Consider the following 52,535-nt stretch of genomic DNA (forward strand, 5'->3'; position numbering starts at 1 on the left):
CGGCCCCCTTGGACGCGCCTGCGCCCCGCTGCGGCATAACCGCACGCCCTCCTTTGCGATACCATGGCAGGTGAGGTTGCATGCATCCCAGGTTCGCATAGAGGGCGCGAGCAACTGCGTCTGCCTGACCGCGCTTCTGGATGAACCTTCAGGTTGCCCATGACCTGGAGGTCGCAGCAGAGGAAATGGTCACTCGAAGAAGTTGGCCGGGGATCGCTCCCCGGCCGGTAGATGCCTGTTAGAGCGAGAAGATCACGTAGCTCACTCCGAGCATGCCGACGACGAGCAGTGCCAGTGAAACGAGGGCCATCCAGCCATCGCTTTGCGGCGCACCCTCCTCTGGCCTGCCGGTCCGAAGGACTCGCGAAGCGGGTAGCGCGACGCCTGGTGCCGGCGTTTCCGATGACTTGCCCATCGGATCTTCAGAGCGCGCCATTCGACCGGCCTCCGCGATTGGGTGCGCGCTGCACCAGCCCGGGTGGGCGAAGTGGCGTGCCGGAGAAGTTCTGATTGAACTCCGCCTGGCGCTTGGCCCTGGCCAGGCGCTCCGCGGCAAAGCCCTGTGGCGCGTGATTCGTCGAAGGATGGGCCTGCCCCATGGTGGACAGGTCCTGGCCGCCCCGCGGCACGCTCGACTGGATATCGGCGGGTGTCTGAGCCCCTGCGGCAGCGGAGAGGGCCGAGAAGCTGATTAATGATAAAAGAACTCTGCGAAACATGTTCGGACCTTTAATATTGACAATTTGGATTGACTCCGCATGTCCATTAAAGATTCTATGTCGACAAAAGTAACGCGGAAGCGAGAGTATTTTTGGATACTATACAATATTGAGAATGTTGCTCGGCCCATGGGATTCTTGGCCGACTGTTGGTATGGCAACCATGCCCGCCACGAGAAGAAGCCCCCTGATGTCCGGTTTCCGCCTCTCCATGATCGTCATCATCCTGACGATCATCGCGTTCGCGGTGGCGCTGGGGTTGAGCGGATAACGGCCGGCACCTAACCCCCCTCGCCTGGATCACCAGAGCGGGGTCAGGCCCGGCGCGAAGATGACGCCCTCGACTTCGAGCGGCATTGCCGCATCGCCGCCGCCTTCGTCCGCATGGCCATGATCCGCATCATGCTCCGCCGCCTCGCAGCAAAACCCTCATCTTAAATCAAAACTTCGCGGATGGGCTCTGAGATCCTGAGATCGCACTTTGGCGCTCCCGAACAGCGGAATATGACTGGGCTATCGGCAGATATTGGGGGCGACACGGTAGTAGAGCATCTCCTCCGTCGGAGCAGTGACGGTGTCGCCGTCCTCCTCTATGTGAAGACGGGCGGACGTCGTCCAGAACCCATTGTGAAAGTCCTCGACCGTCTCCGCCGTTCGGCCATCTGCAGCGATGGAGCCATTTCGCGTGTAGGTCGCCAACACTCCAAACGGATCCTGAAACACACCTCTGGCTTCAATCTGATTACCGGCCACCGAGACTTCCTCGGCCCCTCTACTGGCCAGGAAGCGGCCCGCGAATTGACAGCGGCCTGCCGGGGCGAATGCCATATCGATCATTCGCGTAGACGCTCTTCCGCCTTCGACGGCGAACCGACTGTTGCTTCTTCCCAGTTCGGCGTGTCTTGCCGCCGAAGAGCGAAGCCGCGCAATTGTCGGACCAAACTGCGAGGCTGTCGGTCCCCCGCCGAGATTAAGTCGATCCTCTGCCAGACCCATGGAGTTCAAGCCGACGATGTAGGCCGGGGCGGCACCCCCTTCATCGATTGCCAAGACGGGCGCTCCCGACGAGCCGGGCCAGGCGCGGCAGTTGTTCACGAAGAGCCCTCGCGCTCCCGCAAGCGAACTGCAGCCCCAGTGGAGCGTGAGGAAGCGACCGTCATTGATGTCCGACGAATAGCCGGCAAGCGCGAGGTTCCGCCCGGGTGCCCGACGTTCCGCGGCCCCGTCAGCCAGCCAGCCGAGGTACCCGCGGCCGAGAGGATGCCGATCCAGTTCCAAAACAGCCCAGTCGGTCTCCGCCCGGCCATCCCATCTCGTGGGGCTCGCGCTGTGCATGCGGGTCACCTGGACCTGATCGGGGAAGCGAAGACCTTCGAATTGCACGCTCAAAGTTGCGGCCGGGAGCCAGTTTCGATCCCGGCCAGCGACGCAATGAGCGTTGGTCAGGAAGAGCGCGGGCCCTACGAGAGCACCGGAGCAGAAGCCGTGCTCTCGACCCTCTTTGAACAGAAGTCTGCCCATTGTCATGAGCGGCCCGGTCGCGGGCAGGGCTACCATGCGCACTCCGTCTTCGCGTTCGATGGCGCCCTGTCCAAGAAGCCCCCGCGCAAAGTCGCTGGTGCGGTTTGGAGCCTGGGCCTGAACGATCGACAGCATGGACTGCGAACCCATCAGCGTGAGCGGAGCCGCCCCGCCCGCGGCGGATAGGATACCGGACGCTCCTCCCAGCAAAGCGATCCCAATGTTCATCGCGACGCCGCCGCGATGACGAGATTCGACCGCCTGTTGATGGGCGGCTTCATCCGTTTGCAGGGTGCTGATAAGCGAAGCGTACCGGGATTGAGCGGCAGCCACATTTCCTGCAACAAGTTGGGCCCAAGCCTGCGCGGCACTGGCGGTCGCCCTGCGTTGATATAGCAGCGCGCGCCAATCCTGATCGCCGTCACTTCGCACCAGCGTGCCGCGCGCAAATTCCTGTGCGGCCTGCACTGGCCGCCCGGCATCGAGCTGCGCGTCGCCTGCTACAAGATTTTGATATGCATTCAGGCGAAGCCTGAGGTGAGAAGTCGCGCGGTTATCATCGCCGCATCCCGCCAGAAGCAGGAAATTCAATAGAATGACGCCAGTCTTCAGCCCCCGCATCGCAATCTCCAGAATCAATCGCGCGATCATGGGCTGATTATTATTCAAATACAAATTTCCGGTGCTCCTTCGCGATTCCTCCGTGCCTTCCAGGGTGGGGTGACTGTCCGCGGAAGATGGGCGGCAACTTACATCAGCCCTGGCGGTGTGCCGACCGGGCGGTGCTCTCCACGCTACAACCGCCATGATCATCAATCAGCCCAAGTTGATGAATGCCGCGAGATCCAGGAAGGCGAAGCGGTTCCGCTCCACCCAGTTTCCTGCCAGCACGTAAGTCAGCAGGCCGTATGGCACTGCGGCCAGTAATGCCGCCCAGCCCGCCATTTGAAGGATCCAGAGTGGGGTCGGTCCCGGCCCCACTGGTCGCGCTGAGCCGCTTTGGCGGATCGTCCATCCCGAGACCGGCTAACACGTCATCATCGCCAAGACCCGCGATGATGAGCCTCTCCTTCCAACCTTGTTGACCAATCTCGATCGTCGGTAATGTCTCAGTTTGAAGTCTGCGCAGGCGACCATTCTCGCCATCGTCGATCAGATGGCGACAACGAGCGATCTCGGGAAGTCCTAAGGGGGCCGTTGGGGCTGTAGCGGGAATTGCTTGCGGCTTCAATTTTCGACCTGCAAGCTCCTGTCAAACAGCAACCTGCAGGAGACGATATGCTTCGTAAATCATGGTTCTTGCTTATTGTTGTCGGCTACACATCAGCGTGCGCACACGCCAACGGCGTCCCGGTTCCAGCAGCGGAATTGCGCAATGTAATATCAGGCAAGACTGTGATGGTGGGGGGTCGTTGGGAGGCATATTACGGGCCAGACGGTTCATATACCTGGAATGGACGTTCGCCGGGGATTTATTCTGTCGAAGATGGACGGGTCTGTGTTCGGTTCGACAACGGAAGTAGAAGATGCGATGATATCTATCGTGATGGCGAAGTATATTTCATGGTTACCAGAGGTCTGCGTTACGGGTTTGTTCCAAGATAGTTCTGACGGCGCGGCGCGGCGCCGCGCGGATCTGCTGCTAGGTCGCCACGATCTGCCTCGGCTTGTAGGGGCCGCGCTTCTTCGGCACAGCTTCGCGCGCATCGATCAGCGCCACAACATCATCCATGGACCAGAGCCGATCCGACACGCCGGCAGCCATCGCGGGCGAGCAGCGCAGCGTCTTGTGGATGCGGGCGAAGTTGTAGAACACGAAGTAGAGCGCCAGGGCGTGGGCGTGGATGACGCCCAGCGCGGTTTCCTCGATAAGCTCGACGGCCCCCCTCAGCCGGACGACGTCTAGACGGACCTGGCACATCCTCGTGGTGTCGGGCTATGGGGGGGAGGCTTCATCTTCGCTGACGGGATCGGCGGCGAGGACGAGGCGCAGCGGACGGCACTCGCGCTGGAAGCCGCGATGAGGCGTGACCAGAAGGCCGGCGGGTGAGGTGCATCCTCGACGCGGCAGGATCAGCTGCTGCTGGCGGAGGGGATCCTGGCGCGCGGGGATGAGGCGGTGGTGGTGCCGGTAGTCAGGGCAGGCAAGCGCTGAGTTACTCTCCGGGAAAGAGGTCAGGCTGTTCGGGAGACGACAGCGCTTGCCTCGCCTTCTCGTCGACAATCCCGTCCCTCACTCCACGCATAATGACATATGGCTGCATCGCAGGATCTGCGAAGCGGAATCGATATGATCTTGGCTCGCCTGTGCGTTCCAGTATCCCGCCGCGCCGCTCAACGAAATCACGAAGCGCATCCTGAAAATTAGCGATCTCAATGCCTCTCTTAAGAATACTTGAAAGAGGCTCTCTGACTGACGCAGGCATAAAGTATCCAGCATCATCGACCTTGGCGAGCGCGCAGGCCGTCAGCACGTGCCGAAATAGCGCCCTGGCCTGATTGCTACGAATCGCTATCTCGTAAGCGGTTTTAAGCGTCTGTTGGGACGATTGAAGGACATCATTAATGGCTTCATCGACATCATCTTCAACGACGTTGAGGCGCCCATCTTCGAGAGCCGAAAATACAGCGAACTTGCCGAGAGAATGCACATATGCAGGCAGCCCTTTCGACAGATTGATAATTTTCCACTTTCCATCGCCCGATATGCTCATTCCAAGTTGCGAAAGGCGCCGATCAAGAACCTCTCGCCGCTCCTCAGCAACCATGCGAGGCATGTGTATCTGCTCCGTGCACCGGCTGATCGATTCGTGCTTCTCGATCAAATCCGAGACGTTGTAGGCCACACCCACGACAATTATGGTGACGTTACTACCGGTGTCGGACAGCGCCTTAATTACATTGGAGATGATTACAGATGTGCGCTCGTCCTGTATCTCCTGAAATTCATCGATAATGATTAATGGTATCTCGGCCTCGTTGAACGCCTTCATTTCATTGAGGAAATCATCAATGGTAACGCCGCCAGCGTAAAATTCTGCTACATTATAAGCCCTCTTCCCCTCACCATAATCCGCTTCGAAATGGATGGACGCAAAGATCCTCTTTGCAACTGCCGAGAAATCATCTCCAGGAAAAGCCTGGACCCGGATATGCCTTACCTCTCTCTTCCCGCGGGGGATGAAGAAAGGGACGATTTGGGACATGGAAGATTTCCCGACCCCGCGCTCTCCAAACAGGATCACGTGCCGTCCACGCTCTGCTATTGCGTCGACAATCTTCTGAGCTTGTATCTGCCGCCCAGCAAACAGCTCGGCCACGGCAATCGGCGCTGAAGGCGTGAAAATTTGGCTCGCCTCGAACCTCTTTGCCGACGCCTCTTCGGGAGTGATTGTGCGCCTCGCCAAGTTGGGCAACTCCCTAGGTGAGTTGCCCAACTAATGCCCCGACTTGGTAAACTCAAGCAGAATCCGCCGCCCTGGGGGGAATGCCGGACGCGGCCAAATAATTGCTCCCCCCTTCGGCACCCGATACCCCTGCGGCAGTGTCTGGTGATCCAGCCAGGCTCCTATCCCACCGCTCGCTCCGGCCGGCGCGACCGCCCTAGCGGCCCTGACTATCCAGCCTTGCGCACTCGGAACAAAGTGGTTTCCCACCAGCTCCCTGCCGGAGGTTTTCTGATTCGATATTGTTGCCGGTGTTGCAGTTCGTGTTGTCGTGGTGCACCGACTGCTTAATCGAATGCCATGGCGATTTCTTCGGCATTTGAGCCTCCCTTTTCATTGGCGGCTCGATGGCCGCAATGGGAGGTTGAGCGCCGTTAACTTATGATAGGAATCAGGAAAACTACGTAGCGCCTGGCGCCGCTGTCCCTAGGCTATTGGGCAGCTTCGACGCCCAGCTTCGCGTCCATTTCCTTTAACGCAAGGTCTGCTTCCTCAATTTCCAAGGTGGCCGCGTCCATCTCCTCGCGGAGACCGCCTTTGTGCGCGGCTCTAAATCGGATGGCAGCATCCGACACCCGACGTTCTGCCTGCTTCCAGTCTAGGTAGTCGGGATGTGCTTCCACGTTCATGTGCGGTGGTCCTCAATGCTCCGGGCAGCATATGCGGGCTCGCTCACAGGGTCAGCCCTTCGCCGGCGACGGCAGGGTTGGGTGGCTCTCAATTGAGCGTGGCTGGTGGCTCAGCCGCGGACTGGTTCGCCATTTCTATGGCTTTATCGAGCGCTTCTCGAAGGCCGATCGCGCCAAGAAGGTTTGTCCGTAGGTGGGCCACAATCACGCTATCGGTCAGAACCTTGCCGGCCTGAACGTCGGGTATCAGGCGTCCAGCCGTCAGGGTTATGCGGACAATGCCATTCAGCACACCGAACGCTGGAGCTTCCTCAAAATGCAGCAGCGGAGCGTTGGCGGAGCCGATTGCCGAAACGCCTCCTTCTACGCTCGGGATGGCCTCGACCGGGCGTTTTCCACCAGGTTCGTCAGGCAAGGCGGCTCTCCTCTATTGCGTCCTTCCGAGAAGGAGGCCTGAGCAGGCGCCTAGCTGTCGAATCATTTCTGGGAACGCAGCGGGCCGGGTCAGGGCTTCTTCGCGGGGCGGCGGCGAACGCGGGAGGCTGCGGGCCAAGGGTGCGCGTCAGGCGTCACTGTCTTGATAACTTCGACGACCCGTGCCGCGGTATCTTCGAGGGCATCTAGTGGCAGTTTTTTGCGCATGTCCTCCCACACGGTCATCATCGCCTCACCGAGCGCCGGGTCTCGCATCATCTCCAAAGTGCCGAAGGTGGCGGCTTTCGTGAACACCTCCTCGGCTCGCCGCATGTGCAGCGAGAGGCCAAGTCGGTGGACAATCTCAGCGTTGACACTTCGACCCGCTTCGCGGGCAGCGGCCTCAAGCTGCTCCTTCATATCCGGAGGGCAGCGGAATCGGATTTCAGGATCATCGCGTGCCATTCCACACAGATGCCGCACATGACGCTTGACGAGCAAGACCGCACGGTGTGGAATAAAACTCCACACATTCAGGAGGCACTGATGGCTCGGAACGAGCCAGAACTCCGGGTCCGCATTCCGCACGACACGATGGTTTGGCTGAAAGCGAAGGCTGCTGCCGAACGGCGCAGCGTCACGCAGGAAGTAGCTGTCAGGCTGATGCGCGATCGAGACCTGGATGACCGCGGAAGCGGCGACCGGACGGTGGGCGAAGCTTCGAGGGCTTAGCCCACCGCCGGACAACCTGGCCGAGCCCCGGTGCAACGGGAGGAAGGCCATCACATCAACAGAGAGAACCTGTCGATATGACCGACAAATCAGATAGCACCCCGCTTGGGGAAAACCAGAGCCAAATCGTGCTCGCGCCGTCCCTGGTGGAAGGGGAGCCGCGCATTCGGGACCTGGATCTCGCTGCTCGTCTGGGCTTCGCCAAGCAGACGAAGATCAGGGAACTGATCAGGCGGCACGCCGAGAGCCTGGAGGCGATGGGCGTTCTCCCCACGGTGGGGAAAACCTCCACCCCTTCAGGAGGCAGGCCCACCGAGGAGTTCTACCTCAACCGCAAGCAGGCGATTTTCCTCACGGCGAAGTCGGAGACGGCGGCGGCGACGGAGATCACGATCGAGATCATCGAGCGGTTCGACGCCTACGAGCGCGGCGAGGGCAGCGACGCGGCCCTGCTCCGCAAGCTCAACGACCCCACGGCGATGCGCGGCCTGCTTCTGAGCTACTCGGAGAAGGTCCTGGCGCTGGAGGCGGAGAACGCCGCGCTGACGCCCAAGGCCGAGGCGCTGGACCGCATCGCGACGGCGGACGGCAGCCTGAGCGGCACCGAGGCCGCCAAGGCGCTGCGGGTGCGTCCCAAGGACTTCTTCAGCTTCCTGCAGCAGCACCACTGGATCTACAAGCGGGCCGGCGCGCAGAGCTACCTCGGCTACCAGAGCCGCGTGCAGGCGGGCGACCTGGAGCACAAGGTGACCACCGTCCTGCGGGGTGACGGGTCCGAGAAGGTGGTGGAGCAGGTGCGGGTCACGCCAAAGGGCCTCGCCAAGCTGGCCAAGCTCATGCCGTCCTCCTCGCCCGGAGGGATGCTCTGATGCCCCCGACGCGACGCGAGATCATCCTGTCGGCGCCGGCACTGGCCATACCCGCAGCAGCCGACGCGACGATCACCACCGTCGAGCAGATCGTGCGCCGGCTTGACGTGTTGTCGGCCGAGCGCGACGCCCTGTTCGGCCTGCATGCCGTGCCGTTCGGCCTTGGGCGTACGGCCGGTGGCGAAGCCTACCTCACCGGGATCGAGGCGATCGACGGCGAGAGCGCCCGCCTGGTGCGGCAGCTGGTCGACACTCCGGCCGGCAGCGTGGCCGAGATCCGGCTCAAGGCGAAGATCGTGGGTGAGCACAATGTCTTCCCGTGCCCCGCCGCGCTTGGCCTGCCGGACGCACTGTGCAGGAGCCTGCTGCTGGACCTGGGCGTTGCGGCGTGACTCCGCGAAGCCGGTGCCGCTTGATCGGAACCGGCGCCGCGGGGTGGGGGCCGGGGTTAGCGCCGAATGGCTCGCGCGCCCCAGATCAGGATGCAGGCGCCGAGGAAACCGGCGATGAGGTAGCCGAGCCAGCCACCGAACGAAACGCCGAGGAGGCCGAACAGAAAGCTGGCTACCGCCGCTCCGACCATCCCCAGGATGATGTTGAGGAGCAGGCCGGTGTCACTCTTCATGAAGCTGGAAGCTATCCAGCCCGCCAAGCCGCCAATGATGATGGCTGCAATCCAGCCGACGCCAGCATTTTCCATTGGATATCTCCGGTGTGTGAATCCCACAACGGCAAGCTCGCGCATTTAGTTGACGGCACTAGAAAATTTCCGTCCGGTCGGAGCTGGCGACGGTCACCCTACCCCCATCAGCTCGGCCATCGTCAGCAGCCGGTGCATCGACTCCGGCACCACGCGCGATCGCGGAAATGTCAGCGCCTTCGCAGGATTGTGCTGCTTGAGATGCAGCTCGGTGGGCGTCAGCTTCACGAACTCCTTCACGTAGGCCATCCGCTCGGCGTGTTCGTCGTCGCCATTGAGGATCACCACGACCACGTTGTCGCCTGGCCTGACCTTCTTCGTGGGATCGGCGACGGTAAACGCGCCGTGGTCGAAGGCCGGCACCATGCTCACGCCCTCGATGTAGAGCCCATAGGCCTTGGTGTTGCCCAGCAGGCTCGGCGGTCGATAGGCGCGGTCCACCACATCCCCGTAATTGATGAAGAACGCCCCATCCCCTTCGCTGCCGGCGGCGGTCCCATAGATCGGGAGGTCGCGAGGCATGGCGCTTCGGCTCGGTACATCGACCTCCCTGCCAAGGCGTGCATTCGGTGGGGGCGGTGAATTCGTCGCCGGCTGAGACGGTCGCTGCGAAGCGGGCAGGGGCGCGCCGCCGCTCGCCGTCAGCGCCTCGACACTCACTTCCAGCGCCTGCGCGATGGCCTGCGCCTGGTCGTGCTTAAGGCGACGCTCGCCCGTCTCCAGGCGCGTGATCGTCGGGCCCGCCATACCACCCGCGAGTTGGCCAAGGTGAGTGGCTGACCAGTTGCGGCCCTCCCTCAACTCTCTGATCCGGTTCGGGAACTTCCGTGTCTCCGACATAGGCATACCAATACGGTTTGCCTCCTCGCGCGTCTCGCTCCATTTCGGTATTGTCACTGACGATACCGTAGTGGTATCATTTGCCCATGGAACTTTCCGCTTGGATGGCAGCGACTGGCCGCACCAACGCCGTGCTCGCGGGCGAGGTGGGTGTCGCCGAGAACACCGTGAATCGCTGGCGGAACAAGTGGCGTAGGCCGCGCCAGAAGGTCATGGCGCTCATCCACGAGATCTCCGGGGGGCAGGTGACCCCCAACGACTTCTTCGTGCTGCAGGACGAGCCGCGGGCCGCCGCCAAGTGCTCCGGGTCGACGCCCGGGAAGAATGAGCCCGTTCACCGAAACGGGCGGCGGGCGCCGCTCCAACCAGTGGAAAGCGCGCAGTGATGCTGTGGCCCACCATCAGCACACGCTGCGGGGAAACCGAGGAGGCCTGGCGGCTTGCTCATGCTCTGCCCGAGCAGAACGAGGGCGCAGACGGTTGCCGCCGCTGCGCCCTGGATTGCCGTTGTTCGAGTGAAAGTCGGTGCGTCCATGCCCCTTTTTCACATGGAGCATCATCATGAAGTTGTCGGATCTCGCCGCCAGTGTGGCCAGTTCTACCCGCGCGGCTGTCAAAGAGTGGACCACTGAATTCGGCCGCGAGCGGGGGCTCGCTCTATTCGCGCGCAAGGTCGGCGTGACGGAGCGACGCGCGCGTAGCCTGCTTGAAGGAACCGCCGGCCGCATCGATGCAGCTGAGTACATCGCCGCGCAGCAAGCGCGTGCCGAGATCCTGCGCCAGCGCATCGCTCGCGCGCAGCTCAACCTGAAAGAGATCGAGGACACCCATGGAATGGATTTGGGCTTGCCTCGGCGCGGCCCTGCTGAGGATTGCGGGGGCGGGCAACGGCGCGATGGATTGGGTCGCCCAGGCGGGCCAATGGTGCCTGAAGAGGGCCGAAGAGGCCGAGAAGCGCCCCAAGTAGCGCAGATCCCCCGCCTGCTCCCTACGCCCTGACACGTGCAGCGCCTCCTGGAGGAACACGACATGCAGAACTTCATGGACCGCTCGGCGCGGGAGATGATCCCCACCTTGATCGCGCAGGCGGAGCGCGCCGGGGCGACCTGGTCCATCCCCATGTTCCGGGCCTGCGAACAGGGTCTGGTGCGGTTGCTGATGGTGGGGCCAGGGCAGGGTTTCCCGCTCTCGCAGCTGGACATGCAGAAGAACCCCCAACCGCTGATCGTCGTCCTGGGTGGCGACGGGCTGAACGCAACCGGGCCCGAGGGCTTCCCTCGTGCGCTGCGCCTCATGCGATGGGCCGGGCATATCATCTTGCACGGCACCGGCGGCATGCCGGAGCACTATGTCCTGGCTGTGCAGGCGGCCGTCATGCACCAGCGCCTGCTGCTGGTTGAATGCCGCGGCGACCATCTCCCGGCGTGGGTCGAGCTCAAGCAGAGGGCGGCGCCCAGCACCCATAGCCTGGTCCTGAAGACGCCGCCTGGCGCACCACTCCACATGGGCGAGTACCGGCCAGCGCCGGCCGGCACGGTGATGCAGTGATGATCGTCGGCATCGACCCTGGTGCCGGTGGCGCGCTCGCCTGGATGGGTGAGGATGGCGATCTCCTCTGCATCGAAGATATGCCCGGTGTGGTCGTGGAGGTCAGCGGGAAGAAGCGACGGCGTGTCTCGGCGCCGATGCTTGCGGGGCTGCTTCGGGATCTCCTGCCCACCCACGCCTATGTCGAGAACGTCGGGCCCATGAAGACCGATGGCTCAGCGGGAGCATTCGCGTTCGGGAAGTCGGCGGGAATCATCGAAGGTGTGCTGGCAGGCCTGTCCATCCCGGTCACGCTGGTAACGCCGCAGGCCTGGAAAAGGAACAGCCGAATCCCCGCGGATAAGGGCGCGGCGAGGATGCGAGCGGCGCAGCTTTTCCCTGGCTTTGCGGTCAACAATTTCAGCCGCGTCAAGGATGACGGTAGGGCCGAAGCTGCGCTGATCGCGCTTTTTGGGTTCAACTCGCGGCACGGAGTCGCCGTGGCCGGATGAACGCCCAGCCTCCCCTCCAGCCGGACGGCGCCGCGATCGAACAATTCGCGCGGGCTCTCTTCCGCTACGCCGACGCGGATTCCTACGCGAGCATCCGTGCCTTCGAGGAGCAGACGAATAGCGTCTTCTGCAACTCGGCGTCGCTCATAGGAGATTCGCTCGACGGTCTCATCAGGGGCTGCATAGGCGTTGCGCTCCGGGCGGCGAACGCGCCGATCCGAGTGGTGTTTTGCCCGCCGGCGGCGACGTTTACCAATCCGAACCAAGCGAGGGAAGTTGACCTCGCCAACGGCCTCGCTCTGTCGGTCGAATGCGACGCCCGGCCGACGGAGGCCCGGGCAAAGCTGGAACAGCTGCTGGGGCTCGCGACAGTAGTCGTCGCATCGGGTGGGGAATGGCCTGACCCGTCCACAGGAGAGCTGCAACCGAAGCTCCATCTGCACTGGAGGCTGACGGAGCCGACGCGAGAAGCGGTCGACCATGCGGCGCTCAAGCGTGCCCGGCGGCTGGCCTCCCTCCTCGTCGGCGGCGACACGACCAATCAGCCCATCGTTCACCCGATCCGCTGGCCAGGGAGCTGGCACCGCAAGGGCGCGCCTCGGCTGGTTCGGATCGAAGCGCTGAACGACGATCAGGAGCTGGACTTGCATGAGTCGCTTACGCGGCTCCTGGAGGCGGCTGCGGCGGCGGGGATAGACGAGCGGCAGACCGCCGGCGCACGAACCTCTGGCGGCGGTTCTGAGCAGCCCAGCGACGCCAGGGACACGGCCGATCTGGTTCAGGTGCTGGTGTCGGGCGTGGATTACCACGGGCCGATCGCGACGCTAGCCATGCGGTTCCTCAAGGGAGGGGTGCCGGATGGGCAGGCGGTGCTGATGCTCCGCGGCCTGATGCTGGCGGTGCCCGAAGCAACCCGTGATATCAAGGAGGGCGTTTATACGCCGCTGCGCTGGCAAGCACGGTACGACGATATTCCCCGTGCGGTGTCGACGGCGCGAGCCAAGCTCGGCGAGCGGCCGGCAGGATCGGCGACCAGCGGCGAAGGCGGGGCCCCAGGAAGTGCACCTGGCGGGGAGTGGCCAGACCCTATCGACTTCCTGGCCGATGCCGAGAATCCTGCATCCGGTCAGCTCCGCCCGGATCATTTGCCGCAGGTCTTGGCAGGCTTCGTCTTCGACACGGCCGCGAGGATGGGCACTGACCCGGCAAGCGTGGCCCTCTGCACCATCGTCGCCTGCGCGAGCGTGCTGACGGATGACTGGTCCGTGCAGCCGAAAGTCCACGACGATACCTGGAAGGAACAGCCTCGGCTGTGGGGCGCCATGGTCGCGCCGCCGTCGTACCTCAAGTCCCCGGTGCTGAAGGCCTGCACGTCGCCCATCGACCGAATGGATAAGAAGGCCAGGAAGGACCACGAATCACGAATGCGCGCCTGGGCGGCGCAATGCGAGAAGCTGAAGGAAGAGGGGCAGCCCAAGAGCGAATACCCCGCGCAACCGAAGCTCGAGAGATGGTTGGTCGAGGGGACCACGATCGAGGCGCTGACGGAGGTTCTGCGGGACGATTTCCAGGCAACCCAGACGGCGCCGGCGCGCAAGGTCATGATCCGGCAGGACGAGATGACCGGCTGGATCGGGGACATGGACCGATACAACGCCGGTGGCAAAGGCGGCGGCGACCGTGGCCATTACCTGAAGCTCTTCAACGGCGGCCGAAATGTGATCGACCGTATAGGGCGAGGGGCTTTCGCCGTCCCGAACTGGTCGGCCTGCATCCTGGGCGGTATCCAGCCCGAGCCGATCCAGCGCATCGCTAAGGACGCGGACGACGATGGCCTGCTCCAGCGGTTCCTCTTCTGCCTGCCGGCGGGCCAAACGGACGGGCAGGACCGGAGCCCAGACCGGGAGGCGCTACGGCGCTATCAAAGCCTCTTCCCGGCATTGGCGGCGCTACGACCAGCGACCCGCGCCTGGGGCGACGATGACGATGCTGGGCATGAAGTCGTCGTGCTTCACGCTGAGGCGCAGAAGATCAGAGCCTCGGTCAACGCGACCTTGAAGCTCCAAGCAGCCTGGCCGGACGCAACGTCGCGGCTCCAGGCCACGCTCGCGAAGTGGCCGGGCGTGTTTGCGCGCCTCGCTCTGGTCTTCCACCTGGTCGAGATTGCCGATTGCCGAGCGTCCAACCAGCCAAGCCCCGTTCTGAATGTCCTATCTCCACAAGCCGCTCGAACGGCTGCTGCCTACATGGAGCAGGTGCTGCTCCCCCACCTGTTACGGGCCGAGGCGCTGCTCTTCCTTACACCGCAGACGGGTCATGCACGCTGGGTCGCGGGCTTCATCCTCTCCCGAGAGGAGATCCTGAAAGATGGCCGCGTGACCATGCGGGACGTGACCCGCGCATACGGGCAACTCCGGGCCCCTGAGCACCACCGGGAGCTGCGGCAGGTGATGCAGTCCCTGGACACCATGGGATGGCTACGGGCCGAGCCACCATCGAATGCGGCGAAGGAGGTCACCGCCTGGCAGGTCAACCCGAAACTGGCGGTCGTCTTCGCGAAGCAAGCTGCGGCTGAGGCGGAGCGGCGCCGCAAGGCGCAGCACGAGACTGGCGAAACCATCCGGCGGAAGAAGGAAGCCAAGGCATGACCGACGAGAATGTCGCAGTTGTCTCTGGGGTGTCGCAGCAAAAATCGCCCGGAAACCCAGGTAAAAGGCCGATGTCGCAATTGTCTCCTCGCGCGCATGGGGCAGAAAGGCGTTTCAGCCCCTATTTTCTATATTTCCACCTATCCTCAGCCTTTCTCCTCGCACCCGCGCGAGGAGACATTTGCGACAATAGCGGATTCCTTGGGTTTCCGGGCCATTTCGGCCGCGACAAGGCAGCGACAACTGCGACAAAACTGTCGAGGGACTGCGTCTCTTCAACCTTCATCAGCAGGAGAGCAGCATGAGCGCTCGTCGCCGTAATCGAACTCGTGCGGTCATCACTCACCCTGCCGCCATCGTCAGTGACCTTGGCCCCGAGATCCGCCGTAAGCGCGGTGACTTGGTCGTAGGCTTCGATGCAGATCCTGCTGCACCGGATCGCACCATTCGGCGAGCTCGGGTTCAGTGGTTGCCCGATGTCTGGCTCGCCAAGAAGGTGATAACGCAGGAGCAGCACGACGCCGCGACGCGCTTCGTGATGTCGTATGAGATGGGGGTGCTGGGCGCCAAGGATCGCTCCTTCCACCGCATCAGCTCCAATCGGCCGGCGCCGATCGGCCTACCGAACGTCCAGCTGTTCTGCATCACCGATTATCGTCGAGCCGAAGAAGCCGTTGGGCTTTCGCTCTCCGCCGCCCTCGCTTGGTGCGTACTCTCGACCGGAACTGTCGAGGGTTGGGCCGAGTGCAAGGGCTGGCACCGTGATCGTGCAGCAGGATATCTCACGGCTGCCCTCGACCGACTGGTCGAGCACTATCGAAAGCCGGACAAAAAAGCCGCTTGACACGACGCGGCATCTAAGACCACAAAACGTCAATCTCGACAGACGCGCCCGGAGCCGAAAGGTGACCGGGCGTTTTCGTATCCAGAGCGTGGCTATGCTCCCAGCCATCAACGTCACCACCGACATCAAGCGCCCCCGACGCCAACATCAGCGCCGTTCCAACACGCGGCTCATTGCCAGTCGTGCGTCAGCCCTTCGACTTCTCCGGGTCGGCGCCATAGGTTCGCTCCTCGCGAATCTGCCCGTCGGCCCTATGGAGCACCGCCTGGCCGAGCCCACCACCATCCTGAGCCTTGCGCCCTCGAGCGGTGGCATCGGTCTCCGCCTCCTTCTGGGTGCCGTGCTTCTTCAGAGTCCTGCCCTCGGATTGGACGATCCAGCCGTCCCCTTTCGGATTGGGCGTGGAGTGGAAGACCTTGCGGGGCGGTTGCTGTGCCATTGGACGAGCCTCCTTAGCTCCCGACATGAACGCCTCGATTGCCTGTCCGTCGCCATGGCAGTCACGACGAGGGATGTCAGGCCGATGTGACGGAGGCGATGATGGCCCGTCAGGACGGCGGCTCCTGGCGCTCCTCCCGGGCACCAGACAGGGTGCGGGGTCGGGGCCTCCGGGCGGTAAGAGGCTAGACCGCCCGGGGCCAATAGGTCACTGGGCCTTTCCTGGCCCGGGTTAGGGCGGGAAGGCCATCAGGCTCCGGCGACATCTCTCACGCACCACATCCACGGTGCTTCGCTCACCCGAAAGCCGCGGGAAAGAATCAATGCCCCGATAGTAGTGGACGCCGCGCTGGACACAGACGTCGAACGTCGTTGCACCCGACGGCAGTTTGTCGCCCCACAGCGCGAGAAGCGTGAAGAAGCCAATTGCACCCAGTATAACGCCGATAGCAGATCCGCGCATCGCTCCCCCGGCCTCAGCGTGCCGGATGGTGGATGCCTTGGCAATTAAGCTTGGCGAACGATTCGAGGCGCCGACAAAGGGGCCGGTGTGGCGGAGGCGGTGATGGCGACGAAGACCATCGACCCGTTCTATCGCAGTCCCGAGTGGCTCGCGGCCCGCAAGGCTTTCATCGCCACTCACCCGCACTGCGAAGTCCCGACTTGCGGTAAGCCGACAAAGCACGTCGACCACCGGGTGTCCCGACGCCGCGGCGGCGCCCCTCTGGACCCGCGGAACTTCATGGCCCTCTGCCATTCCCACCACTCCGAGAAAACGGCCCGAAAGGACGGCGGGTTTGGCCACGCGGCAGGCTCGATCACGTTCCGAGGCTGCGACGCGACCGGACGACCGATCGATCCAAAACATCCATGGCGCCGCGCGCGAGCCACGACATGACGGCAGGCCTCACCTGCCAAGCCAAGCGCTCCACGCATGCATGCGTCACCGGCATGGGGGAGGGGGCATGCCATCTCTGGGGCGCATGGGGGCTGGACCGTTCGGGGACCTCCAATTTCACCGGCACCGGAAACCGTCGGGGGGGTATGGGCCCTTCGGGAGGCTGCCCGTGACCCTGAACGTCGTCACGGGGCCTGGCGCGGACGTCGAGGAGCCGGACTGGAAGCTGTTAATCCCGGACCGTGAGGACAAGCGCCACGCCGAGCTTCGAGCGATGGCTCATCGGGAGTGGGGCCGGGTGACCAGCGAGCTGCGCGATGCCGGCACGCTGGCCCCAGTGAACCGCCACGCGATCCAGCGCCTAGTGCTGGCCTATGTCCGATACGATGCGGCTGCCGTGATGGTGATGACCGATGGCGCCGTTGTGAAGTCGAAGACGGGCGTCCCCATGCTGAGCCTCTGGCAGGTCGAGATGCGGCAGGCGGACGGCGATGCCACCACCCACGAGATGGAGCTCTGCCTGAACCCGCGCCGACGCGCCGCGGCGGGCAAGGCGCAACGGAAGGCCAAACGTGCCACGCCGGCCGACGACTACCTCAAGCCCGCCTCCCGAGGCTGACCCCACCACCACCTGGGCGAAGGATGTCGTCTCCGGGCGGATCATCGCTGGCGAGCTGGTGCGGCACGCGGCGGAGCGCCATCTGCGTGATCTGCGCGATGGGCCGGCGCGAGGCTTGCATTGGCGTCCGGAGTTAGCGCGGAAGGCGATCAACTTCTTCCCGGCGGTGTTCACCATCACGGCCGGCGAACTAGAGGGGAAACCCTTTCACCTCCTGCCCTGGCACCTCTTCGCGGTCGGGAACCTCTTTGGCTGGCGTCAGGCCAGCGGTTTGTGCCGGTTCCGGACGGCATGGTTCGAGACAGGCAAGGGTCAGGCGAAGTCGCCGCTGATGGCTGGCATCGGCCTGTACAAGATGGGCTGGTGCGGCGTTCGGCGTGCCGAGGTTTACGCCATCGCCGGCAGCAAGCAGCAGGCGAATGTGCTGTTCAAGGACGCGGTCGGCATGTGCCGCGCGCAGATCCCCGGCGAAGAGGACGGGGACACGCTCGAGGCACGCGGCGAGGTGCTGATCCGCGGCACCGGCGACATGGCATGGAAGATCGAGCACCCGGACAGCGGGTCGTCGTTCACCGCGCTCGCAGACGGCGACAGCGTATCCGGCCCCCGCCCCGTGATGGTCGCCGCTGATGAGATCCACGAGTTCAAGACGGCGGATGCCATCGAACTCTGGGACGCCGCGATCATGAAGATGCCGGGCGATCCGCTGATGTGCCTCGGCACGAATACGCCGGCGGCGGACCAGCTGGTGGCGACCGAGTACTCGGAGAACTGCCAGAACATCGTGAAGGGCATCTTTGTCGAGGATACGACCTTCGCCTTCATCGCCCGCACAGATCCGGGCGACGATCCGTTCAACAACGAGGCGAGTTGGACGAAATCGCTACCGGCCCTGGGCATCACCTTCCCGATCGGGAACATGCGCGCCCAGATCAACAAGTCGCGCGGCCTGGCCTCAAAGCGCAACGCGACCCTGCGCCTCTACTTCGGCGTGCCGGTCGGCGCCTCCGAGTACTGGATCGACGAGGATCTCTGGGACGCGACCTTGACCAAGGTCGACATGGACGAGATGCGGGGGAACCCGTGCTGGCTCGGCATCGATCCTTCTCAGCGCAACGACCTCACGGCTCTGGCCGCGGTCTGGCGGCTGCCTGGCGGGCATTACCGAGCCAAGGTCTTTTACTGGAAGCCGAAGGCGACGCTGGCCGCGGCCACGGCTGAGGATAAGGCGCCCTACCTGACCTGGGCTAGCGATGGCTCGCTGAATGCGGTGCCGGGACAGACGATCCGGATGGGATTCATCGTCGGCGCCGTTCGCGATCTGGTCGCAAAGCACGATGTGAAGGCCCTGGCTTTCGACCTCGCGCACTTCCAGGATTTCCGCGACGAGGCGGAGGCGGCGAGTTTTCCGGTCTGGGAGTTCAAGGGGCCCGAGGAACCATCCGGCTCCGGCTTGATGATGATCCGCCATGCGCAGGGTGCTCGAGGACTGTTCTCCGAGCGGCAACTGTGGATGCCGCGCTCCGTGCAGGCCCTGGAAGACCAGATCTCCGACGGCTCGATCAAGATCGATGACAGCCCGGTGACCCGGTGGTGCTCGGCCAATTCGACGCTGAACAGCGATGGCCAGGGAAACCGCTGGTTCGACAAGAAGCGCAGCCGCGGGCGGATCGATGGGATGACCGCCATTGCGATGGCGCTGGGGGCGGCGATCGGTTCGGCGGGCCCGGCGGGCAAGCGCTCCTTCTGGGATACGGATGAATTTGAGGAGGCGTGATGTCGTTCCTGTCGCGCCTGAACCCCTTCCGACGGGAGGGAAAGTCCAGCTCGTCGCTCGACCTCTTGCGCGAGATCCTCGGCGGTCGAGAGGTGAAGTCCGGCGTCACCGTGAACGTGAAGACGGCGCTGGAGGTCACAACGATCCTGCGGTGCTCCCAAGTCATCGCGGACGGCATCTCGACGGTGCCGCTGAAAATACTCCGCAAGGACAAGGACGGCCGTCGGGTCGTGGCGGACGAGCATTCGCTTCACCAGGTGCTGTCGGTCGCCCCGAATGAGTTTCAGGACTCGGTGCAGTATCGCGAGACGCTGGGCTTCCACCTCGCGCTGTGCCGCAATGCCTTCAGCTACATCAACCGGGTGCGCGGCGAGATCGTGGAGCTCATCCCGATCGAGCCCGGGCGCTGGGAGGTCAAGCAGAACGAGGACTGGACCATCCGGTATTGGGTCCGCGGCAACGACGGCACCAAGCAGGAGATCCCCGCTGGCTCGGTCTGGCATCTTCGGGGCGCAGCCTGGAACGGCTACATGGGCATGGAGGCCGTGCACCTGGCCCGCGAGGCCATCGGCCTCTCCATGGTGCTGGAGCAGTCGCACGCTCGCTTCCACAAGAACGGCCTGCAGACCACGGGTGCCTACTCCGTCGACGGGAACCTAGACGACGTACAGCACGCCCGCCTGACGAATTGGATCAAGAAATACACCGGCGTGGAGAATGCCGGCACGCCGCTCATTCTCGACCGGGCCGCGAAGTGGATCTCCAGTTCGATGTCGGGCGTGGACGCGCAGCATCTTCAGACGCGCAGCTTCCAGATTGAGGAGAACTGCCGCGCGATGGGCGTGCTGCCCATCATGGTCGGGCACAGCGGGGACAAGGCCCCAACCTACGCCAGCGCGGAGCAGATGTTCCTCGCACACGTGGTCCATACCACCCGCCCGTGGCACCGCCGCATCGAGGCTTCCATCAACCGGTCCCTGCTGACGAAGCAGGAGCGCGCGGACGGCCACTACGCGAAGTTCTTCGATGCCGAGCTGCTCCGCGGCGCGGCCAAGGATCGGTCTGAATTCTACGCCCGAGCCCTCGGCTCCGGCGGGTCTCCGGCCTGGATGGAAATCAACGAGGTCCGCGGCTTCGAGGACATGGACGAGGTGGAGTGGGGCAGGGGGCAGCCGACGCCGCCGGCGCCTGAACCGTCTCCCGAACCTGCGAACCCATAGGGGGTGATGATGGACCACATCGAGGTCAAGCTTGCCTCCGACGACGTCGACGCGAAGACCGGCGAATTCGGCGGCTACGGCGCCGTCTTCGGAAACCTGGACAACGGCGGCGACATGATCGAGCGGGGTGCCTTCAAGGACACTCTGCGCGAATGGGAAGCGATGGGCAAATTGCCCCCCATGCTGCTGCAGCACGGCGGGGGCTTCCTCGGTGGCGCCGACGACATGCTGCCGATCGGCCAATGGACCAAAATGGAAGAGAACTCCAAAGGTCTGAAGGTCGAGGGCAAGCTCTTCGCAATGACGACCGAGCGCGGCCAGTATCTCTACGAAGGCCTGAAGTCCGGCGCTCTGGATGGCCTGAGTATCGGCTATCGCGCCAAGAAATTCACCCGCGGTACCCGGCCCACGGAGCCGGCCCGCAAGCTCGAGATACTCGACCTGGTCGAGGTCTCTATCGTGACCTTCCCGATGAACGGCAAGGCGCGCGTGGGTTCGGTGAAGTCGGGCGACCTGACCGACGACGAGCTGAAGAACGAGATCGAGGCGGCCCTGACCAAGCGAGGCGCTGGTCTGCTGAGCCGCTCCGAGGCCCGCGCGCTGGTGCGCGGCGGGCTACCCGCCCTGAAGGCCATGCGAGGCGCTGGTGATGGGGTTGATCCGAACGGGCTGCTAGCCGCTCTGCGCGGCGCCAAAGCCGCCTTCCTCTGACATCTGACACGAAAGGATCGTCCCCATGCCGGACGGAAGCAACATCACGCCTGAGCAGCTGGAGCAGATCACCAAGGAGGTGAAGGGCTTCGGCGACAACGTCGCTGGGCTGAAGGAGAGCCTTCAGCGCGACCTCGAAGCGGTGCGCAAGCTCGCCGAGGAGGCCAAGGGCGCCATCGCTCCCGAGATCAAGTCGCAGATCGATGCCCTGTCCGCCTCCGTGGCCGAGAAGCACTCGGCCATCGAGAAGGGCGTGAAGGGCCTCGGCGACCGCGCCGACGATCTGGAGAAGAAGCTGAACCGGCCTCGCGCCGGCGGCGATGACGACGCCGAGCGCAAGGCGGCGATCGCTTTCCATCGTCAGTCCCTGGCTGTCCGCGGTGAGCTCAAGGTCGGGCGCGACATGCTCTCGGACGAGAAGATCGATTTCGAGGGCATCAAGTCCTACGGCAAGCTCTTCCCGATGTACCTGCGCCGGGACCAGCAGGTGCTGAACGCCGACGAGATGAAGACCATGCTGGTCGGCTCGGACCCGGATGGCGGCTATCTCGTGACGCCCGAGGTGTCGCGCCGCACGCTCTCGGTGATTTACGAGACCTCGCCGCTGCGCGAGCTCGCGACCGTCGAGACCATCAGCACGGACGCCATCGAGTACCCGGTCGACGACGGCGAGGCCGGTGCGGGCTGGGTGGGCGAGACGGAATCGCGGCCCGAGACTTCGACCCCTCAGGTCGGCGTGCAGCGCATCCCGGTGCACGAGATGTACGCCAATCCGAAGGTCACGCAGAAGCTGCTGGAGGACGCCTCCATCGACGTCGAGGCGTGGCTTGGCGGCAAGATCGGCGCGAAGTTCGGCCGCATGGAGGCCAGCGCCTTCGTGTCGGGCAACGGCGTGAAGAAGCCGCGCGGCTTCCTGACCTACGGGAATGGCACGACCCGCGGGCTCATCGAGCAGGTGAACAGCGGCGACGCCAACACCGTGACCGGCGATGGGCTGATCAAGCTGATCTACACCCTGAAGGAGCCCTACGCCGCAGGCGGCGCCTTCCTGATGCGTCGCGCCAGCGTGGCCTCGGTGATGATCCTGAAGGACAGCTACGGTCAGTACATCTGGCGCCCGGGCCTCGAATCGGGCCGACCGAGCACGCTGCTCGGCTACCCGGTGCGTGAGGCTGCGGACATGCCGGCCGTGGCCGCGAGCGCGCTCCCGGTTGCCTTCGGCAACTGGAAGGAGGCGTACACGATCGTGGACCGCCTTGGCATCACCACGCTCCGCGATCCCTACACCTCGAAGCCCTTCGTCCTCTTCTACACGCGCAAGCGGGTGGGCGGAGACGTCACGAACTTCGAGGCGCTGAAGCTCCTCAAGATCTCCACCTGACCCCCTCCGGCCGGGCCCCGGCGCCCTGGCCGACAACCTCATCGGAGGAAGACATGCGCGACATCATGAACAACATCGCTGTCCGCCGGGCCATCGACCCGGCGGTGGTGACCGACAACACGGCCCAGGTGTCCCAGATCATCGACATCCAGGGCTTCGACAGTCTGGCCTTCCTGATCACGCTCGGCACGCTGTCGGACGCGGACGCGACCGCCACCGTGCTGGTGGAGGCGGGCGACGTGGCGAACCTCTCCGACGCCGTGGCGGTGCCCGACGAGGAGTTGAACGGGACTGAGGCGCTGGCGGGGTTCACCTTCGCCGACGACAACAAGACCCGGAAGATCGGCTACGTCGGCGGCAAGCGCTACGTGCGCATGACCGTCACGCCGGTGGGCAATGCGGGGAACATCCCTATCGCGGCGGTCGCCCTCCTGGGCCACGGCGCGACGGTTCCGTTGGCCAATCCGACGCCATAAGCGCCGGCTTCTTCAACCCCAGAACTCAAGGAGGACGCCATGGCTGTGCGAGCCAAGGTCAAGAAGCCTTTTGCCTACGCGCGCGACGGGATCCACTCGCGCCAGATGCAGGTCGGCGAGGTCGACGACTTCGCCGACGACGTGTTCGCCGGCTTGGAGGCGGCGGGCCATGTCGAGAAGTCGGGCGGAGAGGTGACGGCTCCCAACCCCGAGCCCGACTGGTCGGCGCTGGGCGACAATGAGCTCGTGTCGATGATCCGTGCGCACACCGGGGAATCGGTGATCGCCGGCAACATGTCCCACGAGGCGCTGGTCGATATGGCGCGCCGCGCCTTCGGCTCAGGCGTTCCGGTGCCGGGTGCGCCACCGAAGGCTTCGCCCGAGGAGGGAGGGCAGCCAGCGGACGGCAAGGCGAAGCCCGCCGGCAAGGGCCCCAAGGCCTAACCTATGTCGAGCATCCTGACAGTCACGGTCCCGGCGACCAGCCGAATGCTGGCCGACATCGAGACCGTGCGGCGGGAGCTCGGCGTGCCGGATTCCGAGGGTGACGTTTCCATTCAGCGCATGATCCGGGCGGCCAGCTCGGTCATCGAGAGATACTGCCGGCGCGTGTTCGCGCGCGAGACGGTGCAGGAGCTGTTCCGGCAGCGCGATGCGGTCGAGTGCTTCAACCTCAGCCGCTACCCGGTGGTGAGCGTCACCAGCGTTGTGGCCGATGGAGCGACCATATCCGCCGACGAGTATGAACTCGATACCGGGGCGGGGCAGCTCTGGAGCCTCTCCAACGACTGCCGCATCGACTGGCGAGGCGGAAAGGTCACCGTCATCTACGTGGCCGGTTTCGACCCCATCCCGGACGATGTCACCCAAGCCTGCATCACCCTTGTGACCACCTACTACCAGGGCCAGGGCCGCGACCTATCCGTCCGCAGCGAGTCCGCGCAGGACGTGGGCCAGACCTCCTGGCTCGACCCGCGCGAGGGCATGGAGGCGCTCCTGCCGCAGGTCGCCGGCATGCTGGAGCCGTACCGGAGCTTCGCATGAGCCCGAACCTGCTGCCCTATGCCATCCGCTGGCCGCTGCCCCTCGACAAATCGTCGTGGGCGCCGGGCCCATGGCGCGACGAACCTGACCTCGATCACTGGCTGGACGGCGCGACGGGTCTGCCGTGCGTTGTGATCCGGAATCCCTACACGGGCTTCCTGCTCGTCTACGTGGCGGTCGAGCAGGACCACCCTCTGCATGGGGCGGATGTTGACCGGTATTTCAGCTTCGGCGATGCCGAGCCGAACCGGCTGCACCGCCTCATCGACCTCGCAGGCGCGCCATGGGGCGAGGTTGGTCCGATCGGCCACTGGTGGTTCGGCTCTTCGTTCGGCGAGGCATGGAACTTTGCGCCCGCTCCGGACCAATTCAACAACGCGGGCCGCACCACCGCCCGCAGCTACTTCACGATCGACCGCGCGCGCCAGCACGCCGCCGAGGTTGCCGGCAAGATCCAGGAAGCGAAGCGGGCCGGCGTGACCGCGGCAGTGAAGCCTGAGTGTGAGACCTTCGCATGAGCCTCTCCGGCGTGATCGACCGGCAGCTCCGGGCCAAGGGGCGGCCGATGGTGCTGAAGCGGCGGGTCGGCACCGGCGCGACGTTCACCTCGGCGACGGTGCGCGGGTTCCTCGTGGCCTACTCGCCGCAGGAGATCATCGGCGAGGTCAGGCAGGGCGATGCGCGGGTGACGTTGGGCAGCGACACTGGCGCGCTTGGCCTCGTCCAGACGAGCGACGTGCTGGCGGTCGACGGGCAGGACTGGTCGGTCCAGGGCGCCACGGCGCGATACGTCGGCGCCACGCTGGCCGGGTACACGCTCTGGGTCAGGGGTGGCGGGGCATGAGGGTAAGCGGCCAATCTGACGATCCGGACTTCTGGCGGCGATGGATGCGCGAGTGCCCCACGATTCTGCTCGATGGGGTGAAGCAGGAGCGCGTGGTTTCCGCGGACGATGAGCGTGGCGTTGTCGTGCGCATCAAATGCGGTGCCGACGGGCGCCCCGTCATTGATCACGAGATGGGCCGCGTTCTGCACGATGTTCTCGTCGGCAGGGTCGAGATCCTCGGCGAGCGGCGATGACCACGGCCTCCGCCTACACGCTGATCCGGGCCTATCTCGAGGAAAACTGGACGGCCACTCCCATGGCTTGGCCGAACGAGAAGTTCACGAAGCCGACGCAGGCTCCCTGGGTCAACGTGATGCTGCGCGGCGGCCTCTGGGAGCAGATGTCCATCGGCGCCGGCTCGCGGACGGAGAACCGTTGGCAGGAGGAGGGCGAACTGCTCCTCGGCGTGGCGGTCCCCCAAGGCACCGGCAGCCTCGTCGCCCGCGAACACGCCACCGCTCTGTCCGATCTATTCCGCGACGACCCTATCGAGGGCATCGAACTTCAGTCGATCCACATCGACGACGGCGCCGACGCCGAAGACCGCGGCCCCTGGTGGCTGCTCCCCGTCCGCATTTCCTGGCTGAAAGGCTGATCCCATGCTGGTCCTGAAGACGTTCACCACGCCCACGCAGCGCATCCTGGCCGGGACGGATCTGGCCGATGACGTCGTGCTCGACGGGCCGCTCTCGCGCGAGGACTGGCGGCGGACCGGGCATCTGGAGAAGCCGGCCCGGCGCCTGGCAGCCGAGACCACGGCGGGCGTTCCTGCCGCGAAGGGATCCCCTCGGATGATCCCATCCGTCGCCGACCTGACGCCACCGGCTGACGCCGCCGACACCTGACCCTTCGCCGGGTCCGGCCGGCTCGCCCATTCGGCCCTTGGGCAAGGCCGCTGCACCGCCGTGAGGCCGGAGCTTTCCCTCTGAAGGAGCCCCTTCGATGACCGCAACGAATCTGCTCGAATATTCCGGCGTGCGCGAGGCGACGCTCGGCACGACGCCGAACACGCCGCGCATGCGCAAGGCGCGGGTCGTCGGCGAGAGCCTGACCTACGAGCCGATCGCGGTCGAAAGCGACGAGATTCGCGATGACGGCATGACCGCCGATCCGATCAAGGTCGGCGAGTCCAGCGGCGGCGGCACGAATTTCGAGCTGATCTACCCCATGCCGAACACGCTGCTCTCCTCGATCTACGAGAGCCTGTTCCGCAACCCCTGGACGCAGACCCCCGAGCGCGACAACGACGGAACGGCGGACTCGGTGATCACCGGCATCGCGGCCACCGGCGGCGTCATCACCGTGACGACCGGCGCCGCCTACGTGGTCGGCCACCTCATCCGCATGACCGGCTTCACGGCCTCCGGCAACAACGGCCTGCAGCGCGTCACCACCGGCTCGGCCACCGTGCCGGCGGTCGGGAACTCCATCCTCACCGATGAGGCCGCCCCGCCCGCCGCGGCGCGCGTGAAGGTGGTCGGCCTCCAGGGCACCTCGGGCGACATCACTGCCACGGCGACCGGGCTGGGCTCCACGACGCTCGACTTCACGACCTTCGGGCTTGTCCCGGGCCGCTGGCTGAAGATCGGTGCCACCGGCTCCGGCTTCCGCTTCGCGACCGAGGCGCTGAACACCTGGGTGCGCGTCGCCGGCACGCCGACCGCGACCGCCCTGCCGCTGGACAACCTGCCCTCCGGCTGGACCACGGACGACGGCAGCGGCAAGACCCTGCGCGTCTTCTTCGGCGACCAGCTGAAGAACGGCATCACCATCCTCGGCCAGACGCTGCAGCGCGGGTTCAAGGGCCAGACGGTCCCGTCCTACATCGCCCAGAAGGGCATGGTCGCGAACACCGGCGAGTTCAGGTTCGAGACCCGACAGAAGATCACCGGCAGCTTCACTTTCCAGGGCATGTCGGCGACCGAGAGCACCACCTCCCTTGATTCGTCGCCGGACGCCGCGCCCGAGGTGGATGCCTTCCCGATCATGGCCGCCAACGCGAACCTGGGCCGGATTGCCGAGAACGGCGTGCGTCTCACCGCGCCCAACTGGGTGCAGAGCATCACGCTGCCGATCAACAACAACAACCGCGAGATCACCGCGTCGGATGAGATGACCACGGTGGATATCCGCCCCGGCGAGCAGGCGGTCACCCCGACCGTCACCACCTACTTCGGCGATCTCACGCTGAAGGCGAAGGTGCTCGCGATGACGCCGACGAACCTGAACTGGCGCGTCTCCAAGGACAGCCGGGCGCTGGTCTGGGGCCTGCCGCGCGTCACGCCGATGAGCGGCAGCCCGAACGCTGGCGCGAAGAACCAGGACGTCATGCTGCCCATCCAGCTGAAGGCGGGCCGCGACAGCACCACGGCGGCGCACCTGATTCTCGACCGGTTCGAGTTCTACCAGGACTGAACCCCCTCCGGCCTTCGGGCCGTGAGCGCCGGCAACGGCGTGGGGCTGGCGAACCGGCGGGACTCGCCAGCCCCTTCCCGCATCCCGCATCCCCCGAAGGACTATCCATGGCCAAGATCAGCCAGTTCAAGCAGGACAGCCGCGCCATCAAGGAGGGCGCATGGGTCCGCGTCGGCGAGGAGTACGACGACCTCGAGATCCAGACGCGCGGCTTCACGGACGCCTACTACGACGCGCAGGCCTCGCGCCAGCGCAAGGCGGCGCAGGGCCTCGGCGGGGATGTGACCAAGCTCCCCAGCGCGATCCGCCGCGGCATCAACATCGAATGCCTGATCAACCACGTCCTACTGACCCCGCCCGTGCGGAACCTCACGCATGACGACGGCCGTCCCGTCACCGCCGACGAGTTCTTCGAGATGCTGCGCGACGCCGACTATGCGGAGCTGTTCCTGGCCTGCTTCAAAGCGGCCGCGCAGGTCGGCCAGCGCCGGGCGGAGGATCTCGAAGAGGCGAAGGGAAACTCCGAGACGCCCTCCGCTGGCAACTAGGCCAGGCCAAGACAGCATCGTTCCTGGCGGACATCGCGGAAGAGGGTGACGAAGACGCCGCGGCCCTTTTCGCCGGCATCGCGGACGAGGCCGTGCTGGTCGACCCGGCCTGGCACTGGATCTGGCGCGCTTGGTGGCGGTTGAACAGCGGCGACCGGGCATGGATCTCCAGCATGGGGCCGCCATCGCCGCTCAACCTGTCCTGGTCGGTCGTGCAGCGATGGGCCGAGGTGCATCACATGGATGAGGAGGACGCCGCTTTCCTGGACGCCTGCATCCTCGCCATGGATGAGGTCTTCCTGGAGCACCGGGCCGAGAAGGCTCGGGAGGCGGCGCAAGAGGCGGAGGCAGCGAGACGAAAATGAGCGGTTCCGCCTTCTCCCGGTCGGTCGACGTCTTCGTCAGCCGCGAGCTCTCTCCCAAGGCCATGTCCGCGGCGCTCGCGAGGGCAGCCGAGGAGGGCACGGCCGAGCTGATCCGCACCCGCCGGGCCTCGCCGCGGTTCAAGCGCTTCGTAGACGGCGTGGAGGGCGCGCCGGCGAGCTCTGTGAAGCCGGGCGGCGTCATCGTCGACCAGTTCATCTACCTCGGCGACGCGGCCGCCTTCGCGCTGGCCTACCTGCAGGCCCGCTCGCCGGAACAGCGCGTCCGGCAGGGGCCGAAGCACAACACGCCGGCCCGGTTCCGGGACAGCTTCTTCCTCGGCATGGCGACCGGCATCGGCGCCGACGGCAAGTTCGTGAAGGCGAAAAACTTCAACCCGGAGGCTGTGACCGCCGACGTGATGGAGATCATCATCGGCAACACTCAGCCCTTCAACCGGCTGGTGGACGTCCAGCTCGAAGGCGGCAAGCGCATCCGCTTCTCCGTCCCGGCCGACCTCTACAGCGATGCCGCGAAGGCCGTCACGCGCCGCTTCGGGAACTTCGTGAACGCCTTCCGGCGCTACGACGTGCGGTTCCCGGGGCAGTACGTGCTCAAGGGCGGCCGCGGCGGAAAGCCGGTGCAGAGCCCCGCGCTGGTGATCCAGGTGAGGGGTTAGGTGGGACCTGATCGGCTTGAGGCTGAACTATCAGAGACGCCTCAAAATCAGGCTGTAGGCCCAGGTCTGGCGCGCCCCGTCTACGTAACTCATCGTCCCGTAGGCTTCGCTTCCGGAACAGGTCGCTTCGCCAGTGATGCCCGAGCTGTTCTCGTAGCCCCCAATAGCGATGGTCAGCTTCTCGCCACACCCCGTAAGGATCGCCGGACCGCTGTTGCCGAGGAAGCGGCCATGGAGCACCGTGCAGGTGCTGTCACGCTGAACCCGAGTCATGTCAATGTTGAAGCGGCGCACGCTACCGACCTCGTGGGGGCCTGCGGTGGTTGTGTATTGTATATTATAATCCCGCCCAGCGACCAAAAAGCTGTTGCAGTCCGCGATGGCGGGCGTGGTGATTGCTATCGCGGCGGTGGCAAATAATACTTTCCTGAGCATGACTATCTCCCGAGGCTAATGGCCTCTAAAATTGTATGGCGGCGTCAGTTCAGAATCAAATTTTTAATTAATCTGATGTTTAGATGGCCGCGGGCTCCCCGTTGCATTCAGGAGGCTGTCGGCGCCGCGGGCGACCAGGGAGTCCGGGGTGCGAGTATCACGATTTCTTCGCGGGGCGGGTGCGCTGGCGGAAGTGATCATCTGCCAGCCGCGGACCCGTCGACAAATCTGTCGCATCCAAAGCTGCGAGAAAGAACGTGTATAATATCATTATTGGATAATTCACCGCGGTTGCGCGTATCAGCGCCATCCTTCAACAAATTAGCGCACGCTACAGCAAGTGGATTTGCTAAGTGCTCTATGCGATATTCTAGACGATCGATCTTATAATTCAGGTAAATAACGTAGGCGGATGCCGTAACCGCGGCGGTGATTATGGAATAGTTCGTGTTCCAGTTCCTCCAGAAACTGTATTTTTTCGGCGTCGGCGGCGCCGGAGGATTGCTTGGGTCGGTTGCCCGCCGCGTCCTCCTGTTGGTCGCCTGTCTGCCGGATAATGGGGGCGGTTCGTTCATAGTGACCTCGTTGCTGCGCAGCGGCGGTGGGGCGTGCGAGCGGGCTGCTGTCGAGGGCGGGGGTTCGCCCCCGGCCACCTTCATCGCCTGTTCTGCTGATAGCTAGCCCAGCAATTTTCTCGCGCCTGCGCGCCGGTGGCGGCGGCTTCCAGATTGAGCATAGAGCGCGAGCTGTACATCGACGCTTCGATCTGCTGCCCAAGGGCGATGCAGTTGGCCGCGGCCTGCTGATCCTGCTGGGTCTGCCGCTGGGCAGCCTGCTGACCGAGACGTTCCCGGCGGCGCGCTTCGATAGCATCGGATAGGCGAGCTTCCTCTGCTGTGATCGCATTCTCTCGCATGCGGGCATTTGCCGGGCGTCGGGGCGCTCCAGGTTCGGGCGGCAGGGTTGCGGCACCATCCACGTTGGCAACTGCGGCGCGACGGACTGCGGCTGTGTAGTCCGGCGAGGAGGTCATCGCCCTCTCCAGCAGTCCGTTCTCGCGGGTGGACTTGGCCGCATCAAAATCCCGTTGGGCACGCTGGCGAGGGGTGAGGGCGCGCTCGGCGGCTTCGGAAATTCTCGCTGCCCCGCCCGCCCTATAACGCTCATCTTCTCTGCGCATTCGTTCGATCGCAGCAACTTGATCAGGCGCGGTTCCATCACTGAAGCCTGGGTGCCCGCCCGGCGCTTGGCTGCACCCGACAAGCGCCCCCAGCGCCAACACCCCGATCCACTTCACCCCCGATCCTCCCTGAAAGGAGGCAATCATGGCGACTGTCTCCTCCATCACGGAAGCGATATATCGCAGCCGGTTCGAGGACCAGATGACGGCCGGGGCGGCTTCGGCCGCTCGCGCCATGAAGGATCTGGGTGCGTCCGTCGTCGAGACCGAAACGGCGGTCACCAGGGCGACCAAATCTGCGCGTTCGCTGGTCAATGCCAAGGACGAGCTCACCCAGGCGGCAAAGCGGGCTGAGAAGGCGACCCGGGAGCTTGCCTCGGCGGAAACGACCCTGGCCGAAGGTGTCGCGAAGGGCGACGTCACCCAGGAGCAGGCCGCCCGTACCCTGGCGAGGCTTTCGAGCGAAGCCGACAAGGCGAAGGGGCGGCTTGATGCCCTCCGCGCCGCCTATGCTTCGGCCGATGATGCGGCCCGTCTCGGCGCGACCGGCGCCGAGCTCTACGCGGAGCGCATGAATCAGGCGGCGCAGGCTGCCCAGCGCGCTGCGTCCTACCAGGCCTCGATCAACCAGTCTTTGGGCGTGAATCAGCGGGCTGAGGACTACGCCGCTCGCGCCGCGGATATCGCGGCCTACGGAACCGAGCTCGACCGTCTGCGCGCCAAGTACAACCCGCTCTTTGCGGCCCAGCAGCAGTACCGGGCCACCCTGACGGAGATCGCGACGGCCGAGCGCGTCGGGGCGCTGGCGAGCAAAGAGGCTGCTGCGGCCAAGGAGGCGACGAAGGCAGCCTTCGCCAGCCAGGTCGTGGCGATGAATCAGGCCACGTCCGCGACGAAGATCAACACGCAGGCGATCACTGCCGGCGGCCTCCAGCTTCAGGACTTCGTGATTCAGGTCGGGGCGGGGCAGTCGGCTCTGACGGCCTTCGCGCAGCAGGCGCCGCAGTTCCTCGGCATCTTCGGCCCTGGCGGCGCCGTCGCTGGCGCCCTGGTGGCAATCCTCGCTGTCTCCGCGGGCTTCCTGGGCTTGAAGTCGAATTCGGAGCGAGCGCTGGAGGAAATCGCGCGGCAGCAGACGCAGTACGAGGAGACGACCTCGCGTGCGCAGGCCTATGTCGCGGCCCTTCGCGCGCAGGGCGACCAGTATCGCTCCGCCGCCAGCGCCGGCGAGGCGTATCGGGCCGGTCTTCGCGGCGAGGGCGAAACCCTCGTGCAGCTGACCCGCTACTACCAGGGCATGACGGAGGCGCGCCGTGCCTATGAGCAGCAGGGCATCTCGACCTCCGGCCGCCTGCTCCAGTTCAACCAGTTCCAGGTCAACCGAGACCTCAACACCTCGCTGGGCGCGAACCTGACGGGCAGGTCGAGCGCGGCTGGTGCCACTGACATCCTCTCTGATTCTGCGGCTATCGCGGCCGGCGGCGCTGCGACAAGCCGGCCTGACTACGATGCGGCGACGGCCGCCCTGACGCGCTTCCGCGCCGAGAATGATCGCTCCGTCGAGGCGGTTCTCCGGCTGTGGAACCAGCTCCGCGAAGCCGCCGACATGAACGGCGAATACAGCACCTCGATCAACCGGATGATCGGCGACATCGAGAAGCTGATCCCTACGCTCGATCGCCTGGAGGAGGCGCAGCGCCGGCAGCAAAACCGGCAACTCGCGGCGGCCGGCGCGGCGAGCCCGGCGCAGCTTCGCGCCCTGGCCGATGCAGCGGCAGGCGAGATCGGCGGCACGTTCCAGGCGCGCGAGCGCATCCGTCAGCTGCGTGGCGAGATCCGCGGAGGAATGCCCGGCGCGGACGCGACGCAACGGGCGAGGTATAGGTCCTCGCTGCAAGCGCTCAGCCAGCAGGAGGAGGGCCTGACGCCGGCCACCACGCAGATGCTGCGTGGATTGGATGAGCAGGCCAGGCTGTCCCAGGTCGCGGAGGGTGCGGCGCGCGAACTGGCGCAGGCGGAATTGGAGTTGGACCGGGCGGCGCGCGCGGCGGGGCTGGGCCAGGCCAGCGCCACCGAGAAGGCGCAGGCCCGCGCGTTGGTGCAGGAGCGCCTGGACCGGCAACTGACGCAGGCGACCACGACCCTCGATAAGCAGATCGCGGGCGAGCGCGAGATTGGCCAGGCATACACGCAGAGCGCGGAGGGAGGCCGCCGCATGGAGGCCGCCGTTCGTGCCGCGGCAGAAGCGCTGAAATACGGCGCGGAGGGAAGTCAGCAGTACGAGGACGCGCTTCAGCGCCTCACCGAGAAATACGACGACCTCAATCGTGCGTCGGCCGAGCGTCAGGTGCTTCAGCGCAACAACACGCAGACGCGGGACGAGCTCGCCTATCTGGAGCGCGAGCAGGAGCTGATCGGCGCGACGGTCCAGGTGCGCGAACGGGAGCTTGCGGTCCTTCGCGCGCGGCAAGCCGCCGGCGCCGCTGAGGGCACCGACGCCGCACGGGAAGCCGAGCGCCTGGCCGGCCGCATGTCCGACATCCGGCAGAGCAACGAGCAGCTCCGCAACAGCTGGAACGAGCTGGCGACCTTCGGGGAGAATGCCTTCAAGAAGATCGGCGACGCGATCACGGAGGGCTTCGCGCAGGGCAAGATCGAGGCGATCAAGTTCGGCGACATCGCGAAGGCCATGCTGTCCGAAGTGCTCCAGGCGGCGATCAGGCTGGGCGCGGTCAACCCCTTCCTCAATTGGGCATTCGGCGGGAACCGCGGGACGTTTGGCGGGATCACGCAGGTCGCGGGTCTCGGCAATCTTGGGCTCGGTGGAGGAGGCGCCTCGATTGTCGCATCCGACGGGAGCGTCATCGGTCAGATCGGGAACATTGCCAGCGCCAACACGATTGGGCGCGGCATTTTCGGCGGCGGGCTAGGCGGGTTCTTTCCCGAGGGGAGTGCCATCAACACTGGCTGGAGCTTTACCGACAATATCCTGAACGCGTCGCTCTATACGCCGAGCGCGGGCAGCCTGACCTCCAGCGGCTTTTATTCTGGAACAGCGATGTCTGGCGAGGCTGGTGCCTTTGCGGGCGGCGGCGGCTCCACGCTCTCCTCGCTCTCCATCGCCCAGCTCCTCGGTCCGGCGGCAGCTATCGGCGGCGGCATTTTTGGCGCGGTGAATGGCTTCCAGACGGGTGGATTTGGGGGCGCGCTGCAGGGTGTCGGCGGCCTGACCACCGCAGCTACGGGCGCCGGCATGCTCGGCTCGGCGCTGGGCCTATTGCCGGCGCTCGGTGCGCTTGGCCCCATCGGGCTGATAGGCGGTGCGGTGGCGTCGCTCATCGGGGCGCTGATCGGCGGCCCCCGGCCGTCTGGCAAAGGCCAGGAAACGGCAATCAACCTGGACTCCGGCATGGAGTTCGCGCGTGGGTTGACGGGCGATCGCTATTCGTCGGGCAACGCGGAGCAGTCGGCGTCGGCGGCGCGGCAGATCGCGAACTTGGCGAGCCAGCTGGGCGATGCGCTGGGCGGGGTGCGGCTGAACACCTCGGCGGCGGTGGGCGTCACCAGCAGCAGGGGCGACGGGCCGGGTCAGCTTTACCTGCGCGTCGGCGAGCAGCGGAACCAGTTCAGCAACGACGAGGCTGGCGCGAAGTCCCTGGCCGACGAAGCCGCGCGCTTCCTGCTGAACGAGTTCCGGAACGCGGCGACGGGCGACTACAAGGGCATTCTGGACGCGAGCCCGACCGTCGAGAAGCTGCAGGAGAACCTGAGCTTCTACAACGACGTGTGGAAATCGCTTCAGGACGGCACGGATGCCACCAGCGCCTTCGCGCAGTCCCTCAAGTCTGTCCGCGACCAGTACCAGCCGATCATCGACAAGTCGAACGAGCTGTCGCTGGCCACGGACAAGCTGGTCGCCAAGCGCGACGAGGAGATCGCGAAGCTGCAGGGGCAGCGGGACGCGCAGGTGGCCTCGATCACCGGCACCCTGACGGCGCGGGACATCCGCAGCCGGGGCGGAAGTGGGTACGACCAGATCCTCGGCCTGGCCACGGCCGACCGGCTCCGGGGGCTGTCTTCGGAGGCGGACCAGCTGCGCGAGCAGCTCCGCTCGCTCGGCGTATCGAGCGACACCGTGACCGCGACGATGGCGCAGCTGGCCCGCACGCAGGGCCAGGAGTTCTGGCAGAACCGCGCGCAGTCGCTGGCGGAGCTGGACCGCAGCAACGTCACGCGCACCCTGCGCGCCACCGGCCGCGGCAACGAGGCGGACCTGATCGAGTTCGACGCGCAGGCGGCGGCCCAGGTGAAGAGCCTGTCGGACGCGCTGGCGATGCTCGAGCTGGATGCCGGCACGGCGGCCAAGAAGATCGCGGAGACCGAGGCCTCGTTGGCGGCGCAGCGAATCGAGATCGCGCAGCGCGCGGCGGACGAGCTGGGCCGGACGCAGAAGGAGATCGCGGATCAGCAGAAGCAGGGCGCGCAGAGCATCCTCGACTGGCTGAACGGGCAGGCGCTGGGCGGACTTTCCAGCCTCTCGCCCGCGGCACGGCAGCAGGAGGCCGAGCGGCAGTATCGCGAGGCGCTCGCCGGCTCCGATGCCTCTGCCGCCACGCGGGCCGCGGACGCGCTGCTGACGGCCAACCGCGACCTCTACGGCGGCGCCACGCGGGCTTATGCGATCAGCGAGGCCGGCATCCGGTCGGCGGTGGGTCAGTTCGGTCAGCGGCAGGCGCAAGGGGGTGGTGACGCCGCGATCATCACGGCGCTTTCGCAGATGGTCGTGGTTCTGCAGAAGCAGTACGACGACCTGGGGGCGCGTTTCGATGCTCTGGCCCGTGAGCTCCGCGTTGCCAAGATCGATCAGCGCTGATGCTCGGATTCTTCCCCTCCGGCGGGGCGCCGATCTCCGGCCTGCTGATCGAGACCCCGGGCGGCGCCATAGTCTTCGATCCCGCCTCGCTGATCGGCTTCCTCACGGTCGGCGCGCGGGAGCTGCCGATCCTCGCCTCGCTGGACCTGCTGGCGCTGGACGGCGGCTACGTCACCGACGCGGTCATGCTGGTGGAGGTGAGCGCCACCGACGGCGACCTGGTGCTGGAGGGCGCGGCGGATCTGGGGGGGCATTCCTTCGGCCTCGTGCCGGACGGCATCAATCCGCTGGAACTCGCCATCTACCCCCTCGGCCTGCTGCCGGTCTCGCTCACGGGTGGCACGGTCGGGCTTCGCTGGTCGGATCGCGACTGGACCTCGCGAGCGGATGACCCCGATCTGCCCAACACGCATTTCGAGGGCCGGGCCGGCGCGATCTCCTTCGACCGGGCGATTCCGGTCCTCCCCAGCGAGGATCGTCGGCTGGCCGGCGCGCGCGTCGAGGTGCTGATCGACAACACGGACGGCGAGTACGACGGGGTCGAGCGGCGCCTGGCCGTAGATGGACGGGACCTGAGCATCAGCCTGCTCGGCCACCGCAGCCACGCCTACGGCGCCCGCCGCGTGCTGCTGGACGGCCGGGCCAAGCCCTGGCGGGCCGACGCCAAGGCGCTGCGCATCCCGGGCGCCAGCCAGGCCGTCGACCTCGACGTGCCCATGCTGGCCCTGTTCGGCGGCGCCGGCGGCGAGGACGGGGGCGAGCTGCTGAAGGGCAAGGCCCGCATGCTCTGCCTCGGCCTGTGCCGTGGCGTCTCGCCGCAGCTGGTGGACGAGGGGCTTAAGATCTACCTGCTGACCACCCGCGAGGCCGAGGACATCCTGGCCGTCTATGTCCGCGGCGCGGCGGTCACTGCTGGATCCTCGCACGGCAGCTATGCCGCACTGGCGTCAGCCGCCGGCGCGGCCTCGGTCACTGCCGGCACCTTCGACTGGAGCAACACCGAGGACGGTGTGTTCATCGCGCTCGGCAGCACGCCTGACGGCCCGGTCACCTTCGACATCATGGGCGATGCCACCGGCGGCTACATCGAATCGCACGGCGCCATGATGCGCCGGATCCTGACGCTGGGTGGGGCGCGGCTGTCCAGCGCGGCCTTTGCGAGCATCGAGGGGATGCTGCCCGGTACGGCCGGCATCGTGCTCGGCATGGACGGCGGGCAGGTGACCTTTTCGGAGGCCGTGTCTCGCATTGCCGCCTCGGCCTGGCTCTGGTGGGGCGACGGCGGGGACGGCGTCATCACGGTGGGACGTCTCGCGGCCCCCAACGGCAGCGGCGGCGCCCTGCTGAGCCAGGACAACATCCGCGGCGAGGTCGAGGTGATGGAGGCTCCGCCGGTCTACTGGCGCGTCACTGTCGGCTACCGCCCGAACTGGGCGCCGATCTCGGGCGCGGATGTCGTCTCCCCGCCGACCATCACCGAGGAGCGCCGGGCCGAGCTGGCCCAGGGCTCCTACAGCACCGTCGCCGCGCTCTCGGCGCGCCGGACCCGCAACGCCGACGCGGAGGAGGTGACGGTGAGCACGCTCTACGACGAGGAGGCCGACGCGTTGGCCCTGGGCGACAACCTCCTGAGCTTCTTCGCGCCGGGCCGCGGGCAATGGACCGTGCCGATGGGCCTCGCCGGCCTGGGCCTGCAGCTCGGCCAGCGCGTGCGCCTGGAATGGCCACGCTACGGCCTCACGGAGGGGCGGGACGTGCGCGTGGTCGACCATCAGCTGCGCGACCGGGGCGTCGCCTTGACGGTGATGGGCTGATGGCCGCGCTGATCTCCTGGATCAACTGGCTGGACCGGTCGGAGGCCTCGCTGGCGGCGTCCTCGCAGGCAGCGCCGCTGCTGGCCACTCGCCTGGCCGAACCGCCCGTGCGGCGGCGCTGGCGGACGCAGCAGGGCATCACCAGCCCGGTGCTGGACGCGGACCTGGGCCGCCAGCGCGAGGTGGGCGTGCTGGCCCTGGTCCAGCCCGACGACGCCGGCGGGATCGACGCCGATGGCGGGGCGCGCGGGTGGCTGCAGCCCAGCGACACGGTGCGGCACCGCCTGGACGCAACGACGGCCGGCGCCGGCGCGCTGCTCGATACGGGGGCGGTCGCCGGCGGATGGGTGCCCGGCTACGGCATCAGCGTCCTCCGCCTTGTCGCGCCGGTCGCGGCGCGCTTCTGGCGGTGCAACATCGCCGCGCCTTCGCTCGCCACCGTGCCGGGCTCTGTCGACCTCGGCCGCGCGTGGATCGGGCCTGGGTGGAAGCCCTCTCGGGGGAACTTCTCCTACGGCTGGGGCCGTGCCTGGCAGGACGACAGCGAGATCGCCACCAACAAGCGGTCGGGCCTCGACTTCGTGGACGTGCTGCCGCAGAGGCGCGTGCTGACCTTCGCCTTCAACAGCCTGGCGGCGGCCGATGCCGCGCAGATCGACGAGCTCCAGCGTGTCGCGGGCCGCCGCGGCCAGGTGCTGTTCCAGCCCTTCGAGGACAACCGCATTCCTGCCGTGCTCGGGCGCCTGGTCGAGGTGCAGCCGATCACGCAGCCGAACTTCGCGATGTTCCAGGTCGCATTCCAAGTCCGCCAATCGCTGTGAGGCCCTGATGCTCGCTGACACCGTCTTCATGACCTCGTCCACCACCGGCCCCGGGACCTATGACGTCGACCCGTTCACGGGCGAGAACGCCGGTCTGTTCCAAACCTTCGTGGAAGGGCTCGGCAACGGGAACCTCACCGAATACCGCGCCGTCATGGGCGAGGAATGGGAGAGAGGGTACGGCCTGGTCGCGGCCGGCAGCCCGGACACGGTGACCCGCGTGGCCGTCACCGACAGCAGCAACGGCGGCGCGGCCGTGAACTGGGGCCCGGGCGTGAAGTCGATCTATTGCTTCCCCAGCGCGGACAGCATCCGGTTCGGAGCGATCGGTATCCTCCCGGTCGCAACCGGCACGGGTAATGCTCAGGCCATTGCGCACGGGCCGGCCTGTGGCGCCCTCCGCCCCGGCCAGGTCTTCCGCTGGCTGGTCGCGAATGCGAACTCCGGAGCCGCCACGCTGGACGTGGACGGCCTGGGCGGCGAGTCGATCCGAAAGACGGGCGGGGCCGCTCTGGCCGGTGGCGAGCTGGTGGTCGGCCGCGTGGCAACTGTCGGTTGGGACGGCGTCTACTTCCGCCTCCTCGACATCCCCGTGACAGCATTTGGCGAGACGCTCGGCATAGCGGCCGATGCGGCTGGGGGGAGGACGGTGCTGGCCGCGCCCGCAGCTCCGAACGCATCGGGTGGGGCAGGCACATGGAGCGCGCAGAACGGCGGCGACGGGAACGCCATCGGGCTGCCGTCCGGCGGAACTTGGGCGTGGTGGGGCATGACGATCAACGTGGCGACCGGCGCGGTCGTCGGCGGCCTCTCCTATGGCGTGGCCGCCGGCGGCACCGCGATCCTGTCCCCCGGCGCGGGATTCAGGTGCAGCGTCATCAATTGGAGGATCGCGTGATGTGGACGCTGCTGCACCGCCGGCCGGACGGCACGTTCGTGATCGAGCGCAACGGCTGGCCCTACCACGTCACGCTGGAGGATGCGCTCTACGCCGAGGTGGCCGCCGCGGCCGAGGGCGTGGAGCTGCCGCCCGAGCCGGCGGCGGAGCCGCTGGAGGTTCCTGACCCGGCGCAGCCGACGAAGGCTGAACTGATGGCCGAACTGCTGGCCCTGCAAGCCAAGATCGAAGCCCTGCCCGAGTAGCCGCTGCCCTTACGGCGCGCGACCAGCGCGTGACCGCCCGCGGCCCAGTGCCGCTGTAGCCCACCTCGCATCACCACTGCCGCCGGCGGCCGCGCCTTCGCGCGTGCTGCTGCGCGGCCTCACGACATCGGGGGTTCCTGAATGGATCGGATCGTCAAGGATCTTGTGTGGGAACTCAGCACGTCCACCGGCCTCGGCAATATCGTCCTGAACGGCGCCAAGCCCGGCGGTTACAGGACGTTCTCCGCGGCCGGCATGGCGGCCGGCAAGACCGCGCCCGCGACCATCCGGAACGAATCTCTCGGCGAGTTCGAGGTCGGCGAGTACGGAATGAACGAAGACGGCGAGCTGATCCGGCCCGCGCTGATTCTCTACGCCTCCAGCAATGGCGACGAGCCGGTAGACTTCGGGATCGGCGAAAAGCAGGTCTATTCCTCGATCACCGCGCGGGATTACGAGGAGACCTCGATCTCGGGGTTCAAGGTGGAGGCCGAGGCAGCCGCGGCGCTGGCCGCATCACTCGCCGCCAACGTCAGCTCCACCGTCGCAAATGCGGCGCCTCCGTTCCGCACATGGCCCGAGGTGGAGGCCTGGGCTTCCATGGCCGACGACGATGCGATCGCCGTCTTGATCGTGGACGACGACGGTCATGAGAGTGGCCAGTACCGCAACATCGGCGGCACAGCGACATGGGAAAGCGACACGCTTCCGGGGGTGGATGCGCGCGCACTTCGTGTCGAGAGCAATCTCCCCAGCGGCTCCGCCCGGCACGGCAACCGCAATATCCGCGGCCTCATCGAGATCGGCGAGGAGAGCGATCCGGTCACGTGGTTCCTCGCCTGGATGGCTGCCAGCGGGCCGGATGCCTGGAAATTCGACACGACGCCCTCGCAGTCGCTGGCGGACAAGATCGGCGTTCTGTTGGAGATTTCGGATGCGCTGACGCTGGCGGCGCGCACCGGCCTCAGCGCCAATCGTCACGGCGCCCCCACGGGTTTCGGGGTGCTTGCCGAGGTCCCGGACGGGGTGGACTTCTGGTCGTTGCGCCAACGCCGCCTGCCGGACGCCGAGGCCGGCCGTGTGGATATCGCCTTGACCAGCGACAGCCTGCTCAACATCCGGACCCAGGTGCCCCTGCCGCCGGGCAGCTACACCGCCATCCCGACGCGGGCGGACCTCTTCGCCACGGTGGACGGGCGCCTGACGCGGCTCTCTCGCCGTCTCGATCTCCTCTCCACCGCGTCGGCCGTTTCGGTCGATGCTCTCTGCGCCATCGGCAGCGACACGCTCGGGCAGAGCAACGCGAACCTCGGCCTGTCGGGGGTCGCCGACGATCCGACGATTCCCACGCCGCCCGCCCCGCATCACTGCTTCATGCCGTCAGGCGGGTTCGGTGGCGGCTCGGTCTTCTCGTCCACGGAGGTGATCCCGGCCTCCTCGGTGCCGGACATGGTGCCGGCGAAGGAGGCCGTTTCCGAAGGTCCAGCCACGGCTGCCATGCGGTGGATGTATCAGCGTGATCTGACCGATGGCCGCGCCCCCTACGTCTATATCGGCCAGGCGCACGGCTATGGCGGGCAGCTCCTGACCGCGATGGTGCCGGGCACGAATATCTACGCGAACGGCCAGATGCTGCGACAGAAGTCGCACCTCTTCGCCCGCGCGTATGGCCTGCCGCGCATCTGGTATCCGGCCTGGAAGCTCCGCCAGGGCGAGGCCGAGCGCAGCTCCGTTTCGGTCGCCACCTGGGCCGGCACATTCCGCACGCTCCGCGACCAGAAAGAGATCGACATCAAGGCGGAGACCAAGCAGACCGAGCCAGTGTGGGCGATCATCTCGCAGCTCTGCGCCACGCCCGGCGGCGTCGATGCCCACACGGCGCTCGGCCAGCAGATGGTGGTGGTGAACGCCGATGGCCTCTCCCCGCGCACCACCTTCTCGTGCCCGACTTACATGCTGCAGGGCGACTATGGCATGGGCGGCGTCCATTACGTCTCGCTGGGCGATGACGTCGTCGCCGAATATGAGGGCAAGGCGGAGTACATCATCCGCGAGGCGGTGATCGCCGCCATCGCCGCCGGCACCGACCCGGCGACGCTGACCAATCGCGACATCCGCACCTGCCTCCGGGCCGATATCCCGAACGCCTATCGATCCGGCACCTCCGTCCATGTTCCGCTGCTGCTGCCGGATCGCTGCACAGGCGTGGAACTCGACACGATCACCCTCCCTGCCGCCACGCATTACGGCTGGTACAAGGCGGCGGGCACCGCCGGGGCCATCTCGAGCGCGGCGCTCTCCGGCAGCCTGGGCGGCGGCTACGAGGCCGTGATCAATCTCGCGAGCTTCGCGCCGGGCCAGAGCGTGACGCTTCGCGCCGGCTTCCAGCCCGACCCGGCAGGCAACACATCCGACCGATCCAGCGCCTGGACCAACTACAAGGCGACGAACTCCTTCGGCAACAGCATCGCCGTGCCGGACCTTCCGCTCGACGACTGGCTCTGTGTCGCGGGCTTCACCATCACCTATGACGGGGTAGTGACCCAATGAGCGAGACCCGCTTCCGCACCGCCATGCCTGGCGCGACGGCCCCGGCCGGCGCCAAGCTCAAGCCGAATTACGATGAAGTGATCGGGGCCGACGCGACGACCAACGAGTGGCTGCACCCCGATTCCGGCTACACGGTGTCGCTCGCCGGCACCGACCTCTACCAGTGGCTCACGCAGAAGGCGTCGGGTGGCCGGACGCTCCAGCAGAACTCTGCGGCGAGCCGCCCCCTGCTGGTCGCGAACCAGATCAACGGCCGCGCCATCGCGCGTTTCGCGACCAATCCCACCGGCGCTGGCGACTACATGCTCTTTCCGAGTTTCCCCGCCGGGGTGGGTCTCTCGTGGACGAAGATCCTCGTCCTGAAGGCCGGAGGTGTGAATGCAAACGGCTACCCGACGATGCGCGTCTGGAATGCGCTGGCGTCCGGCGGCACCGGCACGCTCGATCATCGGATCGAGATCACCTGGACGATCAACGACGGCGAGAACGTGCTCTGCCGCGCTGGCTCCGGGCTGGCGCTCTCGGCCAAGATCATCAACCGGCCGCTCGACGTGTTCTTCCCGCTCTTTTGCTCCTACCGGGGCGACACCAAGAAACTCGCCTGCTCGGTCGACGGCGGGACCCACTGGACGGAGAGCACCGCGTCGGGCGACGTGGACAGCACAGGCACCGGCATCGGTACGACCACGGGGGCCAGCAACAATGGCTCCAACATGGACCTGGCGATGGTCGGCCTGGACACGCTCGCCCTGCACGACCCGGCTAATGCCGCGAAGCTGGGCTGGTGGCAGCAGCTCATTCGCGACGATTTCGCGCTGACGATCTGAGGAGAGAGATCCATGGCCGCATATCAGAACTACCTGCTGATCGATCCCGCCGGCGTCGCGCGCGAGCGCTTCGGCTGGAACGGCCAGAACTGGGCTCCGCCCGCGGGCTGGAGCGCCATCCTGGACGACGGCCGGCCCGACAGCGAGATCGTGCCCCTGCCGCCGCCCGAGGACGACTGAGCCGTCGTGAAGCGATCCCTGCTCCACCAGCTGCTGGAGATCCCCGCATGAACATCAACGCGGTGGTCGGCATTGCCGGCTTCGCCTTCACGGTGATCTGCGCCATCGCCGGGCTGGTCTGGTTCTTCGCGCGCTCGCTGCGGGAGCTGCAGGACAAGTTCGGCGTGGAGATGCAGTCGGTGCGTGCGGACGTCAGCACGCGGAGTGATTCCCTGCGCCGCTCGCTCGACGAGCAGAAGGAGGGGCTGCGGCTCTTCGCGGAGAAGGTGGTGGAAGCTGAGGCGAGCACGCGCCGCCACGACTTTGCCAATCTGGACCAACGGACCGCCGCGCTGGCGGTGGAGTTGCGGACCATCGAACGGACCGCGGCCACACGCGAAGACGTGCGCGAACTGTCCGGCAAGATCGAGAGCATCGCTCAACAGCTCGTGAAGGTGCCGGTGCTGGGCGAGAAGCTGGACAACCTCATGGGCGCACTCGACCGCCTGGAAACGCGCCTGGATCAGGTCGAGCGCGGCCGCGCAGCGTAGCGCGTCAATCGAGACCTCCGCCGGCATTGCGCCGGCTGTTTGCCTCAGGGTCACCCGCCAGAGTTTCGAGGTGCTCGCGCTCGATGGTCAGTAGGCGCACCGCGTTCTCAAGCATCGATTGCGCCTCGCGGCGGAGATGGTAGCGGCCCTGGCGCTCGACCTCCTGAACAACCGCGCGACAGCTTTCGACGCGGGACTCCAGTTCGCAGATGCGCATCTGAATTTCGAAAAGGTCGCGGCTGTCGGGCATCGACGAATAACGCGCGACTGGCCGAGTAGCTGCTTCGCCACCCTTCGATTCAGGGAACCCCCGCTGCGGGCAGCGGCATCCTCTCGGCGCTGACTGAAACGGCAGACTCGAGCCCCCGCTCGAGGAGCGCGCAGAACGCGTTCGGCCAATGCCGTCCGCCGTCTCAGCCAGCGGCCGGAACACAGCACCGCACATGCCGCAGTGCAACACGTTCTTCCGCAATAGATTCAACCTCATGGAGAGTATCATGGACCTCAAGACCGTCGGCCCCTGGGCCGTGCGCATGCTGCTGCTCGCCCTGGGCGGCTGGCTTACCCGTGCTGGCGTCGGCGACGCCGGTCTCTGGGGCAATGTCGCCGACACGCTCGCCGGGCCGCTGGTGGTAGCAGGCACGGCCGTCTGGTCATGGCGCGCGACCAAGGCGCAGAAGGAGGCGCTGCCGGATTCGATCGTCGGCGTCACGGCCACGCTGGAGCCGATTGTCGCACCCGGGCTCGCGGATGAGGTGGCGGGCAAGGTGCTCGATCAGCTGCGTCCGCATCTGCCGGGCGGGCCGGCGGCATGAACCTCTGGTCCATCCTGGCGAGGCTCTTCGGCGCGCCGAAGCCCGTGCCCGCATCGCCGATCCCGCCCGCGCCGGCCGACATGCTGGGTGGCCTCACGCTGCCCGCTGCGGGGATTCCCGTTTCGGCCGTCGGCGATGCTCCGGCGGATCGCTTCGGCTCATGCCTTGCCGAGGTGCTGAGGCACGAGGGCGGATTCGTGAACCACCCGGCCGACCCGGGCGGCGCGACCAACCGCGGCATCACGCGCGCGGTGCTGGCCGAGTGGCGGGGCCGGCCGGTGACGGTGGATGAGGTGCGCGACCTCACCGTCGCCGAGGCCGGCGCCATCTACAGGGCGCGGTACTGGAACGCCATCCAGGGCGACAAGCTGCCGCCCGGCGTCGACCTGGCCCTGTTCGACTTCGCGGTGAACAGCGGGCCCGGCCGTGCTGCCAAGGCGATTCAGAGGCTGGTCGGCGTCACGCAGGATGGAGGCATCGGGCCAGTCACCCTGGCCGCGGTCAGCGCCGTCCCCCCCTCGAATCGTCGGGCGCTGATCGACGCCTATTGCGACGCGCGGCTGGAGTTCCTGCGAGGGCTTCCGGCCTGGCCAACCTTCAGGAAGGGCTGGTCGCGCCGGGTCGAGGACGTGCGGGACGCTGCCAATGGAAGGCTGGCGTGACGCGCCTCCTCATCCTGCTGGCGCTCCTGCTCCCCGTCACCGCCCGCGCCTGCCCGAACCTCCTGCTGGGCGACAGCCTGGCACAGGGCATGGCGCCCTACGCCCGCGCCGACGGCTACGAGGTCATCGCCCAGCGCGGCGCCGGCCTCTCCTGGGCCCGCACGGTCGCGCCGCGGTGCGTCGACACGCTGGTCGTGGTGATCGGGACCAACGACCTGCCCGGCATGACCGAGGCGTGGGCCAGGGCCTATCCGGCGCGCGTCGCCGAGCTGGTGGGCTGGTGGCGGCCGCGCAGGGTCGTCTGGGCCACGCCGGCGTGCTTTCCGGCCCGGCCGGCGATGGAGCGGGCCAGCGCCTGGCTGGACGCGGCTGCAGAGCCTGCTGGCGGGCTGCCGGTGCATCGAGGGCGGCCGGCGCGGTGCGAGCCGATCGGGGGTGATGGCGTCCACCCTGATGCCACAGCCTATCGGCGCTGGTGGCGGGACCTGCGGCCGCCCTGACTAGGTTGGGCGGCAGCCCAACCAACGCGCAGTGCTTGAAATTTGCCCTTTGGGCGTCTCAGATACGTGAGTGAGCCACGCCATGGACCCCGAAGAACAAAGAAAAGAGGCAAAGCGTCAGGCGATAACCCGCCGCTGGGATGCAGAGGAGCGAGCCGCTCGGTTTCATGCATTAGAGGAACGTATGGCAGAGCTGAAAATGACGCTTGCCCGGGTTGAACCCCTGCTAACGCGCATTGATGCGAGCACGCGGAAGCTGGAAGCTGATCTTGCAAAAGTAGACGGGCGAGTTTCCCAACTGCCGACAACCATCCAGCTGATGGGTTTCGTCTTGTCGGTGCTCGTGATCGCCGGCTTGATCAAAGTCTTCGGATAAGTGCGTCGCCAAGCCCGGCCGGGGAGACCGGCGCGGGGCTTTTTGTTGCAGCGCAGCTCTGGGCTATGCCAAGTTCCGCGAACCAGCGCTGATAGGATTCAACTCGCCCCGCCGGACGCCCCGGCGGGGCTTTTTGCGTTGTCAGGACTCGTCGTTTTCGCTTCCGAGGTTGCCAACGCCATCGATGTAGGCGCGTTCAGGCTGTGCCATTTGGGAGGCGCGCGCGATGGTTTCATTTCAGGAGTACCTCGAAACCTGCAGGTTCGAAGATTCACCTGAGGCTACCTTCGTGGAGCAAGCCTTGGCCGACGGTAGATTGTCGGGGGCAACGACGTGGGACGATCTGCACAGCGAGATTATAGGCCGAAGCGAGATCGATCCAATCGAGCTGGAGGCCGCTCAAAGCGTGTGGCTGGCCTATGTGCAGGCCCAGGGCCAGCCAGCCTGACGCCTACCGCCGGCTTGGCCGCGCGGGGCTTTTTGGGTTTGAGCGCCGGCAGCGCAGTGCTAACCTTCCCCTATGTGGACCTGCCGACATTGCGCGATGGACGTGACGCCGGCCTACGTCCCGCCGCCGGACGAGCAGGGGCTGTTCTTCATTTGTCGGGGATGCGGCGGTCGAAACGCCCTGGTGAGCGTCGGTGCGGGAAACGTGGACGATCCTGTTCGCCTGGAGCAGCCGGATCCATGATCGGCGCTGGAGCATTCTCCCAGCGCCCGACGAAGGTCACAGATACCGAGTAGATAGCCCGCCCTGAGGCATCGCGAATTTTGCAGAGAACGCTGGCCCACTCCCCGACAGGCTTGAGCTTTCCGGCAGTGGCGTGTGCCATTCCAATGGCCTGAACGCGAGCCGTCTCGGCGTCATCGAGTTCCACGCCGTACTCATCTCGCCTTAGCTCGCCGGTATGGTCGATGTCGAAAAAGAACCGCGGCACCGTCTCCTCGCCTGGACCGTTTACATGCCCAGACATGAACCGACTCAGCAACGTGGGGTTTCGATCGCCTGCCGGCCATTGCGCTTGAGCCTTGAACTGCTGCGATGTTCCAAATATGTTCCCCTCTGCAGAACGGAGCGCATAAGATGCCGACGCAAGCGAAATCCCGCGTCCGTCCGCTCGATGGGGCAGTCCAGTGCATCGTGGATCTCGCCGGCCGAGGAGCGGCCCCCGCCCGCATGGCGCGGGAGGTCGAGATCATCATCGGCGAGTGGCGGAAGTCCGTCGAGGATGACGTGGTGCTGGAGCGCATCGCCGCCATGCTGGAGCACCTGGACGCCGGCGTCATCGACGCGGAGGAGCAGGTGAACGATGTCGATCGGGATCAGCCCGCGGCAGTCACCCAGGCGAACACGACCCTGGCCGCGCTGGTGGCGTGTCGGAATGCGGCGCGGGCTGCACTGAGTGCCAACTGAGTGCCGAGGTAGGTCGTATGGCGCAAGAGTGGCATCAAGCTATTGAAAATATTGACTCTGAAGGCGGTGTCCGGCCTGCTTTGGGAGCAGGAGGTCGGAGGTTCGAATCCTCTCGCCCCGATGCCAGCCCCTCGGTGAGCATCCATGCTTGATTCCGTGTTTTACCTCGACGGCGATTCCTTCGACCGGCGATCACGAATTGAGAGATCCTTGCGGCAGCGGATGAGATTCCGCCGCTGGACCGCCCAGCGGGACATGATCGCCCATGCAGGCGACGAGAAACTGAACACGGACATCCCGGCTCGGCTGACCGTTCTCAGGGATCTCGCTTTGGCCGATCGCGGGCCGAAGATCGTGATCGGCCGGTCTTCCGGCGCGCGGGTCGCCTCCCTTTTCGCCGCGAGCGGCGCGGTTTCCGCGCTGATCTGCCTGGGCTACCCGTTCCGGCATCCGAAGCGGCCGGACGAGCCCGAGCGATATTCCCATCTCGCGCGGATCGCCACGCCCACCTTAATCCTGCAGGGCATGTCGGACCCCTATGGCGGCCTGGACATCCTCCACAGATACGAGCTGTCAGCGGCCGTGACTGTCCGCTTCTTCGATTGCGCCCATGATTTCAGCGTCCCCGAGCGCGAATGGGATCGGATCGCCGACCTCCTCGAAGGATTCTGCCGTCGGCATCTGAGTCCAGTCGAAGCCTGAGCCGCGGCCGGGGCGTCAGCCCCAGAGCCCGAACCACACCCCTGTCCCATGCACGACGCCGATCGGGAAGACGATCGCGCCGACCGTGGCGAAGGCCCAGCGGTCGTCCGCGCCACAGGAATAGAGGTGCTGCGACCAGGCCGCGAAGGGCAATAGGACGAAAGCCGCGAGAAACAGCGCCGCGATCGCATTGTCCCGCCACGTGGCGCGCTGTCGGCTCGGACGCATGGGTTTGCCTCCTGGGTGTCGTGGAGCGGAGCCTATCAGAACCGGGGTGCCTCAGGCGAGGCTCACGCCGTGAAGAGGGGCTTCAGATTCCGCCGCACCCGCTCCAGCACCGAGGTCTCGCCCACCGGCAGCTCGAATTTCCGGCCCGTGATGGTCTCGAAGGCCTCGATATAGACCGCCGCCGTCCCGAGGATCAGCTCCTCCGGAATCTCGGGGATCTCGTCGCGGTAGGGGTCGCAGCGCGCGGCCACCCAGTTCCGCACGAAGTCCTTGTCGAAGCTCTCCGGCTTCTCGCCCGCCTCGAACCGCGCCGGGTAGCTTCCGGCCCGCCAGTAGCGGCTGCTGTCGGGGGTGTGGATCTCGTCGGCCAGGATGATGCGGCCATCGGCATCCGTGCCGAACTCGTACTTGGTGTCGGCGAGGATCAGCCCGCGCTCCGCCGCAAGCTTCTGGCCCCGGGCGAAGAGGGCCAGGGCGTATTCGCTCAGCTGGTCCCACTGCGCCTGGGTCAGCAGCCCGCCGTCCAGGATCTCCTTCGCCGAGAGCGGGGCATCGTGGTCGCCGTGAAAGGCCTTGCTGGTCGGCGTGATGATGGGCTGGGGCAGGCGCTGGTTGTCGCGCATCCCCTCGGGCAGGCGGAGCCCGTACATCTCGCGCTTCCCGGCCTTGTACATGGTCAGCACCGAGGTGCTGGTCGTGCCCGCGAGGTAGTCGCGCACCACGATCTCGACCGGCAGGATGTCCAGCCGCTTCCCGATCACGACGTTCGGGTCCGGATAGGCCAGCACGTGGTTCGGGCAGATGTCGGCGGTGTGCTCGAACCAGTGGCGGGCGGTCTGCGTCAGCACCTGGCCCTTGAAGGGAATGGCGCAGAGGATGCGGTCGAAGGCGCTCAGCCGGTCGGTCGCGATGAGCACGCGGCTTCCGTCCGGCAGGTCGTAGTTCTCGCGCACCTTGCCGCCGTAGTGGTTCGGCAGCTCGGGGATCTCCGCGTCGCGGAGGACGAGATGCGCGAGCGGGCGGAGCGCCTCGATGTCCAGCATCAGGCGGCGGCCTCGGCGCGCTGCGCCTCGTAGGTCCGGCCGTTGACCAGCGCGGCCTCGAGCAGCGTGACGTCCAGCGCGGCGCCCTTGCCGGCCTCCACGAGGAAGCCGACGACATGGTCGATCTCGATGGGGCCGCCGGCCTGCAGGTCGCGGAACATGGAGGCGGTCGAGGTCGATTTGGGGTTGGTGAACATGCGCTCCATGCCGGTGAGCGTCGCCTCCGGCACCGGGTGGCCGTTCGCCGCCGCGATGGCGGCCGACAGCCGGAACATGCGCAGGATCAGCTCCTGCCCGCCGGCGCGGATGATCTGGCCGATGTTGCCGCGCATCATCACCGTCAGCGCGGCGAGCGAGCCGAGCATGACCAGCTTGGCCCACATCTCGTCCATGATGTTCTCGGAGGCGGTGGTCTTGATGTGCGGGGCCGCCTCGAAGGCCTTGGCCAGCGCCTCGACGCGCGGGGACATGCCGCCGGCGATCTCGCCGAAGAGGATGTCGGCCGGCGGCTGCATGTGGCGGATATGGCCTTCGGGCGTCAGCGTGGCCGCGATCTTCGCGACGCCGCCCAGCACGGCCTGCTCGCCGAAGGCCTCCTGCAGCGTCGTCAGGTGCGACATGCCGTTCAGCACGGGCAGAACCGCCGTATCCGGGCCCATGGCCGGGCGGATGGCTTCGATCGCCGAGGCGAGATCGTAAGACTTGCAGCTCAGCAGCACGACATCCCAGTGGTTGCCGGGGGCGTCCGCCGTGACGGTCTTCACCGGCAGGGTGAAGTCGCCGATGGGGCTCTGGACGACGAGCCCTTCCTTCGCGATCTGCGCCTGGCGCTTCGGGCGCACCAGGAAGGCGACCTCCTCGGCCGCGCCGCCCTGGATGAGCCGGGCCCCGTAATAGCCGCCGAGCGCGCCGGCGCCGAGGATGAGGATGCGCATGAAAAAGCCGCCTTCTGTGCCGCGCCCGGAAGCGGCGCGTGAGGCGGCAGGATCATCTTCCACCCGCAGGTGTCAATGTGGTGCGGGTAAGCGGCGGCCGGCCGGCGGGTCCGCCCGCCGGCCGGTTCCACGACTACTTGTCGACGGCGTTGCGGACAGCGTCCTTGGCCCCGCCGACGGCGTTCTGGATCTTGCCCTCGACCTTGTCGGACTTGCCTTCGGCCTGGAGCTTGGCGTCGCCCGTCACCTTGCCGGCGACTTCCTTGATGGCGCCCTTGGCCTGCTTCGCGGCGCCCGCGATCCGATCCTTGTCCATGATGCTGTTCCTCGATGCGGGGCATCGGGATTGATGCTCCCCCTGTCAGGAACAACTCTGCTGCGGCGCGACAGTTGCCCGATGGACGCGAGGACACCTCGATGTCAGAGCTTCTTCCACCCCTCGAAGACCACCTCGCGGGCGATCAACCCGTCGCGCATGTGGAAGACGTGCAGAAGCCGGAGCTCCACTTGGTCGCCGGGGCCGCAGGGGGCGTTGTCGAAGCCGTCGGCCACGATGCGGAAGCGGACCAGGCACTCGTCCACCACGCGCTCGCGTGTCGCGAAGCGGTCCATGGGCAGGATCTCGACCTCGGCCATGGCGGAGAACATTCTGACATAGTTGGCCTCGATCGCCGCGCGTCCGGCGAAGCGCAGGCCGCGCGAGGGCACCTCCAGCACGATGTCGTCGGTGTAGAGCTCCATCACCGAGGCGGGGTCCTGCGCCTCGCCGCGGATATGCGCGTCCACGGTGGCGAGGTTGGCGTGGATCATGTCGTTGAGCATGGGGTTTCCTATATCGTCAGATGGACTGACGATTTGCCGATGGTCAGAGAACCTGTCAATATCCTTTCCATGAGCGACCTCACCCCCACCGAGGCCCGGCGCACGCTGGGCGCCCTGCTGCGGCTGCCGTATGCGGCGCTGGTCGATCGCGTCTATGGCGGCCTGGCCGGGCGCGGCTTTCCCGAGATCCGCGTGGCGCATGGCGCGGTGCTGCGGCACATCCGCCCCGGCGGCTCGCGCCTCACCGAGCTCGCCGAGCGCGCCGGCATGGCCAAGCAGAGCATGGCCTATCTGGTGGAGGACCTGACCGGCCTCGGCTTCCTCGCCGCCGTGCCGGACCCGAGCGACGGCCGCGCGCGGCTGGTCCGGCTGACGGCGAAGGGGCGGAAGCTGATGGCCATGATGCTCGCCCTCAGCGCCGAGGCGGAGGAGGAATTGGTCGCGAAGGTCGGCGCCGCCGAGATGCGCACCTTACGCCGCGTGCTGGAGAAGGTCGTGGCGGCGCTGGAAAGCTAGCGCTCATCCTCCGGCGTGCGCGCCGCATAGGCCGCCCAGGTCGCGTGGCGGTCGCCGACGCTGCGCCAGTCGCCGCCCGCGATGCGCGGGAAGCGCGAAGGGTCGTCCATCACGTAGACATAGGCGCGCAGCAGGACCGCCGGCGTGCGCACCGGCAGCACCGTCCGGCGATACCAGCCGTCGGGCGCGCCGGCCGGGGCCACGCCCTCCAGCGCGTCCATGCCGGCGAGGCGCTCCAGCGGCAGCTCCACCACCTCGCCCTGGACCTCGCCGTCGCCGAGCGCCAGGGCCGGGTAGGGGCCGCAATCATGCAGGACGCCGCGCAGGATTCCCGCGAGGCGCGGCACGCCGGCGAGGTGGTGCGCGTTCGCCTCGCCCTCCATCAGCGTGCCGTAGACGAAAAGGTGCCGGATGGTCAGCGCTGGCGCCTCGCCGCGGGCCACGGCGTCCATCATCCCATGCGCCAGCCCGTGGGCGAGCTGCCCGCGCCGCACCACGGCGAGGTAGTCGGCATGCGGCGGGTGAAAGCCCTGGCTCGGCCCGACATAGGTCATGGCCTCGACCACGGTGCCGTCCGGCAGCACCGCATGGCGCTGGACGCGCGCATAGTGGCGGGGCGCGCCTTCCTTGGCGTCGAGCGCGAGCAGGGTCGCGGCATCGGCGCGGAAGAGCATGCCCTCCACGGCCTGGCCCGGGCGCTCGCGCAGGTTCAGCACGCCGCCCTGCCGCGAGCGGGAATGGCGGTCGAAGGCCAGCTCCACATCCAGCAGCAGCGCGGGGCTCACCGGCTCGAGCCGGGCTTCGGGACATACGTGGCGTGCGCAGAAGCCGGTCCAATCCTCCGCGTCGAGGTTGGAGCCATAGGCGAAGTAGAACGTCATTCCAGCGTGGCGCGCGCTTCGGTCAGGGCCACGCGCTCCTCCTCCGTCACCTCCGGATAGCGCAGGTCCAGCGCCCGCAGCGCCCGGTTGATCGCGGCGACCACCACCAGCCGCGTGAACCACTTCCGGTCCGCCGGGACCACGTACCAGGGCGAGGCGGGCGTGGCGGTCGCGGCGATCGCCTGCTCATAGGCCACCCTGTAGGCATCCCAGTGCCCCCGCTCCGCGACGTCGGCCGCCGAGAACTTCCAGTTCTTCTCGGGCTCGTCGAGCCGCTCGAGGAAGCGCTTCTTCTGCTCCTCCAGCGAGACGTTGAGGAAGAACTTCAGCACCACGATGCCCTGCCGCGAGAGGTAGCGCTCGAAGCCCGCGATGTCCTCCAGCCGCTCGGTCCAGATGTGCTTCGTCACCAGCCGCGGCGGGAGCTTCTGA

The 52,535-nt window shown here is 66.4% G+C and carries 63 protein-coding genes and 1 pseudogene (1 of these 64 running past the window's edge); 42 read left to right on the forward strand and 22 right to left on the reverse strand.

All coding sequences use genetic code 11. From position 1 onward, the window contains the following. Positions 1 to 1,232 precede the first annotated feature (1,232 nt). From AC1ROY_RS31925 to AC1ROY_RS31955, 7 genes and pseudogenes are all read right to left on the reverse strand, one after another. Complete coding sequence (locus AC1ROY_RS31925) at positions 1,233 to 2,891, reverse strand: trypsin-like serine peptidase (protein WP_493152990.1); 1,659 nt, start codon at positions 2,889 to 2,891, stop codon at positions 1,233 to 1,235. 165 nt (positions 2,892 to 3,056) lie between these two features. Beyond that, entirely contained in the window at positions 3,057 to 3,185 is a 129-nt protein-coding gene (locus AC1ROY_RS31930) for a hypothetical protein (protein ID WP_493152991.1), read from the reverse strand. A 697-nt stretch (positions 3,186 to 3,882) separates the two neighbouring features. Then, positions 3,883 to 4,083 (reverse strand): annotated as a pseudogene (locus tag AC1ROY_RS31935) (IS1 family transposase); the annotation flags it as partial. Between the two features lie 313 nt (positions 4,084 to 4,396). Next, positions 4,397 to 5,647: an nSTAND1 domain-containing NTPase gene (locus AC1ROY_RS31940; RefSeq protein ID WP_493152992.1), complete on the reverse strand. Its 1,251-nt coding sequence runs from the start codon at positions 5,645 to 5,647 to the stop codon at positions 4,397 to 4,399. Positions 5,648 to 6,117: 470 nt separating this feature from the next. Then, positions 6,118 to 6,315, reverse strand: a complete 198-nt coding sequence (locus tag AC1ROY_RS31945; protein WP_493152993.1) for a hypothetical protein — start codon at positions 6,313 to 6,315, stop codon at positions 6,118 to 6,120. An 88-nt stretch (positions 6,316 to 6,403) separates the two neighbouring features. After that, complete coding sequence (locus AC1ROY_RS31950; protein ID WP_493152994.1) at positions 6,404 to 6,730, reverse strand: hypothetical protein; 327 nt, start codon at positions 6,728 to 6,730, stop codon at positions 6,404 to 6,406. A gap of 89 nt (positions 6,731 to 6,819) precedes the next feature. After that, a complete protein-coding gene (locus tag AC1ROY_RS31955) occupies positions 6,820 to 7,512 on the reverse strand; it encodes an Arc family DNA-binding protein (protein WP_493152995.1) in 693 nt (230 codons plus the stop codon). Between the two features lie 77 nt (positions 7,513 to 7,589). On the opposite strand from AC1ROY_RS31955, the gene AC1ROY_RS31960 reads away from it, so the two are divergent. Further along, entirely contained in the window at positions 7,590 to 8,330 is a 741-nt protein-coding gene (locus AC1ROY_RS31960; RefSeq protein ID WP_493152996.1) for a phage antirepressor KilAC domain-containing protein, read from the forward strand. Continuing rightward, positions 8,330 to 8,722 carry a hypothetical protein gene (locus AC1ROY_RS31965; protein ID WP_493152997.1) on the forward strand — a complete coding sequence of 131 codons (393 nt, stop codon included), beginning with the start codon at positions 8,330 to 8,332 and terminating at the stop codon, positions 8,720 to 8,722. The genes AC1ROY_RS31960 and AC1ROY_RS31965 overlap by 1 nt, the downstream gene beginning before the upstream one ends. 56 nt (positions 8,723 to 8,778) lie before the next feature. Here AC1ROY_RS31965 and AC1ROY_RS31970 read toward each other — a convergent pair whose 3' ends face one another. Together AC1ROY_RS31970 and AC1ROY_RS31975 are read right to left on the reverse strand one after the other, a co-directional pair. Next, positions 8,779 to 9,030 (reverse strand): GlsB/YeaQ/YmgE family stress response membrane protein, encoded by a 252-nt coding sequence (locus tag AC1ROY_RS31970; protein ID WP_493152998.1) that lies wholly within the window; start codon positions 9,028 to 9,030, stop codon positions 8,779 to 8,781. Between the two features lie 93 nt (positions 9,031 to 9,123). Beyond that, the gene (locus tag AC1ROY_RS31975; RefSeq protein ID WP_493152999.1) at positions 9,124 to 9,831 is read right to left on the reverse strand and encodes a S24 family peptidase; all 708 of its coding nucleotides are present in this window, start codon (positions 9,829 to 9,831) and stop codon (positions 9,124 to 9,126) included. 143 nt (positions 9,832 to 9,974) lie between these two features. On the opposite strand from AC1ROY_RS31975, the gene AC1ROY_RS31980 reads away from it, so the two are divergent. Then, positions 9,975 to 10,256 carry a hypothetical protein gene (locus AC1ROY_RS31980; protein ID WP_493153000.1) on the forward strand — a complete coding sequence of 94 codons (282 nt, stop codon included), beginning with the start codon at positions 9,975 to 9,977 and terminating at the stop codon, positions 10,254 to 10,256. A 271-nt stretch (positions 10,257 to 10,527) separates the two neighbouring features. Here AC1ROY_RS31980 and AC1ROY_RS31985 read toward each other — a convergent pair whose 3' ends face one another. Continuing rightward, positions 10,528 to 10,701 (reverse strand): hypothetical protein, encoded by a 174-nt coding sequence (locus tag AC1ROY_RS31985; RefSeq protein ID WP_493153001.1) that lies wholly within the window; start codon positions 10,699 to 10,701, stop codon positions 10,528 to 10,530. Positions 10,702 to 10,899: 198 nt separating this feature from the next. Here AC1ROY_RS31985 and AC1ROY_RS31990 point away from each other — a divergent pair, with 198 nt between their 5' ends. The 4 genes from AC1ROY_RS31990 (at position 10,900) to AC1ROY_RS32005 (ending at position 15,401) form a co-directional block, all read left to right on the forward strand. Next, entirely contained in the window at positions 10,900 to 11,418 is a 519-nt protein-coding gene (locus tag AC1ROY_RS31990; RefSeq protein ID WP_493153002.1) for a hypothetical protein, read from the forward strand. Then, positions 11,418 to 11,909, forward strand: coding sequence for a hypothetical protein (locus tag AC1ROY_RS31995; protein ID WP_493153003.1), 492 nt, complete (start codon positions 11,418 to 11,420; stop codon positions 11,907 to 11,909). Before AC1ROY_RS31990 ends, AC1ROY_RS31995 begins: the two co-directional genes overlap by 1 nt. Continuing rightward, positions 11,906 to 14,557 carry a DUF3987 domain-containing protein gene (locus AC1ROY_RS32000; RefSeq protein WP_493153004.1) on the forward strand — a complete coding sequence of 884 codons (2,652 nt, stop codon included), beginning with the start codon at positions 11,906 to 11,908 and terminating at the stop codon, positions 14,555 to 14,557. The genes AC1ROY_RS31995 and AC1ROY_RS32000 overlap by 4 nt, the downstream gene beginning before the upstream one ends. Before the next feature lie 301 nt (positions 14,558 to 14,858). Next, positions 14,859 to 15,401: a hypothetical protein gene (locus AC1ROY_RS32005; RefSeq protein WP_493153005.1), complete on the forward strand. Its 543-nt coding sequence runs from the start codon at positions 14,859 to 14,861 to the stop codon at positions 15,399 to 15,401. A 187-nt stretch (positions 15,402 to 15,588) separates the two neighbouring features. Here the strand turns inward: AC1ROY_RS32005 and AC1ROY_RS32010 are convergent, their stop codons facing one another. Next, positions 15,589 to 15,840, reverse strand: a complete 252-nt coding sequence (locus tag AC1ROY_RS32010) for a DUF2188 domain-containing protein (RefSeq protein ID WP_493153006.1) — start codon at positions 15,838 to 15,840, stop codon at positions 15,589 to 15,591. 564 nt (positions 15,841 to 16,404) lie between these two features. Between AC1ROY_RS32010 and AC1ROY_RS32015 the strand changes: the two genes are divergently transcribed. The 18 genes from AC1ROY_RS32015 (at position 16,405) to AC1ROY_RS32100 (ending at position 28,856) form a co-directional block, all read left to right on the forward strand. Then, entirely contained in the window at positions 16,405 to 16,737 is a 333-nt protein-coding gene (locus AC1ROY_RS32015; protein WP_493153007.1) for an HNH endonuclease signature motif containing protein, read from the forward strand. Positions 16,738 to 16,906: 169 nt separating this feature from the next. Then, positions 16,907 to 17,356, forward strand: coding sequence for a P27 family phage terminase small subunit (locus tag AC1ROY_RS32020; RefSeq protein WP_493153008.1), 450 nt, complete (start codon positions 16,907 to 16,909; stop codon positions 17,354 to 17,356). Then, a complete protein-coding gene (locus tag AC1ROY_RS32025) occupies positions 17,310 to 19,133 on the forward strand; it encodes a terminase large subunit (RefSeq protein ID WP_493153009.1) in 1,824 nt (607 codons plus the stop codon). Before AC1ROY_RS32020 ends, AC1ROY_RS32025 begins: the two co-directional genes overlap by 47 nt. Further along, complete coding sequence (locus tag AC1ROY_RS32030) at positions 19,133 to 20,353, forward strand: phage portal protein (RefSeq protein WP_493153010.1); 1,221 nt, start codon at positions 19,133 to 19,135, stop codon at positions 20,351 to 20,353. The genes AC1ROY_RS32025 and AC1ROY_RS32030 overlap by 1 nt, the downstream gene beginning before the upstream one ends. A 9-nt stretch (positions 20,354 to 20,362) precedes the next feature. Continuing rightward, positions 20,363 to 21,064, forward strand: coding sequence for an HK97 family phage prohead protease (locus AC1ROY_RS32035; RefSeq protein WP_493153011.1), 702 nt, complete (start codon positions 20,363 to 20,365; stop codon positions 21,062 to 21,064). Positions 21,065 to 21,089: 25 nt separating this feature from the next. Further along, positions 21,090 to 22,445, forward strand: coding sequence for a phage major capsid protein (locus AC1ROY_RS32040; protein ID WP_493153012.1), 1,356 nt, complete (start codon positions 21,090 to 21,092; stop codon positions 22,443 to 22,445). Positions 22,446 to 22,498: 53 nt separating this feature from the next. Beyond that, positions 22,499 to 22,921, forward strand: coding sequence for a hypothetical protein (locus tag AC1ROY_RS32045; protein WP_493153013.1), 423 nt, complete (start codon positions 22,499 to 22,501; stop codon positions 22,919 to 22,921). A gap of 39 nt (positions 22,922 to 22,960) precedes the next feature. Then, on the forward strand, positions 22,961 to 23,365 hold the full coding sequence (locus AC1ROY_RS32050) for a hypothetical protein (protein WP_493153014.1): 405 nt from the start codon (positions 22,961 to 22,963) through the stop codon (positions 23,363 to 23,365). Positions 23,366 to 23,368: 3 nt separating this feature from the next. After that, complete coding sequence (locus AC1ROY_RS32055) at positions 23,369 to 23,965, forward strand: head-tail connector protein (protein ID WP_493153015.1); 597 nt, start codon at positions 23,369 to 23,371, stop codon at positions 23,963 to 23,965. Further along, entirely contained in the window at positions 23,962 to 24,483 is a 522-nt protein-coding gene (locus AC1ROY_RS32060) for a hypothetical protein (RefSeq protein ID WP_493153016.1), read from the forward strand. The genes AC1ROY_RS32055 and AC1ROY_RS32060 overlap by 4 nt, the downstream gene beginning before the upstream one ends. After that, entirely contained in the window at positions 24,480 to 24,809 is a 330-nt protein-coding gene (locus AC1ROY_RS32065) for a hypothetical protein (RefSeq protein ID WP_493153017.1), read from the forward strand. Before AC1ROY_RS32060 ends, AC1ROY_RS32065 begins: the two co-directional genes overlap by 4 nt. Positions 24,810 to 24,853: 44 nt before the next feature. Continuing rightward, positions 24,854 to 25,045 (forward strand): hypothetical protein, encoded by a 192-nt coding sequence (locus tag AC1ROY_RS32070; RefSeq protein ID WP_493153018.1) that lies wholly within the window; start codon positions 24,854 to 24,856, stop codon positions 25,043 to 25,045. Beyond that, positions 25,042 to 25,446: a phage tail terminator-like protein gene (locus tag AC1ROY_RS32075; protein ID WP_493153019.1), complete on the forward strand. Its 405-nt coding sequence runs from the start codon at positions 25,042 to 25,044 to the stop codon at positions 25,444 to 25,446. The genes AC1ROY_RS32070 and AC1ROY_RS32075 overlap by 4 nt, the downstream gene beginning before the upstream one ends. A gap of 4 nt (positions 25,447 to 25,450) precedes the next feature. Further along, positions 25,451 to 25,696: a hypothetical protein gene (locus tag AC1ROY_RS32080; RefSeq protein WP_493153020.1), complete on the forward strand. Its 246-nt coding sequence runs from the start codon at positions 25,451 to 25,453 to the stop codon at positions 25,694 to 25,696. Positions 25,697 to 25,793: 97 nt separating this feature from the next. Continuing rightward, positions 25,794 to 27,266 (forward strand): phage tail tube protein, encoded by a 1,473-nt coding sequence (locus tag AC1ROY_RS32085; RefSeq protein WP_493153021.1) that lies wholly within the window; start codon positions 25,794 to 25,796, stop codon positions 27,264 to 27,266. A 107-nt stretch (positions 27,267 to 27,373) separates the two neighbouring features. Continuing rightward, positions 27,374 to 27,814 (forward strand): hypothetical protein, encoded by a 441-nt coding sequence (locus tag AC1ROY_RS32090; protein WP_493153022.1) that lies wholly within the window; start codon positions 27,374 to 27,376, stop codon positions 27,812 to 27,814. A 92-nt stretch (positions 27,815 to 27,906) separates the two neighbouring features. Then, positions 27,907 to 28,179 carry a hypothetical protein gene (locus tag AC1ROY_RS32095; protein WP_493153023.1) on the forward strand — a complete coding sequence of 91 codons (273 nt, stop codon included), beginning with the start codon at positions 27,907 to 27,909 and terminating at the stop codon, positions 28,177 to 28,179. Then, on the forward strand, positions 28,176 to 28,856 hold the full coding sequence (locus AC1ROY_RS32100) for a hypothetical protein (protein ID WP_493153024.1): 681 nt from the start codon (positions 28,176 to 28,178) through the stop codon (positions 28,854 to 28,856). The genes AC1ROY_RS32095 and AC1ROY_RS32100 overlap by 4 nt, the downstream gene beginning before the upstream one ends. Before the next feature lie 30 nt (positions 28,857 to 28,886). Here the strand turns inward: AC1ROY_RS32100 and AC1ROY_RS32105 are convergent, their stop codons facing one another. Further along, a complete protein-coding gene (locus AC1ROY_RS32105; RefSeq protein WP_493153025.1) occupies positions 28,887 to 29,291 on the reverse strand; it encodes a hypothetical protein in 405 nt (134 codons plus the stop codon). Positions 29,292 to 29,946: 655 nt separating this feature from the next. Next, positions 29,947 to 30,618, reverse strand: coding sequence for a hypothetical protein (locus tag AC1ROY_RS32110; protein WP_493153026.1), 672 nt, complete (start codon positions 30,616 to 30,618; stop codon positions 29,947 to 29,949). Between AC1ROY_RS32110 and AC1ROY_RS32115 the strand changes: the two genes are divergently transcribed. The 9 genes from AC1ROY_RS32115 to AC1ROY_RS32155 all read left to right on the forward strand — a co-directional run bounded on the left by AC1ROY_RS32115 (position 30,617) and on the right by AC1ROY_RS32155 (position 43,209). Then, positions 30,617 to 35,344: a coiled-coil domain-containing protein gene (locus AC1ROY_RS32115; RefSeq protein ID WP_493153027.1), complete on the forward strand. Its 4,728-nt coding sequence runs from the start codon at positions 30,617 to 30,619 to the stop codon at positions 35,342 to 35,344. The two genes, AC1ROY_RS32110 and AC1ROY_RS32115, sit on opposite strands and share 2 nt — an antisense overlap. Next, the gene (locus AC1ROY_RS32120) at positions 35,344 to 37,158 is read left to right on the forward strand and encodes a hypothetical protein (protein WP_493153028.1); all 1,815 of its coding nucleotides are present in this window, start codon (positions 35,344 to 35,346) and stop codon (positions 37,156 to 37,158) included. Before AC1ROY_RS32115 ends, AC1ROY_RS32120 begins: the two co-directional genes overlap by 1 nt. Beyond that, positions 37,158 to 37,979, forward strand: a complete 822-nt coding sequence (locus AC1ROY_RS32125; RefSeq protein ID WP_493153029.1) for a hypothetical protein — start codon at positions 37,158 to 37,160, stop codon at positions 37,977 to 37,979. Before AC1ROY_RS32120 ends, AC1ROY_RS32125 begins: the two co-directional genes overlap by 1 nt. Positions 37,980 to 37,986: 7 nt before the next feature. Beyond that, entirely contained in the window at positions 37,987 to 38,877 is an 891-nt protein-coding gene (locus AC1ROY_RS32130; RefSeq protein ID WP_493153030.1) for a hypothetical protein, read from the forward strand. After that, on the forward strand, positions 38,877 to 39,122 hold the full coding sequence (locus tag AC1ROY_RS32135) for a hypothetical protein (protein WP_493153031.1): 246 nt from the start codon (positions 38,877 to 38,879) through the stop codon (positions 39,120 to 39,122). The genes AC1ROY_RS32130 and AC1ROY_RS32135 overlap by 1 nt, the downstream gene beginning before the upstream one ends. Positions 39,123 to 39,263: 141 nt before the next feature. Continuing rightward, positions 39,264 to 41,672 carry a hypothetical protein gene (locus AC1ROY_RS32140; protein WP_493153032.1) on the forward strand — a complete coding sequence of 803 codons (2,409 nt, stop codon included), beginning with the start codon at positions 39,264 to 39,266 and terminating at the stop codon, positions 41,670 to 41,672. After that, positions 41,669 to 42,499 carry a hypothetical protein gene (locus tag AC1ROY_RS32145; protein WP_493153033.1) on the forward strand — a complete coding sequence of 277 codons (831 nt, stop codon included), beginning with the start codon at positions 41,669 to 41,671 and terminating at the stop codon, positions 42,497 to 42,499. The genes AC1ROY_RS32140 and AC1ROY_RS32145 overlap by 4 nt, the downstream gene beginning before the upstream one ends. Before the next feature lie 12 nt (positions 42,500 to 42,511). Then, positions 42,512 to 42,679 carry a hypothetical protein gene (locus tag AC1ROY_RS32150; RefSeq protein WP_493153034.1) on the forward strand — a complete coding sequence of 56 codons (168 nt, stop codon included), beginning with the start codon at positions 42,512 to 42,514 and terminating at the stop codon, positions 42,677 to 42,679. Positions 42,680 to 42,726: 47 nt separating this feature from the next. Continuing rightward, positions 42,727 to 43,209: a hypothetical protein gene (locus AC1ROY_RS32155; protein ID WP_493153035.1), complete on the forward strand. Its 483-nt coding sequence runs from the start codon at positions 42,727 to 42,729 to the stop codon at positions 43,207 to 43,209. Positions 43,210 to 43,213: 4 nt separating this feature from the next. Here AC1ROY_RS32155 and AC1ROY_RS32160 read toward each other — a convergent pair whose 3' ends face one another. Continuing rightward, positions 43,214 to 43,459, reverse strand: a complete 246-nt coding sequence (locus AC1ROY_RS32160) for a hypothetical protein (RefSeq protein WP_493153036.1) — start codon at positions 43,457 to 43,459, stop codon at positions 43,214 to 43,216. 247 nt (positions 43,460 to 43,706) lie between these two features. Here AC1ROY_RS32160 and AC1ROY_RS32165 point away from each other — a divergent pair, with 247 nt between their 5' ends. The 5 genes from AC1ROY_RS32165 (at position 43,707) to AC1ROY_RS32185 (ending at position 46,010) form a co-directional block, all read left to right on the forward strand. Further along, positions 43,707 to 44,024 carry a hypothetical protein gene (locus AC1ROY_RS32165; protein WP_493153037.1) on the forward strand — a complete coding sequence of 106 codons (318 nt, stop codon included), beginning with the start codon at positions 43,707 to 43,709 and terminating at the stop codon, positions 44,022 to 44,024. Then, positions 44,021 to 44,686, forward strand: a complete 666-nt coding sequence (locus AC1ROY_RS32170) for a glycoside hydrolase family 108 protein (RefSeq protein WP_493153038.1) — start codon at positions 44,021 to 44,023, stop codon at positions 44,684 to 44,686. Before AC1ROY_RS32165 ends, AC1ROY_RS32170 begins: the two co-directional genes overlap by 4 nt. Next, positions 44,683 to 45,186, forward strand: a complete 504-nt coding sequence (locus AC1ROY_RS32175) for an SGNH/GDSL hydrolase family protein (protein ID WP_493153039.1) — start codon at positions 44,683 to 44,685, stop codon at positions 45,184 to 45,186. Before AC1ROY_RS32170 ends, AC1ROY_RS32175 begins: the two co-directional genes overlap by 4 nt. An 82-nt stretch (positions 45,187 to 45,268) precedes the next feature. Then, entirely contained in the window at positions 45,269 to 45,562 is a 294-nt protein-coding gene (locus tag AC1ROY_RS32180) for a hypothetical protein (RefSeq protein WP_493153040.1), read from the forward strand. 226 nt (positions 45,563 to 45,788) lie between these two features. After that, positions 45,789 to 46,010 (forward strand): hypothetical protein, encoded by a 222-nt coding sequence (locus AC1ROY_RS32185; protein WP_493153041.1) that lies wholly within the window; start codon positions 45,789 to 45,791, stop codon positions 46,008 to 46,010. A gap of 148 nt (positions 46,011 to 46,158) precedes the next feature. Here the strand turns inward: AC1ROY_RS32185 and AC1ROY_RS32190 are convergent, their stop codons facing one another. After that, the gene (locus tag AC1ROY_RS32190; protein ID WP_493153042.1) at positions 46,159 to 46,536 is read right to left on the reverse strand and encodes a DUF6894 family protein; all 378 of its coding nucleotides are present in this window, start codon (positions 46,534 to 46,536) and stop codon (positions 46,159 to 46,161) included. Positions 46,537 to 46,646: 110 nt separating this feature from the next. On the opposite strand from AC1ROY_RS32190, the gene AC1ROY_RS32195 reads away from it, so the two are divergent. Both AC1ROY_RS32195 and AC1ROY_RS32200 read left to right on the forward strand, forming a co-directional pair. Then, on the forward strand, positions 46,647 to 46,976 hold the full coding sequence (locus AC1ROY_RS32195; RefSeq protein ID WP_493153043.1) for a hypothetical protein: 330 nt from the start codon (positions 46,647 to 46,649) through the stop codon (positions 46,974 to 46,976). A gap of 144 nt (positions 46,977 to 47,120) precedes the next feature. Next, the gene (locus AC1ROY_RS32200) at positions 47,121 to 47,678 is read left to right on the forward strand and encodes an alpha/beta family hydrolase (protein ID WP_493153044.1); all 558 of its coding nucleotides are present in this window, start codon (positions 47,121 to 47,123) and stop codon (positions 47,676 to 47,678) included. Between the two features lie 15 nt (positions 47,679 to 47,693). Here the strand turns inward: AC1ROY_RS32200 and AC1ROY_RS32205 are convergent, their stop codons facing one another. The 5 genes from AC1ROY_RS32205 to AC1ROY_RS32225 all read right to left on the reverse strand — a co-directional run bounded on the left by AC1ROY_RS32205 (position 47,694) and on the right by AC1ROY_RS32225 (position 50,706). Next, positions 47,694 to 47,906 (reverse strand): hypothetical protein, encoded by a 213-nt coding sequence (locus AC1ROY_RS32205; RefSeq protein ID WP_493153045.1) that lies wholly within the window; start codon positions 47,904 to 47,906, stop codon positions 47,694 to 47,696. Between the two features lie 62 nt (positions 47,907 to 47,968). Further along, on the reverse strand, positions 47,969 to 48,949 hold the full coding sequence (locus AC1ROY_RS32210) for a phosphoribosylaminoimidazolesuccinocarboxamide synthase (RefSeq protein WP_493153046.1): 981 nt from the start codon (positions 48,947 to 48,949) through the stop codon (positions 47,969 to 47,971). Further along, the gene (locus AC1ROY_RS32215) at positions 48,949 to 49,884 is read right to left on the reverse strand and encodes a 2-dehydropantoate 2-reductase (protein ID WP_493153047.1); all 936 of its coding nucleotides are present in this window, start codon (positions 49,882 to 49,884) and stop codon (positions 48,949 to 48,951) included. Before AC1ROY_RS32215 ends, AC1ROY_RS32210 begins: the two co-directional genes overlap by 1 nt. 133 nt (positions 49,885 to 50,017) lie before the next feature. After that, positions 50,018 to 50,200: a CsbD family protein gene (locus AC1ROY_RS32220; RefSeq protein WP_493153048.1), complete on the reverse strand. Its 183-nt coding sequence runs from the start codon at positions 50,198 to 50,200 to the stop codon at positions 50,018 to 50,020. A gap of 104 nt (positions 50,201 to 50,304) precedes the next feature. Beyond that, positions 50,305 to 50,706, reverse strand: coding sequence for a nuclear transport factor 2 family protein (locus AC1ROY_RS32225; protein WP_493153049.1), 402 nt, complete (start codon positions 50,704 to 50,706; stop codon positions 50,305 to 50,307). A 69-nt stretch (positions 50,707 to 50,775) separates the two neighbouring features. On the opposite strand from AC1ROY_RS32225, the gene AC1ROY_RS32230 reads away from it, so the two are divergent. Continuing rightward, complete coding sequence (locus AC1ROY_RS32230) at positions 50,776 to 51,222, forward strand: MarR family winged helix-turn-helix transcriptional regulator (protein WP_493153050.1); 447 nt, start codon at positions 50,776 to 50,778, stop codon at positions 51,220 to 51,222. On the opposite strand, the gene AC1ROY_RS32235 is transcribed toward AC1ROY_RS32230, so the two are convergent. Together AC1ROY_RS32235 and AC1ROY_RS32240 are read right to left on the reverse strand one after the other, a co-directional pair. Continuing rightward, complete coding sequence (locus tag AC1ROY_RS32235) at positions 51,219 to 52,103, reverse strand: gamma-glutamylcyclotransferase (RefSeq protein ID WP_493153051.1); 885 nt, start codon at positions 52,101 to 52,103, stop codon at positions 51,219 to 51,221. The genes AC1ROY_RS32230 and AC1ROY_RS32235 overlap by 4 nt on opposite strands. Next, on the reverse strand, positions 52,100 to 52,535 hold the 3' portion of the coding sequence (locus tag AC1ROY_RS32240; RefSeq protein ID WP_493153052.1) for a polyphosphate kinase 2 family protein. Its footprint extends 446 nt past the window's final position; only the last 436 of its 882 coding nucleotides appear in the window; its start codon lies beyond the right edge, outside the window — the gene reads right to left on this strand; it ends in the stop codon at positions 52,100 to 52,102. Before AC1ROY_RS32240 ends, AC1ROY_RS32235 begins: the two co-directional genes overlap by 4 nt.

The organism is Roseococcus sp. GW821-FHT12F05 (assembly GCF_058806835.1).

Coding starts and splice junctions, on each gene's coding strand:
- AC1ROY_RS31925 (WP_493152990.1), bottom strand. CDS start 2,891: ATGATCGCGCGATTGATTCTGGAGATTGCGATGCGGGGGCTGAAGACT.
- AC1ROY_RS31930 (WP_493152991.1), bottom strand. CDS start 3,185: ATGGCGGGCTGGGCGGCATTACTGGCCGCAGTGCCATACGGCCTGCTG.
- AC1ROY_RS31945 (WP_493152993.1), bottom strand. CDS start 6,315: ATGAACGTGGAAGCACATCCCGACTACCTAGACTGGAAGCAGGCAGAA.
- AC1ROY_RS31955 (WP_493152995.1), bottom strand. CDS start 7,512: ATGGCCTTCCTCCCGTTGCACCGGGGCTCGGCCAGGTTGTCCGGCGGT.
- AC1ROY_RS31965 (WP_493152997.1), top strand. CDS start 8,330: ATGCCCCCGACGCGACGCGAGATCATCCTGTCGGCGCCGGCACTGGCC.
- AC1ROY_RS31970 (WP_493152998.1), bottom strand. CDS start 9,030: ATGGAAAATGCTGGCGTCGGCTGGATTGCAGCCATCATCATTGGCGGC.
- AC1ROY_RS31980 (WP_493153000.1), top strand. CDS start 9,975: ATGGCAGCGACTGGCCGCACCAACGCCGTGCTCGCGGGCGAGGTGGGT.
- AC1ROY_RS31985 (WP_493153001.1), bottom strand. CDS start 10,701: ATGGGTGTCCTCGATCTCTTTCAGGTTGAGCTGCGCGCGAGCGATGCG.
- AC1ROY_RS31990 (WP_493153002.1), top strand. CDS start 10,900: ATGCAGAACTTCATGGACCGCTCGGCGCGGGAGATGATCCCCACCTTG.
- AC1ROY_RS31995 (WP_493153003.1), top strand. CDS start 11,418: ATGATCGTCGGCATCGACCCTGGTGCCGGTGGCGCGCTCGCCTGGATG.
- AC1ROY_RS32000 (WP_493153004.1), top strand. CDS start 11,906: ATGAACGCCCAGCCTCCCCTCCAGCCGGACGGCGCCGCGATCGAACAA.
- AC1ROY_RS32005 (WP_493153005.1), top strand. CDS start 14,859: ATGAGCGCTCGTCGCCGTAATCGAACTCGTGCGGTCATCACTCACCCT.
- AC1ROY_RS32010 (WP_493153006.1), bottom strand. CDS start 15,840: ATGGCACAGCAACCGCCCCGCAAGGTCTTCCACTCCACGCCCAATCCG.
- AC1ROY_RS32015 (WP_493153007.1), top strand. CDS start 16,405: ATGGCGACGAAGACCATCGACCCGTTCTATCGCAGTCCCGAGTGGCTC.
- AC1ROY_RS32030 (WP_493153010.1), top strand. CDS start 19,133: ATGTCGTTCCTGTCGCGCCTGAACCCCTTCCGACGGGAGGGAAAGTCC.
- AC1ROY_RS32035 (WP_493153011.1), top strand. CDS start 20,363: ATGGACCACATCGAGGTCAAGCTTGCCTCCGACGACGTCGACGCGAAG.
- AC1ROY_RS32040 (WP_493153012.1), top strand. CDS start 21,090: ATGCCGGACGGAAGCAACATCACGCCTGAGCAGCTGGAGCAGATCACC.
- AC1ROY_RS32045 (WP_493153013.1), top strand. CDS start 22,499: ATGCGCGACATCATGAACAACATCGCTGTCCGCCGGGCCATCGACCCG.
- AC1ROY_RS32050 (WP_493153014.1), top strand. CDS start 22,961: ATGGCTGTGCGAGCCAAGGTCAAGAAGCCTTTTGCCTACGCGCGCGAC.
- AC1ROY_RS32055 (WP_493153015.1), top strand. CDS start 23,369: ATGTCGAGCATCCTGACAGTCACGGTCCCGGCGACCAGCCGAATGCTG.
- AC1ROY_RS32060 (WP_493153016.1), top strand. CDS start 23,962: ATGAGCCCGAACCTGCTGCCCTATGCCATCCGCTGGCCGCTGCCCCTC.
- AC1ROY_RS32065 (WP_493153017.1), top strand. CDS start 24,480: ATGAGCCTCTCCGGCGTGATCGACCGGCAGCTCCGGGCCAAGGGGCGG.
- AC1ROY_RS32070 (WP_493153018.1), top strand. CDS start 24,854: ATGCGCGAGTGCCCCACGATTCTGCTCGATGGGGTGAAGCAGGAGCGC.
- AC1ROY_RS32075 (WP_493153019.1), top strand. CDS start 25,042: ATGACCACGGCCTCCGCCTACACGCTGATCCGGGCCTATCTCGAGGAA.
- AC1ROY_RS32080 (WP_493153020.1), top strand. CDS start 25,451: ATGCTGGTCCTGAAGACGTTCACCACGCCCACGCAGCGCATCCTGGCC.
- AC1ROY_RS32085 (WP_493153021.1), top strand. CDS start 25,794: ATGACCGCAACGAATCTGCTCGAATATTCCGGCGTGCGCGAGGCGACG.
- AC1ROY_RS32090 (WP_493153022.1), top strand. CDS start 27,374: ATGGCCAAGATCAGCCAGTTCAAGCAGGACAGCCGCGCCATCAAGGAG.
- AC1ROY_RS32100 (WP_493153024.1), top strand. CDS start 28,176: ATGAGCGGTTCCGCCTTCTCCCGGTCGGTCGACGTCTTCGTCAGCCGC.
- AC1ROY_RS32105 (WP_493153025.1), bottom strand. CDS start 29,291: ATGCTCAGGAAAGTATTATTTGCCACCGCCGCGATAGCAATCACCACG.
- AC1ROY_RS32115 (WP_493153027.1), top strand. CDS start 30,617: ATGGCGACTGTCTCCTCCATCACGGAAGCGATATATCGCAGCCGGTTC.
- AC1ROY_RS32110 (WP_493153026.1), bottom strand. CDS start 30,618: ATGATTGCCTCCTTTCAGGGAGGATCGGGGGTGAAGTGGATCGGGGTG.
- AC1ROY_RS32120 (WP_493153028.1), top strand. CDS start 35,344: ATGCTCGGATTCTTCCCCTCCGGCGGGGCGCCGATCTCCGGCCTGCTG.
- AC1ROY_RS32125 (WP_493153029.1), top strand. CDS start 37,158: ATGGCCGCGCTGATCTCCTGGATCAACTGGCTGGACCGGTCGGAGGCC.
- AC1ROY_RS32130 (WP_493153030.1), top strand. CDS start 37,987: ATGCTCGCTGACACCGTCTTCATGACCTCGTCCACCACCGGCCCCGGG.
- AC1ROY_RS32135 (WP_493153031.1), top strand. CDS start 38,877: ATGTGGACGCTGCTGCACCGCCGGCCGGACGGCACGTTCGTGATCGAG.
- AC1ROY_RS32140 (WP_493153032.1), top strand. CDS start 39,264: ATGGATCGGATCGTCAAGGATCTTGTGTGGGAACTCAGCACGTCCACC.
- AC1ROY_RS32145 (WP_493153033.1), top strand. CDS start 41,669: ATGAGCGAGACCCGCTTCCGCACCGCCATGCCTGGCGCGACGGCCCCG.
- AC1ROY_RS32150 (WP_493153034.1), top strand. CDS start 42,512: ATGGCCGCATATCAGAACTACCTGCTGATCGATCCCGCCGGCGTCGCG.
- AC1ROY_RS32155 (WP_493153035.1), top strand. CDS start 42,727: ATGAACATCAACGCGGTGGTCGGCATTGCCGGCTTCGCCTTCACGGTG.
- AC1ROY_RS32160 (WP_493153036.1), bottom strand. CDS start 43,459: ATGCCCGACAGCCGCGACCTTTTCGAAATTCAGATGCGCATCTGCGAA.
- AC1ROY_RS32165 (WP_493153037.1), top strand. CDS start 43,707: ATGGACCTCAAGACCGTCGGCCCCTGGGCCGTGCGCATGCTGCTGCTC.
- AC1ROY_RS32170 (WP_493153038.1), top strand. CDS start 44,021: ATGAACCTCTGGTCCATCCTGGCGAGGCTCTTCGGCGCGCCGAAGCCC.
- AC1ROY_RS32180 (WP_493153040.1), top strand. CDS start 45,269: ATGGACCCCGAAGAACAAAGAAAAGAGGCAAAGCGTCAGGCGATAACC.
- AC1ROY_RS32185 (WP_493153041.1), top strand. CDS start 45,789: ATGGTTTCATTTCAGGAGTACCTCGAAACCTGCAGGTTCGAAGATTCA.
- AC1ROY_RS32190 (WP_493153042.1), bottom strand. CDS start 46,536: ATGTCTGGGCATGTAAACGGTCCAGGCGAGGAGACGGTGCCGCGGTTC.
- AC1ROY_RS32195 (WP_493153043.1), top strand. CDS start 46,647: ATGCCGACGCAAGCGAAATCCCGCGTCCGTCCGCTCGATGGGGCAGTC.
- AC1ROY_RS32200 (WP_493153044.1), top strand. CDS start 47,121: ATGCTTGATTCCGTGTTTTACCTCGACGGCGATTCCTTCGACCGGCGA.
- AC1ROY_RS32205 (WP_493153045.1), bottom strand. CDS start 47,906: ATGCGTCCGAGCCGACAGCGCGCCACGTGGCGGGACAATGCGATCGCG.
- AC1ROY_RS32210 (WP_493153046.1), bottom strand. CDS start 48,949: ATGCTGGACATCGAGGCGCTCCGCCCGCTCGCGCATCTCGTCCTCCGC.
- AC1ROY_RS32215 (WP_493153047.1), bottom strand. CDS start 49,884: ATGCGCATCCTCATCCTCGGCGCCGGCGCGCTCGGCGGCTATTACGGG.
- AC1ROY_RS32220 (WP_493153048.1), bottom strand. CDS start 50,200: ATGGACAAGGATCGGATCGCGGGCGCCGCGAAGCAGGCCAAGGGCGCC.
- AC1ROY_RS32225 (WP_493153049.1), bottom strand. CDS start 50,706: ATGCTCAACGACATGATCCACGCCAACCTCGCCACCGTGGACGCGCAT.
- AC1ROY_RS32230 (WP_493153050.1), top strand. CDS start 50,776: ATGAGCGACCTCACCCCCACCGAGGCCCGGCGCACGCTGGGCGCCCTG.
- AC1ROY_RS32235 (WP_493153051.1), bottom strand. CDS start 52,103: ATGACGTTCTACTTCGCCTATGGCTCCAACCTCGACGCGGAGGATTGG.